Here is a 54,674-nt window from a genome sequence, read left to right as displayed (position 1 = left end):
CTACTTCACCATCACCGGCCGTATCGACGATGTGCTGAACGTGTCCGGCCACCGCATGGGCACCATGGAGATTGAATCGGCGCTGGTGGCGAACCCGCTGGTGGCGGAAGCTGCCGTGGTGGGCAAGCCTGACGATACGACGGGCGAATCGATCTGCGCCTTCGTGGTGCTGAAGCAGGCTCGCCCAAGCGGCGAGGAAGCGAAGAAGCTGGCGCTGGAGCTGCGCAATTGGGTGGCGAAGGAAATCGGCCCGATCGCCAAACCGAAGGAAATCCGCTTCGGCGACAACCTGCCGAAGACGCGCTCGGGCAAGATCATGCGCCGCCTGCTGCGCGTGCTGGCCAAAGGTGAGACAATCACGCAGGACGTCTCCACGCTGGAAAATCCGGCCATCCTGGAGCAATTGAAAGAAACTTCCTGATCCATGCGCAAGATCCGCATTCTCCTGCTGGCTTTCCTGTTTGTGCTGGGCATTTCGCATGCCCTGGCCAAATCGGTTCACACCTGCTGTGCAGGTGGAGATTGCGCGATCGCGCAGTGTATCGATATGGGATGCGCGCCGGCGGCGTGCGCCATTGCAGTAGGCGCCGTCCAATCCATTGCGCCGGTGCCGCAGCGTGCCGCATTCCCCGTGCAGGATACGCCTGCTCCGCCTGAACTGGCCGAGGAAATATGGACGCCCCCTGATTGAGCGGATGATGCCATTTCATCTTCCATCTCAATCACACAAGGAGTTTCCATGAAATCGAAAGCAATCAAAATCAGTGCAGCAGTTGGGCTGCTGCTCGCATCCGCAGCCGCACTCGCGGCAAATAACGCGTGCTGCGACAGCATTGCCTGCTGCCTGAAAATGATCGGCTGCTGCTGAACGCAGTAAGGCTTTAAGGAGGGCCGCGTCCGCGAGGGTTGCGGCCCTTTTCATTCCATGTCCGCCCGCCCGCTCACCTACGGAGAACAATCGCTGGCCAGGCTGCTGTTCGGCGACGCCATCGATTACACGCGGGTGCGTATTCACGACCGCGGCTACTTCTGGAAATTCCAGAGCCGCCACACGGCGGTTGCGCCGAATGGCCAGATCTATTTCAACCGCGAAGACTTCCTGACCGATTTTTCGCAGGCAGGGCCGAAGGGCATCCACTGGTTCATGCATGAGATGGTGCATGTGTGGCAGTGGCAGCTGGGCTATCGCCTGCGCCTGCGCGGTGCTTGCCGCATCGGCCTGACCTACCGCTATGAGCTGGCGCCGGACAAGCGGCTCGGCGATTTCAATAGGGAGGCCCAGGGCGACCTGCTGGCCGACTACTTCATGCTCAAGTTCTTCAATGCGCGCGGCGTGCTGGCGCAGCAGCAGTACGCGGATGCCTTGCCGCTGTTCGAGCAGGTGCTGGCGGACTTCCTGTTGCAGCCGCGGGCGACGCAGCATCTGCCCGGTGGCCATCGCATCTTCCGCTCACGCGCCAAGCATCGCCAGCCCGAGCAGGATAAAGGCCAGGCCTGACACCTTGCGCATGGCCGCCAGCCGGCGCGGTTCGGCAAGCCAGCCGCGCGCGTGGTGTGCAAGCAGCACGAAGGTGGCATGCGCGGTGATGGCGCATGCGATGAAGGTGCCGGTCAGGATCAGGAATTGTGCCCACAGGGGCCGGTCCGCCCGCACGAATTGCGGAAACAGTGCGGCGAAGAACAGCAGGCCCTTGGGATTCGTCAGCGCCACCAGCATGCCCTGTGCGAAGAGCCCCTTGCGCCGGCCCGCCTTCGGCGCAGCGGCAGCGGCGGAAAACCATTGGCGGATGCCGAGATAGACCAGGTATCCGCTGCCCGCCACCTTCAGCGCGAGAAAGGCCGCAGGCCAGGCCTGTAGCAGGCTTGCCACCCCGGCCAGCGCCACGCCGGCCACGATGCAGATGCCGGCCGCATTGCCCATCGAGCCGAGCATCGCCCGTTTGCCGCCGTGCTGCAGCGTGTTGGAGACGGCAAGCAGCACCGCCTGCCCCGGTGAGAAGGCCGTGAGCAGGCTGGCGAGCAGGTAGGGCAGCCATAAATGCAGTTCCATCCAGATTCCTTCCTTGTTGACAGCTCAATGCTAAGGGCAGATGATGGTCTTGAAAATTGAAATGTTCTGAATGAATGATGCTGAAAAACGGGATGATCGATGCGCCGCGTGACTTTTGACCTGGATGCCCTGCGCAGCTTCAGCGAAGGCATGGACAGCGGCAGCTTCGCCCGCGCGGCACAGCGCCTGAACCGCTCCACCTCCGCCGTCAGCGCCCACCTGCGCAAGCTGGAAGAACAGGCCGGCACGCCCATCCTGCGCAAGGAAGGGCGGGGACTGGCGCTCACCGAGGCGGGCGAGGTGCTGCTCAGCTATGCGCGCCGCATGCTGGCGCTGAACGACGAAGCGGCGATGGCGGTGGGCGGCAAGGACCTTGCGGGCGCGGTGCGCCTCGGCTTCCAGGAGGATTTCAGCGCCCACCTGCTGCCCGGCGTGCTGGGCGCCTTTGGCCGCAGCCATCCCGGCGTGCGCATCGAAGCGAGGATAGGGCGCAATGCGGAGCTGCTGGCGCAGATACAGGCGGCGGAGCTGGACCTGGCGCTGATGTGGAGCCACGGCGACCGCGCCACGCATATGGAGCTGCTGGGCGAGCATCCGCTGCACTGGATCGGCCCGGCCGATGACAGTGCCGCCGCCTGGCTGCGCAGCGGCGAGCCGGTGCCGCTGGTGGCGGTGCACGCGCCTTGCCATATGCGGAGCTATGCCACCGATACGCTGGACCGCCACGGTATTCCATGGCGCATTGCCGTCACCAGCCCAAGCCTGGGCGGCGTGTGGGCTGCGGTGTCGGCGGGGCTGGGCCTCGCGGTGCGGCCCGTGTTCGGCATGCCGGCGGGACTGCGTACCTGCGACGAAGGCTACCCGGCGCTGCCCACGGTGAACCTGGCGCTGCGGCGCGCGGAGGCTGAGCCGGGCCCGGTCTGTGAACGCCTGCGCGAGATTATTCGCCGGAGCGTGGCGCGCTGAGGCCTGCAGCCTGCGCCGTCAGTGTGCCAAGCACGCCATACAGCGGAACGATATTGCTCTTGTCATCCGGATAGACGCGGTTGGACAGGAAAACGTAGAAGGTCTTCGAGTCCGGATCCACCCACAGGATGCAGCCCGTAAAGCCGGTGTGGCCGAAACTCCCAACCGGGAAGATGGAACCGCGCGGCCTTGCATACGGCGAGTCGATGTCCATGCCCATTGCGCGCTTCGCCAGGCCTGGTGGCGACTGCACGGTCGTCAGCAGGCGCACGCTTTCCGCGCTGAGGATACGCACGCCATCCAGCTCGCCGCCATTCAGCAGCATGCGCGCATAGCGCGCGAGGTCGCCGGCCGTGGTGAACACGCCCGCGGAACCGGCCACGCCGCCCATGAAACGCGCCGTGGGGTCGTGCACCACGCCTTGCTGCACGGTTTCCGGCGGCAGGTCCCAATGGGCGGTCTTGTCGCCGTCCGTGGCCGGCGCTTTCTGCGTTGGCGCAATGCGGCCCTGCAGGAAGCGGCCCAGCGGCAGGTAGCCCGTGCTGTGCATGCCCAGCGGCGTGAAGATGCGCTGCTGCGCAAAGGCCGACAGCGGCATGCCGGACACGCGCTGAACCAGCTGGCCAAGCAGCACGTAGTTGATATCGGAATAGCGGAAGAAGGTGCCAGGCGGATTCGTCACCGTTTGCGAGCAAGCCAGCGCATGCGCCGCTGCGTCGCCACGCCATGCCGGCTTTGCGGGCAGGCCGGAAGGCAGGCCTGAGCTGTGCGTGAGCAGGTGCCGGATGGTGATGGCCTCCTTGCCGCCATTCGCGCATTCCGGGAAGTAGTCGGTCAGCTTCGCATCCAGCGCGATCTTGCCTTCCTGCGCAAGGATCAGCACCGAAGGCGCGGTGGACACCACCTTGGACAGCGAGGCCGCGTCATACAGCGTATCGAGGCTGACGTCCGCGCTGCCTGCTTCATAGGACAGCTTGCCGTAGGCATGCTGGTAGCGCACGCCCGCGTGCTCCATCCAGTACACGGCGCCGGGCAGCTTGCGTTCGGCGACATAGTCCTGGATGGCGCGGTCGATCTGTGCGGTATTGAGGAGGGGCCGCTGCGGCGCCATTGAGGCGCACGCGGCAAGCAACAGGAGTGGAGTGAGTGAGAGGAGCTTTTTCATGCCGCCAATGTAGCACAGGCATTGGCGGCATAAGGCACGGTCAGGAACTGGCTTGCTGTACCAGTCCGGAGCCATGGGCGCGATTCAGTTTGGGATACACGACCGGCACGGTCAGCATCGTGCTCGCCACCGCCATGAGCAACAGAGCGGTGAACGTCTCGCTGGTGATGATCTGCTTATCCAGCAGGATATTTGCGAAGATAATCATGATCAGCGCCTTGGTCTGCAGCAGCCAGCCAATGATGGAAGCCTCGCCTTCCTTCCACTTCAGGATGCGGCCGGCAATATGAATGCCGGCCAGTTTGCCGCTTACCGAGGCGACCAGCAGCACGCCTGCCGCAAGGAAGACCGCGTATCCGCCCATCGCCCAGTTGGTGCGAAGGCCGGTGCTGAGGAAGAACACCGGCATCACCGCCAGCAGGATATGTTCGCGGAAGAAGTCCATCTTCTTCTGATTGAACCAGTGCGCATCCATCACCACGCCGGCGAGGAAGGCCCCCACCATGAAGTGCAGGCCGGCCCAGTCGGCGCCGAAGCCGCAAATAGCAAGCCAGATCAGGGCGATGTACCAGCGGTCGCGTTCTTCCAGCCATGCCATCATGCGGCGGAAGGGAATGGTCAAGGCGCCGAATGCCAGCAGGAAGCCGGCCTGGCGGCCGACGCGCTCCCAGTCCAGCAGGATCAGCGCGAGCACGCCCCAGATGGCGATGTCGTCCAGGCTGGCGTAACGCAAAATGCGCTGTCCCATCGGCTGGCGCAGGATCTCCAGCTTCTCCATCAGCAGCACCAGGATGGGCAAGGCAGTGACGGCGCAGGACATGCCGATCCCGAGCACGAACTGCCAGCTCATTGCCTTGCCGCCCATCCAGCCCTCATAGCTCAACAGGCCCAGCGCGGCCACGCAGCCAAACAGCAGCGGCGTGCCGAGCGCGAGGCCGGCGGTGATGGTGCTTTCACGCCGGTATTCCCACGCTTTTTTGATATCGAGCTCGATCCCGGCAACCATCACGAAGATCATGACCGCCCACCATGCGATGCCGTTCAGCGATTGCACGACGGCCGGATTGAACACGAATTGGTAATACTCGGGATAGGCCTTTCCCAGAATGCCGGGGCCCAGCAGGATTCCCGTGATGATCTGCACCACAACCAATGGGGCGTAGTAGTCCGTCTTCCCGATGCGCCAGATGAGATAGGGCAGCGTGAAAATGATCAGCATCGCCAGCAGGAATATTTCGGTTGTGGTCATGTGCATCGGGTGTCTCCGTTTTTTGTCGTGTTATCCACCGGCTCCATGGGAGCGGTTCCATTGACCGTTACCTTATCACAAACGTATTACGTAATTACATAATATGTACTGGCTTGTTGTAAATTTGAAAAACTCGCCGCTTACTCGCCCTTGGGGCCGAAGCCCAGCACCTTGCCGGCATCGTCCACATCGAACTGCCAGGTGACTTTTTTCGTGCCATGGCGCGCCGCATATTCGCGGCGCGTTTTGCCGTCCGCGCTGCGTTCCAGCGTGAGCACGAATTCGTCCGTTGGCGAGAGCGAGCGGAAGAAGGGCAGCAGGAAGGTCTTGAGCGCGGGGATGAAGTCCGTCCGCGCCGAGGTGCTGAACTTCGCTTCGTCCACCCGTCCGGCAAAGCTGTCGGCCAGCACGCTGCGCAGCTGCGCGCTGAGCTCCGGCCTGCTGTCCGCTATGCCTTGCGGCAGTTGGACCGGCGGCGCAGGATAGTAGAGCTCGGAGATGCCCTGGGCGAGGTAAGGGTAGAGGGACTGGCCGTTCGTCAGCACCGCAATGCCCAGCCGCTCCTCGGGGAAGTACAGCACATCGGACAGCGCAGGTCCGCCGGAATGGCCAACCGTGTTCCGTCCATTGACCTTGCGCAGCGCCCAGCCAACGCCGAAGGAGGCCGGCTTGCCGTCGCCGAGCTGCTGCGGGTGCCACATCGCGCTTTTGCTGCTGTCGCTGAGGAAGGACCGCCCATCCAGGGCGGCGAGAACTTTGGCCAGGTCGGCCGCGGAGGTGTACAGGCCGCCCGCCGCGTAGCCGCGTTCACCGAAGGCGAAGGTGAAGTTGATGTGCCTCCCATCCTTCCAGTCATACACGCTGGCGCGGCGGGGAATCACTTCGATGCTGCGCCGCTCGCCATATCCGGCCGCCTGTTCAAAGGCCGTGGACTTCAGGCCGAGGGGCGCGCTGACTTCCGCGTTCAGCGCTTGCACGAAAGGCTTTCCCGACACGCTCTCGATGACCTTGCGCAGCACCACATAGGCTGAGATCCCGTATTCGGACGATGCACCCGGCGCGTGCGTCAGCGGCAGCTTCGCGGCCGCCTCGATATACTCGTCCATCGATGCTTCCGGGCCCACATCCACCCGGTCGGGAATGCCGGAAGAATGGTTCGCCAAGTGCCGCACCGTGATGGCCTGCCAGCTTGCGGGCGCCGCAGGCAGGTAGCGCGCGATGCCGGCATCCAGATCCAGCTTGCCCTGTTCCGCCAGCCGCATCATGAGCATGCCGGTGAACGGCTTGGTGGAGGACGCGAGCTGGAAGGCGGTGTCGGTGCCCGCCGGCCGGCTCCATTCGAGATTGGCGCTGCCATAGGCTTTCAGCTTGACCACCTTGCCCTGCTTTACAACGGCGACGGCCGCACCGGGCACGTGGTTGATCCGCATCTGCGCCTGCATATAGTCATCGATCTTGTCTGCCTTCGCGGCGGGCGCCGAGAGCAGCGCTGCTGCGGCAAGCCAGATAGGGAGCTTCGTCATCTTTCCTCCGTGTAGAAAATTTATTCTACATTGGATCATGGACAGATGAATGTCGTGAATTTGTATGTTCAGGAAAGCAGCAGAGCCTCGCGCAATGCGGCAGGCGTCTGGCCGGTCCAGCGTTTGAAGGAGCGGCGGAAGTTGGCTGCATCGTGGAAGCCGAGATAGGCCGCCAGCGTGTCGTTGTCGGCGCGGCGGCTGTGGAAGAGGTGCAGCGCCACGTGCGTGCGCACCTGGTCCAGTTCCGCCTGGAAGTGCGTGCCGTGCTTGTGCAGGTGGCGTTTCAGCGTGGCGGGGCTGATGCCGAAGTCGATGGCGGCCTGCTCCAGCGTGGGCATGCTGCGTACGCGATGCAGCAGGTAGTCATACAGGACGCTCAGCAAGCCCGGCGCGTGTGCGGGCTCCAGTGCGGCCTGTTCCAGCGCGCGCTGCGTGGCGCTGGCGCTGCCGCGCGGCCAGGGCTTGTCCAGCCATGTTGCATCGATCAGCATCGCGTCCAGGTGGCAGCCGAAGCGCAGCTCCGTACCCAGATGGACTTCGTGCTGCTCCAGATGGCGCGGCGCTGCGCGGTTGAAGCAGAAGCGCCACGGCAGGCGCTCGCCGCCCAGCCAGCGGCACAGCGACACCACGGCCGTCATATGCATCTCCACCAGCGCAGGCAGCAGGCCGGGAGCGCCGAAGCTGTCGGTCCAGTACAGCACCGCGAGGCCTTCGGCTTCCTGCAGGCGCGGCGTGAGCAGCGGCGTAAGGCGGCCGTGCCAGCCGCACAGGGTGCGCAGGGCCGAGCGCAGGTTCGGCGCCTGCAGCAGCGCGTGGCTGGGGGCGCCATCATGGCCAGGCAGCAGCTGCTGGCCCAGCATGAAGCTGCTGTCGCGGCTGTCGAGCAGGCGCAGTGCATTGCCGAGCAATTGCAGGTACTGCGATGCAGTGATATTGCCGTGGAGCGCATCGGCACTGCCGATGCCGCAGCCGCGCAGCAGTTCGTGATCCGCTACGTCGCGGCTGCGCGCATAGTCCAGCAGCAGCGCTGGCTGCTGCCGCGCTGGAATGCAGGCGTCACTGCTGGCGCAATAGGCGATCACACGGCAACCGGATCGTCCATGCGCCGGCTCAGGTCCGCCAGCAGTCCGTCGCCTGCACCGCAGGCGTCCGCGCACACATGGCGCAGGCTGACGATGATGCGGGCGCTGCCTGCATGGTGATGCATGCGGCCTACCATCTCGCACAGGTGGGCGGCGCGCACCCGGCCCTGCGCTTCGTTCACGCCGGGCAGCAGCAGGGCGAAGCGGTCGCCCGCATAGCGCACCAGCAGGTCTTCATTGCGCAGGTTGAGCAGGAGCATATGGCTTACCGCCTGCAGCAGCCGGTCGCCTTCGCGCTGGCCGTATTCGCGGTTGATGCTGTGGAAGCGGTCGATATCCAGCAGCACCAGCGCACACTGGCCGCCCGCCTGGCGCGACTGTTCCAGCTTGAGCTGGGCGCGCAGGTAGCTTGCGTCCGCGAGCTGGGTAATGCGGTCGAAAGCGCGGTGATCGCGGAACAGGCGTTCGCGTTTCTGCAGGTGTTCGTTCAGGGTGAACTGCTCGCGGCGCCAGTACACCATGCCGGCCGTCAGAACCGCCATCCCCAGCGGCATCAGGGCTTCCAGCCAGTTGTCCCACAGCGCTGCCTTGTCGATGCGGTAGAACTCATCGAGGCAATCGGCCCAGGAGCCAATCATGATGGCCGCCAGTCCACCCGCCAGCAGGCGCGTCACCAGTCCGCCGGGACGGCTGCTGAGCGTGAGCAGGAACCAGATGCCCGCCATGGCCGCGGTGCCGCCTTCGCCCACGATGTCCATCCAGCGCCAGAGCGTCATCGGCTTCTGTTCGCCGGCGCTGGCGTACAGGAACAGGCAGGCCGCCAGCGCAAGCATGGCGGCGACTACGGCATTGCGGTGCAGTCTGAGCATGGGAGCAGGGAAGAGTGATGAATAACCGTGCAGGGTATGCCTGCCGCGTGACGACTTGATGACATCGTTGCAATCGCGCCGCAGGTGCAAACGGCTCACGATTTTCTTGCGGGCCGCAGGCGCCGCAGGCCTGTACTGGCGCCGCTGCTTCGCGGCACGGGTCATTTCAGCTCAAAGCGCGATGGCCGGTGCGTATTTGGCTGACGGAGGCGGTGGCGCGTAACACAACGGTCATATGCGCTCCCTAGAATCCGCTCCGTTCTCCACTTCTGCTGACCACAACATCATGCGAAAAATGATTATCCCCTCGCTGCGCCTCACCGCACTGAGCGCAGGCATCTTCACCATGTGCGGCGCGCAGGCGCAGGCCGACTCCGGCGCGATGGCCGCCAGCGTTATCGTTGCCAGCCAGCGCGCCAGCATGAGCAAGGCCATTGCCGCGCAGGACAAGGCCGACAACATCATCAGCGTCGTCAGCAGCGACGATATCGGCGGCCTGCCGGACAAGAACGCGGCGGAAGCGCTGGCGCGCCTGCCGGGTGTCTCCGTCGAGCGCGACCAGGGCGAAGGCCGCTATGTCACCGTGCGCGGCCTCGGCCCGGACCTGAATGCCGTCACCATCAACGGCGCTGTGGTGCCATCGCCGGAATCGGGCCGCCGCGCCGTGGCGCTGGACGTGCTGCCATCGGGCCTGGTGCGCTCGCTGGAAGTGATCAAGACCCTGACGCCGGAAATGGACGCGAACTCGCTGGGCGGCACCGTCGAGGTAAAAACGCTGTCGGCCTTCGACCTTCCCGGCGCGCTGCTGTCGGCCAGCGCAGGCGCCAGCTATGACCAGAATACGGACCAGACCAGCCCAGGCGCGGGCCTGCTGTGGGCACAGCGCTTCATGGAGGGCAAGCTGGGCGTGACCGCTGCCTTCAGCGGCGAGAAGCGCAAGTTCGGCTCCGAGAACGTGGAAACGGGCGGCGCATGGGAAGACAATGCACTGACCGGCTTCGAATTCCGCGACTACCTGCCGGTGCGCGAACGCAAGGCTGCGGCACTGAACCTGGACTACCGGCCGGCGGCGGGCAGCAGCTATACACTGCGCAGCCTGCTCAGCCGCTTCAGCGACGACGAAGTGCGCGACCGCCTCACCATCAGCAATATCAAGGGCGGCTCGCTGGAGGAGGGCGAAACCGATACCGCGCGCGCCGAGCGCCGCCTGCGCCAGCGTAAGTACACGCAGGAGATCCGTTCGCTGGTGCTTGGTACCGAACAGAAGTTCGACGGCTGGCAATTCAAATTCGAAGCGGCCGCCAGCAAGGCGGATGAAGATACGCCCGAGTCCATCAACGACGCGCGCTTCCGTGGCGCGTCCAACTTCAGCGGTGTTGGCTTCACCAACAGCCAGGTGCCTCACCTTGTGGCCCCGGCCAGCATCTACGATGCCGCCAGCTACAACCTGAATGCCATCACGCTGCAGCAGCGCTATTCGAACGACAAGGAAAAGCATGTGCGTTTCGATCTCGGACGCGAGATGGAGCTCGGCGACTTCCGCGCAAACGTCAAGTTCGGCGCCAAGGCGAGCCGCCGCGACAAGGAAAACGATACCAACCAGTGGGCCTACAACAGCAGCAAGAGCTCCAGCGGCAACTACTGGGGCGCCGGTCCGACGTCGATGACGTCCTTCGTCAGCGGCCAGCAGCTGGACTACAAGCTGGGTAATATCGGTCCGGCCATCAGCCCCGCCGCAGTGCGCGCCCGTATCGTGGGCCTGGCACGCGCAGGTGCGCAGTTGGACGCCGAATCGGCACTGGACGATTACGCGATGAGCGAAGACATCAACGCGGGCTATCTGCAGGCCACGCTGTCGCGCGGCGACTGGCGGCTGCTGGCGGGTGTGCGCGGTGAGCGTACTGCCTTCAAGGCGGCGGGCTTCCAGGTCTCCGAAGACGATATTACGGCCGTGAAGCATGAACGTTCCTATACCAACTGGCTGCCGTCCGCGCAGCTGCGCTACGACGCGGACCAGCACACCAGCATCCGCGCCGCATGGAGCAATTCGGTGGTGCGCGCCAACTTCAGCCAGCTCGCGCCAGCCGTTGCCCTCGATAGCGACACCGAAGCCACGATCGGCAATCCCGGCCTCGCCCCGCTCAAGTCGCATAACCTGGACTTTGGCGTGGAACATGCAATCGGCAGCGATGGGGTGATCTCCGCCTACGCCTTCTTCAAGGACATCAGCAACTTCACCTACACCACCAATCTGGCGGGCAGCGGCAAATGGACAGATTATGAGAGCGCGATCTCTTATGCCAACGGCGACAAGGCGCGCGTGAAAGGCATCGAACTCTCCTGGCAGCAGCCGCTGCGCATGCTGCCCGCACCATTCAACGGCCTGCTGGTCGGTGTGAACGGCGCCCTGATCGATTCGCGCGCGGCCATCGAGAGCTACGACGCGGGCAGCAAACGCCGTGTGCGCCGCAATATCGCCATGCCGTCGCAATCCGACCGCGTGATGAACCTGATGCTCGGCTACGAAAATGGCCCCATCAGCACGCGCCTGGCGCTTAACTACAAATCCGCCTACCTGCTGGAGCTGGGCGCCGATGTGCTGGACCCAAGCCAGGACCACGTTGTCGACAGCCAGAAGCAGCTGGACTTCGCCTTCGGCTGGCAGCTCAGCAAGCGCGTGCAGCTTACGTTCGAAGCGGCCAACCTGAACAACGAGAAGTACTATGTCTACCAGGGCAGCCGCAATCACAATATGCAGTACGAGCAGTACGGACGTACTTACAAGATTGGCCTCAAGGCCAGCCTGTTCTGAGGATGCACATGAGGATCAAGCAAATGAAGGCCGCAACCGCGGTAGTCCTGGCGGCGCTGGCGGTGGGCGCGCAGGCGGCGCCGCCGGCCGGCGTCTCTGAAGCGGTAGCCATGGCGGACGGCGGCTGGCTGGCGCTGGGCCGCAACGCCCTGCACCTGTACGGCGCCGATGGCGGCGAGCGTGCGAAGCTCGCATTGCGCGGGCGGCAGCTGGACAGCCGGCCATCGCCGGACGGTGCGCTCGCCATCGTGATCGATGCAAACGCGGAGCAGGCCGTGCCCGTGCGCGTGAGCAGCCGGCAGGGCAGCATCGCGGCGGACGCGGCGCTTCCCGCCGTGGGCTTCGGCATCGAAGCCGCCTGCCTGTATCGCGACGCCCAGCAGCTCGACCACGTGTTCCTGATTGCGAAGGACGGCCAGGCGGAGCAATGGCTGCTCAGTGGGCAGAAGCCGCAGCGGGTGCGCCGCCTTGCGCTGCCGCCGCATGTGAAGCATTGCCGCGTGGATGACGCCACGGCGACGCTGTATGTCAGCGAAAACGGCTTCGGCGTATGGGCCTATGGCGCAGACGCGGAAGGCGTCGATCACCGCAGTGCGGTTGCGCTTCGGGCGCCATATGGCAAGCTGGCCGACGGCTCCGGGGCCCTGGCCACGCTGCCGGGTGGGCTGGCGGTGCTGGATGCCAAAGGCAAGGCTCTGCACAGCTTCAGCTACCGTGATGGCGCGTGGACGGAGCAGCCGGTGCGCAAGCTCGCGGCGGCGGCCAGTCCGCGCGCCCTGGCGCTGGATGGGAAAGGCAAGCTGTTCACGCTCTCCGGTGATGAGGAGCGCTGGCAGGAGCTCGCACTGCGCTGGGCGCCGCCGGCGCCTGCGCCACAGCTCCCGGTGGTGCAGCCGCGCGCGCAAACGGAGCCGGTGGCGCGTGCGGGCGACGCGGCGGATGATCCCGCGATCTGGCTGCATGCCACGGATCCGCAGGCATCCCGTGTACTCGGCACGAACAAGAAGCAGGGCCTGCTGGTCTACGACCTGCAGGGCCGCCAGCTGCAGCTGCTTGAATCGGGACGCCTGAACAATGTGGATGTGCGCCAGAACGTGGAACTGGATGGCCGGCGCTTCGACCTGGCGGCAGCCACGCAGCGCGATGAAAACGCGATTGTGCTGTTCACCATCGATGCAGATGGACAGGTGAGCGAAGCCGCGCGTTTTCCCACTGGCCTGCGCGAAATCTACGGCGCCTGCCTCTACCATCCCGCCGGCGGCGCGCTGGAAATCTTCGTAAACGACAAGGACGGCAGCTACCAGCAGTACCGTGTTGGGCGCAGCGGCGGCAAGTTTACGAGTACCTTGCTGCGCCGTTTCTCGGTGTCGAGCCAGCCGGAAGGCTGCGCGGCGGACGACCGCACCGGCCAGCTCTTTGTGGGCGAGGAGAAGAAGGGCGTGTGGGTGACGGCTGCATCGGCGGAGAAAGCAACACCGCTGAAGATGGCGCTGCCCGTCGGCGGCCTGCTGAAGGCGGACGTGGAAGGCATGTCCGTCTATCACGGCAGCCAGGCGAACTACCTCGTGGTTTCCAGCCAGGGCAACAACAGCTATATCGTGATGGAGTCGGCGCCGCCGTTCAAGGTGCGCGGCGCCTTCCGCATCGGCTTCAATGTGGAAGCGGGCATTGACGGGGCCTCGGAAACCGATGGCCTGGATGTTACCTCCGCCAACCTCGGCGGCCCTTACGGGCGCGGCATGCTGGTGGTGCAGGACGGCTTCAAGCGCCTGCCGGATGGTCCGCAGAACTTCAAGTATGTGGCCTGGGACGATATCGCCCGTGCGCTGAAGCTGGATTGATTCAGGGTTTCTTGCGCACTTCCGCCTGATCCGGCGCAACGGCCGGGGACATGAAGGGGACCGGCTTGCCGGTCCCTTTGTCTATCAGCTGCGAATGCCATTCGCCCTTGGCGAACAGATGCCGCTCGCCCCACTGGCGCAGCGCCACTATCACCGGGAACAGGCTTTCGCCTGCAGGGGTGAGCACATACTCCTGGTAGGACGTCCCGTCCGACGCGGGCCGGGTTTCGAGTATGCCTGCTTCGACCAGGCGGCGCAGGCGGTCCGAAAGGATATTGCGCGCCATGCCGAGGTTGCGTTGAAAGTCGCCGAAACGCCGCATGCCGTCGAAGGCATCGCGCACGATCAGCAGCGACCAGCGGTCGCCGATCAGGTCGACCGAGCGTGCCACGGGGCAGGGTTCGGATTTTTTGCTCATATGTCCTCCGGTTGCATTTTAAAACCAGAACGCCTATGATTCAACTGGTTTCATTTTGCAACCGGATGACTTAATGACTTCCCGCTACCTCATCGCGCTGTTTGCCACTGCCAGTGGCCTCAGCGTGGCAAACGTGTATTTCGCCCAGCCCCTGCTCGACGCACTGGCGCTGGATTTCGGCATCAGCCACGCCACTGTCGGCGGCGTGGTGACGGCGACGCAGCTGGGCTGTGCGCTGGCGCTCCTGCTGCTGGTGCCCCTTGGCGACCTTCTGAACCGCCGCACCCTCATGCTCACGCAGCTCGGGGCACTCTTCGCGGCGCTGCTGCTAGTGGCTTCGTCACGCAGCAGCACGCTGCTGCTGTTCGGCATGACGGCCGTTGGCATGCTGGGCACGGCAATGACGCAAGGCCTGATCGCATACGCTGCCAGCGCCGCAGTGCCGGAGGAAAGAGGCCGTGTGGTGGGCGCGGCGGGGGGCGGTGTGTTTATCGGCCTGCTGCTGGCCCGCGTCTTTGCCGGTGCGGTCAGCGATATTGCGGGCTGGCGTGGAGTCTACGTGGGCGCCGCGCTGCTGATGCTGGCGCTCGCGGTACCGCTGTGGCGCGGCTTGCCGCAGCTGGGAGCCCCGCGTGCAGGCATCAGCTATCCGCGCCTGATCGCTTCCATGTTCGTACTGCTCAGGGAAGAGCGCACGCTGCGCGTACGCGGCACATTGGCCTTTCTGATGTTCGCCGTCTTCAATATCTTCTGGAGCGCGCTCGTGTTGCCGCTGAGCGCTCCGCCGTACAGCTATTCCCATACGGCGATCGGCGCCTTTGGCCTTGTGGGCGCCGTCAGCGCCTTCGCTGCCTCGTGGGCCGGAAAGCTGGCGGACCGGGGACTCGGACAGCGCACAACGACGCAGGCGCTGCTGCTCCTGGTCTTCGCCTGGCTGCCGCTCTCGCTGCTGGATTGGTCGATATGGCCTTTGCTGGCGGGCGTTGTGCTGCTCGACCTTGCGGGCCAGGCCTTGCACGTGACGAACCAGAGCATGATCTTCCGCACCCGTCCGGAAGCGCACAGCAGGCTGGTTGGCGCCTACATGCTGTTCTATGCATCGGGCAGCGGGCTTGGCGCCATCGGTGCGACATCGAGTTTCGCCGCATTCGGCTGGGCAGGCGTCTGCGTGCTTGGCGCCGCCGTCAGCCTCGCGGCGCTGCTTTACTGGCTGAGCACCGGCAGGACTTCCTGACCCAGCTCCTGAATGACCTCGCGCGCGGGACGGCCGTGCGATGAAAGATTGAAGATCACGTGGCCGACGCCGAGCGCCTGCATGCGGCGCAGGTAATCGATCAGCGCCAGGCGGCCGGTGCGCAGGCCAAGTTCCAGCGGTTCGGGCGCCGCATGCGGATCGGCCAGCAGGTCCAGCTGCACCGACTGGATGAAAGGTTTGGGTACGCCGGGCGATTTCTGTTCCAGCGCCTGATGCCACAGGTCGATGCGGCCCTGCTGGCGTGCTTCCTCGCGGTGGTAGGTGGCCCAGCCATCCGCATTGGCGGCGATCCACTGCAATGACTGGCGTGCGGTGCCGACCACGATCATGGGAATCTGCGCCGCTGGCGCCGCCATGATGTCGTAGCCGCCGGTTGCCGCCAGCAGCGCTTCGCGCTCCTGCGGCGCCAGTGCGGCGCGCACCAGCGGCCAGCGCTCGCGGTAACTGTCGCCGCGTGCTTCCAGGTCTTCGCCAAAGGCCGAGAACTCGGCCGGACGGTCGCCCGAACCCATGCCGAGGATGAAGCGGCCCTTGCTGAGGCGGTCCAATGACAGCGCCGACTTGGCCACGTGCAGCGGGTGCCGCAGCGGCAGCACAATCGCCGCCGCGCCTACCGCAATCCGCGTGGTGGCCGAAGCGAGGGCGGCCAGCCACAGGAAAGGATCGTCGAGGGCGCTGGCCGTGTTGTCGCTGCCCTGGGGGATCATGACCGGCACATCGCGCGTCCACAAGGCCGCAAACCCCAACTCGTCCGCCAGCGCGGCAAGGCTGAGCGTTTCGTCCACGCCGGCCATGCCGCCGGCCGGCGACGTGAAAGGCGTCATGATGCCGAGGCTGATGCCGCCGGCCGGGAACACGCGCGCATACGCTGCGTTGAAGCCGGCCATGCTCACGCCGGCAAGGTGGACAGGTAGCCGTGGATCTGCGACACCACCTGCGCGCCTTCGCCAACGCCTGCCGCCACCCGCTTGGTGGAGCCTGCGCGCACGTCGCCGATGGCGAACACGCCGGGCACGCTTGTTTCCAGTGAGGCGCGCTGCTTGTCGCCCGCTGCCGCGCTGATCTTGTAGCCGGTGCGGATGAAGCCTTGGGGATCCACCTCCACGCCGCAGTCGCTCAGCCAGTCAGTGTTCGGATCGGCGCCGATGAACAGGAACACGCGGCATACATCGCAGCTGTCTTCCTCGCCGGTGCGGCTGTTGCGGAACTTGACCTGCTTGAGGCCTTCCTCATCGCCTTCCAGCGCCACGATCTCGGTATGCGTATGCAGCTCGATATTCGGCGTGGCCTTGATGCGGTCGATCAGGTAGCTGGACATGGTGGCCTTCAGCCCCTCGCCCCGAATGACCATATGAACCTTCGATGCGTGGCCGGACAGGAACACCGCCGCCTGGCCCGCCGAATTGCCGCCGCCAACCAGCACAATCTCTTCGGAAGCGCACAGGTTCGCCTCGATGGTCGATGCCCAGTAATAGATGCCCCGTCCTTCGAACTGCTTGATGTTCGCGAGGGAAGGGCGGCGGTAGCGTGCGCCGCAGGACAGCACAACGCTGCGGGCTTTCACTCGCTTTCCATCGTCCAGCTCCACTTCGAGTGGGAACGCGTCGCAGATCAGGCGCGCAGCCACCGCGGGAATCGCCACCTCCACGCCGAACTTCATCGCCTGCACATAGGCGCGGCCCGCCAGGGCGCCGCCCGAAATCCCGGTGGGGAAGCCGAGGTAATTTTCGATGCGGGCGCTGGCCGCAGCCTGCCCGCCAAAGGCGCGCTGTTCCAGTGCCAGCACCGACAGGCCTTCCGAGCCTGCATAGACGGCGGTGGCCAGGCCTGCGGGGCCCGAACCTACCACAATCACATCCCACACTTTGTCTTCATCCAGCTCCGGCAGCATGCCGAGGCAGCGGCCCATGTCGGCATTGGAAGGGTTCCTGAGCACCGAGCCATCCGGGCAGACGACGAGCGGCCAGTCCTCCGCCGATGGCTGGTAGTACTCGCACAGCAGGCGCGCCTGCTCATCGTTTTTCGGATCGAGAATGGTATGCGGATGGCCGTTACTGTCCAGGAAGCTCTGCAGGTGAAACAGGCGGGGATGGCCCGGCGGACCAACCAGTACCGGCCCGCCCGCGCCGATTTCCAGCAGGTTCACCCGGCGCAGGATCAGGGAGCGCACAATGCGCTCGCCCAGCTCCGCTTCCGCAATGACCAGCGCGCGCAGGCGGTCGGGCGGAATGAGCAGCGCTTCCACTTCGCCTACCGCAATCACGTTCACCAGCGACGGCCGGCCCGCGAGCTGCGACACTTCGGCGGTGTACTGGCCGGGCCCATGTTCGGTGATGAGGGCCGAGTTGCCCAGGCCGTCGTAGCGGTACGCCGCCATGCGGCCCGACAACACCACCACCATGCCGAAGGTGGTGTGGCCTGCTTCCAGGATACGCACGCCGTTGTGGTAGGTGCGCGTGGTACCGAAGCGCATCAGGCGCTTGATTTCCTGTTCGGTGAGTGTGGGGAAGATCTGGTGGCGCCGCAGCTCGATCGACGCTGCAATCGCAGGCACCTGCTCTTCCTTGTTCGATTCCGGCATGAATTGAGGGGTGTTCGACATTGCAGCTCCGGGTCGGTGGATAGGGGAAGTTTAACTGATGCCCAAAAAACGGTAGAATGATATAATTCGATAACTGTAGAAATATGGAATATGAGCTGTCCTGCCACAGCGCGGGATCGAGACGATTGGAAAAGGAGCATGAAATGAATGAACTGCCGGACCTCCCCAACATCAACGCGGAGCAACTGATTACGCCAACGCTGGAGAAGCTTGCGCCCGTCGGCGATATGGACCATCCGCCGCGCATCCTCATGCTGTATGGCTCCCTGCGCGAGCGCTCGTTCAGCCGGTTTCTCACCTATGAGGCAGCGCGCATCCTGCGCCACTTCGGCGCCGAGGTGAAGATATTCGACCCCATGGAGCTGCCCATGGTGGGCAGCGTGCCGGAGGATCATCCGAAAGTGGTGGAGCTGCGTGAATTGAGCCTGTGGTCGGAAGGGCAGGTGTGGTGCAGCCCTGAGCGGCATGGCGCCATCACGGCCGTGATGAAGAACCAGATCGACTGGATTCCGCTGGAGCAGGGTTCGGTGCGGCCCAGCCAGGGGCGCACGCTGGCCGTCATGCAGGTGTGCGGCGGCTCGCAGTCCTTCAACGTCGTGAATACGCTGCGCCTGTTGGGGCGCTGGATGCGCATGTTTACCATCCCGAACCAGTCCTCGGTGCCCATGGCGTACAAGGAGTTCGACGAAGCGGGACGCATGCGCCAGTCGGCCTACTACGACCGTGTGGTGGACGTGATGGAGGAGCTGTTCAAGATCACGCTGCTGATGCGCGGCCGCACAGACTATCTGACGGAACGCTACAGCGAACGCAACGAACGCCAGATGAAAGCCATTAACGCCCAGATCAGCAAAATCTGAAGGCTGCTATAATTTTTGGATGCGACGCCTTTTTGTCATCCTGATGCTGTGCCTGCTGTCCCTGCAATCCGCATGGGCAGTGACCGACATTTGCGAAGACAGCGGCTTGCAGCAGCAAAGCGCGAGCCAGCAGTTCTCGGGCAGCGATGAGCCGCAATCGAGCGACTGCCTCTGCTGCGCGCAATGCACGAGCTGCCACGTGCTCGCTGCGGCTCCCGGTCTCAGTATTGGCGTTCCGCTGCGGCACGCGCCAGTGCGCAAGCTTGACCACGGCGCCGGCTCGGCGCCGCTATCCTCCACCGATCCCGCGCGTCCCGAACGCCCCAAGTGGCCTGCCTGCTGATCCGGCAGGCTCACTGACTTCCATCGGCACCTTACCTGTCGGATTCCTCGCCGTTTAACCGGAGAATCCACCATGTTCCGCATTTTGCTCTTGACGGGCATATGCTGGTTTGGCGCCGCCCCCTGGGCCGGCGCCGGGCCGGCTGTATTAACGCTTGCGCAAGCCCAGCGCGAAGCGCTCGCCGCCGATCCTTCCGTGGCTGCGGCAAGGGCCCAGCTCAGCGCCGCTCCCGCCCTGCGCGAGCAGGCCGCTGCCTTGCCCAATCCCGAAGTATCCGCGCTGCTTGAAGGGCGCGACGCTGCGACGCGCACTACCAGCTATTTGCTGAGCCAGCGCCTTGAGCTGGGCGGCAAGCGCGCCGCCCGCACCGCGCACGCGGAGCAGGGCGCGCAGCTGGCTGCCGCCGATCTCGCCGTGCTCACCGCCGCACTGCGCGCCAGCGTAATGGAAGCCTATGCCGAGGCCCTGTCTGCAAACGCCGCACTGGCGAATGCGCGGCAGGCGGAAGCGGTGACGGCTTCCGCGCTGGATGCGGCCACCCGCCGAGTGCGCGCGGGGAAGATCTCGCCTGTGGAGGAAAACAAGGCACGCCTCGCGCAGGCTGCGTCCCGCATTGAGACCAGCCGCGCCGCGGCGCAGCAGGCTGCGGCCGGCGCACAGCTGGCACACCTGATGGGAAGGGAACCGGGCACGCCGCTGGCCCTGCCCGAAGGCGAGCTTCCGGCCGCGGATGCGGTTCAGGCGGAAGAACGCTTTGCGCGTTCGGGCCTGCTGCAGCGCGCAGAGGCCGAAGCCGCACTGGCCACGGCACAGGTGCAGCTTGAACGCTCCGGGCGCGTTGGCGATATCACGCTGCAGGTGGGTGTAAAGCGCGATGCGGAAATGGACCGGCGCCAGGGCGTGATCGGCATATCGGTGCCTGTGCCGCTGTTCAACCGCAACCAGGGCAAGCTGCGCGAAGCGCTGGGACGTGCCGATTCCGCGGAGCTGGCACGCCAGGCCGAAGCGCGCCGCCTGCGCATGGAATTCACGCTGGCGCGTGAGCAGGTGCAAGCCCTGCACGGCAATGCGCTGCTGCTGCGCGACACCATATTGCCCGCTGCACGCACGTCTTTCGACGCCGCCGTCAAAGGCTTCGAGTACGGAAAATTCAGCTTTATCGACGTGCTGGATGCGCAGCGCACGCTGCTGGCATCCCAGGCCCAATACACGGAGGCAGTGAGGGAGGCCTGGCGCGCAGCAGCGCGCCTTGAGCGCCTGCTCGGCCCGACCCACACCGGAGAATACCCATGATTCCACGACCGACAAGAAAAGCGCTGGTGTTGTGCGCCGCCGCCGCATGCCTGCTGGCCATCCTCATCTGGCAATGGCCGAAACATTCCGGCCATGCCGAAACGGAAGCGGGGCATGAGAAGGAACACGCGCACGGCGCCGAGAAGGGCGACGCGGGTGAACAGATTGCACGCGGACCGCACGGTGGCCGCCTGCTGGAAGACCGCGGCATGCAGCTCGAACTCTCCATCGCGGAGCAGGCAGGCAGTCCGGAATTTCGCGTCTACCTGAGCCGCGAAGGCAAGCCTGTGCAAAATGCGGTGCTGGGCGCGGAGCTGGTGCGCCTGGGCCGCGCTGTGGAGCGCATCCAATTCCAGCCGGAGAACGGCTACTACAAGAGCACCACCGTGATCGCCGAGCCGCACTCCTTCAAGGTGAGCCTGGTGGCGGTGGACGAGGGCAAGCAGTACCGCTTCGCCTTCGAACAGGTGGAGGCGCGGGTGATGATGACGAGCGCCCAGCTTACGCGCAGCGGCGTTGACGTGCACACGGCGGGCCCTGTCACCATTCGCTCCGGCCTGGCGCTGATCGGCGAAGTGCGCGCGAACGATGAAAGGCAGGTGCATGTGGTGCCGCGCGCAGCGGGCATTGCGGAACAGGTGCCGGTGCGTGCGGGCGACCAAGTGCGCAAGGGCCAGCTATTGGCCGTGCTCTCCAGCGCTGCGCTGGCCGACCTGCGGGCCGAAGTGCTCGCGGCAAAGCGCCGCCTTGACCTGGCGATGGCAAACCATGAGCGTGAGCGCCGCTTGTGGGAAGAAAAGATATCGGCCGAGCAGGACTTCCAGCAGGCCCGCACGGCCATGCAGGAAGCAGAGATCAGCCACCGCGCCGCGCGCGACAAGCTGGCCAGCTTCGGCGCCGGCGCCAATGCGGGCAGCGGCATGACGCGCTACGAACTGCGGGCTCCCATCGCCGGAACGATTGCAATGCGCCATGTTACGCAAGGCGAAGCCGTGCGCGAAGATACGCCGATCTTCACCATTATCGATCTGTCGGACGTGTGGGTGGAGGCCACCATTCCGGTGAAAGACCTGCCGCAGATCAGGCGCGGCCAGAAGGTTGCCGTACGCGGTACTTCGTTCGACGCCAGCGGCACCGGCACGGTGGCCAGCGTGGATGCCGTGGTCGGCGAAGAAACGCGCAGCGCCAGGGCCCGCATTGTGGTCAGCAACAAGGAAGGCTTGTGGCGGCCCGGCGTGCCGGTGCAGGTGGACCTGCTGGCGGCGGAGGAAGCGGTGGCCGTGGCGGTGCTCAACGAAGCCTTGCAGGAGATGGGCGGCAGGACGGTGGTGTTCGGCCGTTATGGCGATGCCTTTGAAGCGCGGCCCGTCCGAACCGGCCGCAGGGACAGCCAGTACACCGAAGTGCTGGAAGGCCTGAATGCAGGCGAGCGCTATGCCGCGAAGAACAGTTTCCTGATCAAGGCAGACCTGGGAAAGGCGTCGGCTGAGCATGAGCACTAGTCCATCGCGCTTCGACGCGCTGATTCAGTTTGCGATCCGCCAGCGCTGGCTGGTGCTGCTCGCCACCTTGCTGGTTGCCGTTCTTGGCGCGTTCAGCTTCACCCGCCTCGCCATCGATGCGGTGCCGGATATCACCAACGTCCAGGTGCAGGTGAATACCTCGGTGCCGGGCTATACGCCGCTTGAGGCGGAGCAGCGCATCACCTATCCCATCGAAACGGCGATGGCCGGCATTCCCCACCTGGAGCAGACGCGGTCGCTGTCGCGCTACGGCCTGTCGCAGATCACGGTGGTGTTCAAGGAAGGAACGGACATCCACTTCGCGCGCCAGCTGGTTAACCAGCGCGTGCAGGAAGTGCGCGGCCAGCTGCCGTCCGGTGTGGAGCCGCAACTGGGGCCGATTGCCACCGGCCTCGGTGAAATCTATATGTGGACCGTGGAAGCGAAGCCGGGTGCCCTGAAGCCGGACGGCACGCCCTACACGCCGATGGACCTGCGCGAGATCCAGGACTGGGTGATCAAGCCGCAGATGCGCACCGTCCCAGGCGTTACCGAGATCAATGCCATCGGCGGCTATGCCAAGCAGTATCTCGTTGCACCGCTGCCGGCGCGGCTGGTCGCATTCGGGCTGGATATCGGCGACCTGGTGGCGGCGCTGGAGCGTAACAATACCGATACCGGCGCAGGGTATATCGAACGGAACGGCGAGCAGTACCTGGTGCGCGCTCCGGGGCGCGCCGCTTCGGCGCGTGAACTGGCAGACACCGTGATTGCCAGCCGGGGCGGCGTCGCCGTGCGCGTGCGCGACGTGGCGGAAGTGAGCCTCGGCAAGGAGCTGCGTACCGGTGCTGCCACGGAAGATGGCCACGAAGTGGTGCTGGCCACCGTGTTCATGCTGGCCGGGGAGAACAGCCGCGCGGTATCGCGTGCAGTGGATGCGCGGCTGGCGGAAATCAACCTCAATCTGCCCAAAGGCGTTTCCGCACGCACCGTCTACGACCGCACTTCGCTGGTGGACAAGGCGATTGCGACCGTGCGCCAGAACCTGCTGGAGGGCGCCGCGCTGGTCGTTGTGGTGCTGTTCCTCTTCCTGCACAACTTCCGTGCGGCTTTGCTGACGGCAGCGGTGATTCCCCTTTCCATGCTGTTCACCTTCACCGCCATGGCGGGCAACCACGTGAGCGCGAACCTGATGAGCCTTGGCGCGCTGGACTTCGGCATCATTGTCGACGGCGCCGTGGTGATTGTGGAGAGTTGCATCACCCGCCTTGCAGCGGCGCAAGCGCTCGCCGGGCGCGCGCTGAGCCGGGAAGAACGTTTTGCGGAAGTCTTTGCCGCCGCACGCGATGCGCGGCGCCCCTTGCTATATGGGCAGGCGATCATCATCGTGGTCTACCTGCCCATATTCACGCTCACGGGTATCGAAGGGAAGATGTTCCAGCCCATGGCTTTCACGGTGGTGGCGGCGCTGTTCGCGGCCATGGTGCTCTCGGTGACTTTCGTTCCCGCTGCCGTGGCCCTGTTCGTCAAGCCGGTGAGCGGTGAAGAAGGCAAAGCATTGGCATGGCTGCGCAGCCAGTATGGCCGCTGGCTGGCGCGGGCGATGGACCGTCCGCTTGCCGTGGCCGGCGGAGCGCTGGCCGTGCTTGCGCTGAGCGCGCTGCTGGCAACGCGGCTGGGCACGGAGTTCATTCCCACCATGGATGAAGGAGACCTGGTGGTCCACGCGCTGCGTATTCCCGGCACCAGCCTCACGCAGTCCGTTGCCATGCAGCTGGAACTGGAGCAGACGCTGACTGCGCTCCCGCAGGTGGCAACCGTGTTTTCCAAAATCGGCACCGCCGAAATTGCGAGCGACCCGATGCCTCCCAACGTGACGGATACCTTCATCATGCTGAAGCCGCGCAGCCAGTGGCCCGATCCGGGGCTGGGCAAGGCTGCGCTGGTGGAAGCCCTGCAGGCGGCGGCCGAAAAGGTGCCCGGCAATAACTACGAGTTCACGCAGCCGATCCAGATGCGCTTCAATGAGCTGATATCAGGTGTGCGCAGCGACGTGGCCGTGCGCATCTTCGGCGATGACATGAACACGCTGCAGGAACTCGGCGAGCGCATTGCGGGCGCGATGCAAAGGGTGCGCGGCGCCGCAGACGTGAAATTCGAGCGCACGGAAGGCCTGCCGATGCTGACTGTGCGTATCGACCGGGAACGTGCAGCGCGGCTCGGCCTGGGCATCGGCGAAGTGCAGGCCAGCGTCGCCACGGCCATCGGGGGGCGCGAAGCGGGCATCCTGTTCGAAGGCGACCGCCGTTTCGATATCGTGGTGCGCCTGCCCGAAGAGATCCGCAACAACGAGGAAGCGCTCAAGCGCCTGCCGATCCGGCTGCCGCAGCGCGAGGGCAGCCGCCCGGCCTATGTTGAACTATCGGAACTGGCGAGCTTTGAGACCGCGCCAGGCCTCAACCAGGTGAGCCGCGAGAACGGCAAGCGCAGCGTGGTGGTGACGGCGAACGTGCGGGGGCGCGATATCGGCAGCTTTGTTGCCGAAGCCTCGCTCGCCATCCGCGAGCAGGTGCCGATGGTTCCCGGCTATTGGACGGCGTGGGGCGGCACCTTCGAACAGCTCGAATCGGCAGCGGCGCGCCTGCGCATCGTGCTGCCGCTCACGCTGATGGTACTGGCGATACTGCTGTTCTCCATGTTCGGCAACCTGCGCGACGGCATGCTCGTATTCACCGGCGTGCCCCTGGCGCTGACCGGTGGCGTGATGGCGCTGTGGCTGCGCGGGCTGCCGATGTCGATGTCGGCAGGCGTGGGCTTCATCGCATTGTCCGGCGTGGCGGTGCTGAACGGGCTTGTGATGCTGTCGCATATCCGCACGCTGCGGGAGCAGGGCATTGCGGCCGAAGAGGCGATAGTGCAAGGCGCGCTCGCGCGCCTGCGGCCCGTGCTGATGACGGCGCTGGTTGCATCCCTCGGTTTCGTGCCGATGGCGATTGCTGTCGGCACCGGTGCGGAAGTCCAGCGGCCACTGGCGACGGTGGTTATCGGCGGCATGCTGTCTTCCACGCTGCTTACCCTGTTTGTACTGCCGGTACTTGCGAAGGCGGCATACAGGCGCTGAGCGGGCGCCTGCAAAAGGCACTGAAGTGGGCTACAATCTGTCCGCTTCGGTGCCCCTTGCGCGGCACGTCGACCAGGAGGACGACCTCCCCCATCGTGGGTATGCATTCGGGACGGCCCGGCTCTTGATAAGGAGCGCCGCCATGGCCTGGATCTATCTGCTCGTCGCCGGAATTCTGGAAGTTGTTTGGGCTTATTCGATGAAGCTTTCAAACGGCTTTACCAACATTACTGCCTCCGTTGTTACCGTCATTGCGATGATCGCGAGCGTTGTGCTGCTTTCGTTCGCCATGCGCACGCTCCCTCTGGGCACCGCCTACACCATCTGGACTGGCATCGGCGCCGTGGGCGCTTTTGTGGTCGGCGTGGCTTTCCTGGGCGAGCACCTCAGCCTCGCGCGAGTCACCGCCGCTGTGCTGATCGTGAGCGGTTTGGTGCTGATGAAGCTTTCTACAACAAACTGACACGCCAAAGATTGCAGTTTTCAAAAAAGTACGGTTATACTCGTCTCATTACGTAATTACAGAATATCGAGACGAACCATGGCGCGTACCGGTTTATCGAAATCACAGGTCAGGGCAAGCCGCGACCAGCTGCTGGCCGAAGGGCGCTATCCCTCGGTCGATGCGGTTCGCCTGGCGCTGGGAAATACCGGCTCCAAATCGACGATCCACAAATACCTGAAAGAGCTGGAGAGCGAAGACTCCAGCGCGGGCGTGAAGCACGAGGACACCGCTCGCGCCCTGCATGCCATGGTCGAACAGCTTGCGGAACAGCTGCATCACGACGCGGAACAGCGTGTGCGTGCCATGCGCGCCGAGCATGAAGTGGCGCTGCAGGAAAAGGACGCCCAGCTGGCGGAACTGCGCAGCACCGTCGCTGCTCTGACCGCACGGCTGGAAGGGCGGGGCGGGCATTACGACGTCAATCGTCCGGCCGATCAGGCACAAGTCCAGACTCCGCGCCGCGGCAGCCTTGCCGATGCAGGCTTCGGTCATTTCAGCGGCCTGCTGTCGAACGCGCGCGGCGGCCGTCCGGAGGCATCGCCGTTCAGCATCATCCTGGCGAGCGAGCGTGAGGCGGTTGATATCAACGCCTTGCGTCCGTCCGGTTTGAAGTTCCAGTAACGATTTCCTATGCGCTGTCCTCTTGTCGGGACAGCCTTTGATGCGGCCGTGAGAACAGACTCTCCCGGCCGTTTTTTTAAGTTGAATAAGGCCTGCCTATGGATCGCCGCCCGCCTCCTCGTCCCTCGCTACGCACAGCGTTCACGGCATGCCTTGGCATCTTCTTCGGCATCTCCGTGCTCGCGTTCTCATCCTTCGACCTGCACGTGCTGCTGGCACTGGGATCGTTCGGCTCGACCTCCATTTTGCTGTTCGCTTTCCCCGAGAACCATTTCTCTCAGCCGCGCAGCATCGTCGGCGGTCACTTCATCAGTACCGCAATGGGACTGATTGCGCTGCTGGTGTTCGGCAAAACGTGGTGGGCCCTGGGTCTCGCGGTCGCTGCGGCCGCTGCGGTGATGATGCTGACCCGCACCGTCCATCCACCGGCAGGGTCCAACCCCATCATCGTGTTCCTCGGCCTGCCGGGCTGGGACTTCCTGCTGTTCCCCACGCTGTTCGGCGCCATTGCGCTGGTGGCATCGGGCTGGGTCTATCATCGCGCGTGCAAACAGGAATATCCGCGGTACTGGCTAGGCGCGAAGGACGCCAGTGCGGGCGACACTGCTGCTTCGGCCATGCAGCTTCCCGCGATCGATTAGCGCCGCTTACCTGGGATCGGCGCGAAATGCGCGCTCGCGATACTCGAAATAGTCGAAATCGGCATGCAGCGCGGTGCCCGCCATATCCTGGCAAGCCGTGCCCACGAAAGCGCCGGTGAAGTTGGGCTGGCCCGGTGCGCTGGCTTCGTCCGACAGGATGCTGGCGTCGAACATCTGCGGCAGCCATTGCCAGTCGCCGCCCGGTAGCCGATAGCCGAAATACAGGCGTTCCTCGTCCACCTCCACGCGCAGCTCCACCGGCTGGTTCGCCGGCAGCGCCAGCGGCGTTGTGAAGGAATCGGTCTGCAGGTGATTGGGCAGGCTGCTCATCACGCGTATGTGCTTGCCCACGGTTTCGTCGTGCGAAATGTACAGGTAGTGGAACTTGGCGCCGCCGTAGTAGCAGATCAGGCCCGCCATCTGCTGGTAGTGCTCGGGCTCGAACTCGACGGCTGTGGAAGCGCTGAAGCAGTGCGCCTGCTGGCGGCGGGCCACCAGCGCCTGGCGGAACTGGCTGCCCAGGCTTTCACGGCCGTACAGGCGCAGATGGCCGGGCCGTGCGGTGAGACTGAACAGCTCTTCCGGCCACGGCGTGCGCAGCCACTGGAAGGCCAGCGGCAATTCCGGCGTATCGAATTCTTCGCGTTCGGCTTCGGCCGCAAGCGGGTGTTCCGGCAGAGGCGGCGCTTCCGCCTGCAGTTCAGGTGTGCCTTGTCCGTCAACGGTACGCAGCCATCCGTCATCGCCCCACACCATGCGCTGGATGGCGGTTTCCCGGCCCAGCGTGCAAGTGCCGCGGTTCCGCAGCGGCCGGCCGCACAGATAGACCATATAGGTCTGGCCGTCCGGCGTCTCCACCAGGTCGGCATGCCCCGCGCGCTGCAGCTCGGCGTCCGGCCGGTTGCGGGAGCTGAGGATGGTCTGGTCGGGATGCAGTTCATACGGGCCATGCAGATTGCGCGAACGCGCCATCGTGACGCCGTGGTTCCAGCCGGTGCCCCCTTCTGCGGTGAGCAGGTAGTAGTAGCCATTGCGCTTGTACAGGTGCGGCGCTTCGGTCAGGCCGTGCGGCGTGCCCTTGAAGATATTCTCGCGCCGTCCGATCAGGCGGCCCTCCTGCACTGAGTACTCCTGCATCACGATGCCCGCAAAGCGGTTGCTGCCTGGCCGATGGTCCCACAACTGGTTCAGCAGGTATTTGCGGGCGTCGTCGTCATGGAACAGCGACGGATCGAAGCCGCTGCTGTTCAGGTACACGGGTTCCGACCAAGGCCCTTCGATGGACGGGCTGGTGACGAGATAGTTATGGAAATCGCGCATCGAAGCGCTGCCGGTGGCGCCGCCGGTGGAGGTGCGGCCGTAGCGCTTTACGTCCGTGTAGATCAGCCAGAACAGGCCGTCCGCATACGTCAGGCAAGGCGCCCAAACGCCGCAGGAATCCGGAGTGCCCAGCATATTGAGCTGGCTGGCGCGCGTGAGCGGGCGGGTAAGCAGCCGCCAGTTCACCAGGTCGCGCGAATGGTGGATCTGCACGCCCGGATACCACTCGAAAGTGGAGGTGGCGATGTAGTAGTCGTCGCCCACGCGCACGATGGATGGATCGGGATTGAAGCCGCGAAGAATGGGGTTCTGGATCATGCTGTTTTCGTGATGAGGGGTTCAGGCTGCACCGGTTCGCGCACCAGCGTCCACAGGAGCACTGCGGCGATCAGGTCGAGCACCGCCAGGCTGACGAAAAATGGCGTGTAGCCGACGGTGGCCATCAGGCCGCCGATCAGCAGCGAGAAAAGCAGCAGGCCGAAGTTGCCGAAGGTGCCGCACATGCCCGCCACCGTGGCCACTTCGTTGCGGCGGAACAGGTCCGAGGACATCGTAATGACGGTGACGGAGAGCGTCTGGTGCGCAAAGCCCGCGAGGCTTAGGAGGGCAATCGCCGCATAAGGGCTGTCCACATAGCCCACGAAGGCAACGCCCATCATCATGATGGCGCCGAGCGTGAAAGCACCGCGACGCGCATTAATCAGGCGCACGCCGCGCTTCTGCAACGCCAGTACCACCACGGGGCCGAACATGCAGCCCAGGTCCGCCGCGAGGAAGGGCAGCCAGGCAAACATGGCGATCTGCGCCAGGTCGAAATTGCGCACCGTGGTCAGGTACAGCGGCACCCAGAACGACAGCGTGCCCCATGCGGGATCGGCGAGGAAACGCGGCAAAGCGATGCCCCAGAAATTGCGCATCCTCAGGATCGTGAGAATGGAAGGGCGCTTGCCGTCGCCCTGCAGGTGCTGCTCCTGTCCGGCGGCGATATGCTGGGCTTCCGCCTCCGACAGGCGGCGGTGGCGTGCCGGCGCATCGTACAGCAGCAGCCAGATGGCCACCCAGATCAGGCCCAGCGCACCGGTGATGACGAATGCCGACTGCCAGTTGTAGTGCAGGATGGCCCACACCACCAGCGGCGGCGCCAGCATCGAGCCGAAGGACGCGCCGATATTGAAGATACCGCCCGCCAGTCCGCGCTCCCTGGCCGGGAACCATTCGGAGACAGCCTTCATGCCGGCCGGGTTGGCGGAGCCTTCGGCCAATCCCAGCAGGCCGCGCAGGACCGCCAGCGTCTGCCAGTTGGTGGCCATGCCGTGCGCCATGCAGATCACCGACCACGCTGCCGCGAACATCGCAAAGCCGAATTTCAGGCCGATAACGTCCAGTATGTAGCCGCACAAAGGCTGCAGCATGATCGCTCCCTGGAAGGCGGCCGTGATGTATGAGTATTCCTGGGTGCTGATGTTCAGCTCAGTGAGCAGGGTAGGGGCCGCGACGGCCAGCGTGCTGCGTGTGAGGTAGTTGATGACGGCGCCCAGCATGATCAATCCAATCATCCACCAGCGGAGTCCCTTGATCTTTGAATGAGTCATGTTTGCGCAATCATATCGATAACGCCGTAAAGATATCACAACGGTGAATAATAATGATTGCGCAACCTAATGAATTTTTAATGTGGTGATGTCGAAATGCGTATGCATCGTTCGTCGTTGCAGCGAGGCGGAGCATCCGCCCGGCAGGACATCAAAGGAGAAACCGCATGGCGCAGTACCTGATAGCCCTTCACCATCCCGACAACCACGACCCTTTTGCCGTGCATGACGAGGCGACGCAAAGCGCCCTGGATGCGCTGAACGGCGAGATGATTGCTGCGGACGTCAGGGTGTTTGTGGGATGCCTGCGCCCGGCATCCTGCTCGAAATTACTGCAGGTGAACCAGGCTGGTGATGTGACGGTGAGCGACGGTCCATACGCAAGGGCGGCCGGGCAAGTCGGCGGATTCTGGGTGCTGGAAGTGGCCAGCGCGGACGAGGCGCTGGCCTGGGGCCGGAAGGCAGCTGCGGTTTGCCGTGTGCCTGTGGAGGTGCGGCCTTTTTTTGTTATGGCCTAGCAATCTCAGAGTATGCCTTCCCTCTGCGCCTGGTAGACCGATGCAACCGTGGGTACGAAGCCAAGGCTGCGCGCCAGCGAGCCGTCGGCATGCAGGTGCCAGGGATCGGGCAGTGCGCTGGACGAGGGCTCCAGCTTCAGGCCGACCAGCTCCATGAGTTCGTAGATCGAGGTCGGCGCATCGTCCACGATGTTGACGATGCGGCGATCCATCGCTCCTGTCAGCGCCATGGCGATAGCGGTGGCGATGTCGCGGTGATGGATCATGCTCATTTTGTGTGCAGGATGCCATTTTGCTTTCTGAACGTGTTCGTGGATCGCTTCGATGTGCCCGTCGTTGTCGCCATAGACGAAGCTGAAGCGTTGAATCACCCAGTTCAGCTGGCTCGCCCGCACGAGGTTCTCGGCCGCGACTTTGCTGGCCGGGTAAGCCTGCGTAGGCGCCACAAGATCATCCTCGCGTCCTGGATGTGACGTGGCTGTATCGTAGACATTGCTGGTGCTGGCCAGAATGAAGCGCGCTTCCGGTGCATAGGTTTCGGCAGCGTTCAGCAGATTGCGTGTGCCTTCCACATTGGTTTTCCAGATCAGTTTCTCGTCAGCGGTGCGGAATACGGCAGCGAGATGGATGATGGTCGATGCCCCCGTTACGGCATCCCGCAGCGAGCCCGGATCGAGTATGTCGCCAGCAACCGCCACCACGCCAGGCGGCAGCGCTGGAGAATTGCGAACGAGGGCCCTGCAGTCCAGCCCCATGTGGACGAGGCGCTTCGAGAGCCGCTGGCCGACAAGGCCAGTAGCGCCGGTAATCAGGATGGTCATGCTTTGAGTCCTTGTGTCAGTTGAGTGGCCAGGCGTTCCGTCGCGCCCTGCAGCACGCGGGTGACGGTGGCAAGGTCCGCTTCGCTCACGCCGTCGAAGGAATGCTTGAGGATCATTTCTATCGGGTCGGGCATTGCTTCCCAAAGGCGCTGCCCAGCGGCGGTGATTTTCAGCACGCGCTGGCGTTGGTCATCGGGCGCCGGGGTTTGCTTGATGAGGCCTTTCCGGACCAGGGCCGCGACTACCTGGCTCAAGGTCGCCTTTTCCACCTGCATCAGGTCCAGAAAGTCGCGCTGCAGGGTCGGGCCGCTATTGACCAGTTTCCAGAGGACATACCATTGGGTCGCGCCGACATCGAACGGGCGCAGGCATGCATCCATCGCTGCACGGCTGGTGAGGTGATAGCGCTTGATCCATTCGGCGATGGCGTTTCCTTGTAAATGGTCCACAGTTCTTCCATGAAGTTGTTTGGTACCGAACCATAATAGTATGGTGCCGAACGAATTGCAAGAGGTTACGACGGACTTGGCGGTAGTTGCGCGCGCCCTCGGCGCGCGGCGCTGCCCGCCTTGCGGGCAGCAAATGGGCGATTCGAAGAGCCCGGCCCCTGCAGGGGCCGGTCTTCGAATCCCCCTCGCTCCGTCCGAACAAATAAAAACGGCCTCCCGCAGGGGAGGCCGTTTTTATTTGTTCTGGCGGAGAGAGGGGGATTCGAACCCCCGATAGGCTATGAACCTATACACGCTTTCCAGGCGTGCGACTTAAACCACTCATCCATCTCTCCTGCATTTCCCGCGCTGTTCGCGAGAGCCGCAGATTATAGCAAACGTTCCGCCGAGTACCAAGTTTTTTTTCCGCCCGTCATTCACAGGCCGCGTCCCGCTTGACGCTCACAAGCCCCCGCCGCACACTGGATCAAAAGAAGGAGACACCCCCGTGAAACGCCATTTGATCAGCTTTGCCATCGCTTTCAGCACCGCCAGCCTGAGCTCCGCCCAGGTCACGCCCGAAGCCGATGTGCACCAGCACGCATTCAGTCCCGCCATCGAAGCTCTGCTTGCCTCGCCGGCCGTGAAGGCGCTCGATGCCGCCGATATCGTCGCACTGCTGGACCAGGCGGGCATCCAGAAGGGCCTCCTGCTGTCCACCGCCTATATGTTCGGCCGGCCGGACCGCAATATCGAGAACGAGTACGAGAAAGTGAAAGCGGAGAACGACTGGACGTCGATGCAGGCCGCGCGCTTCCCCGACCGCCTGCGCGCTTTCTGCGGCGTGAATCCGATGCGCGACTACGCCATCGAGGAGCTGGCCCGCTGCGCGAAGGATCCGCAACTGAAGCGCGGCGTGAAGCTGCACTTCGGGAATTCGGATGTGCAGCTTGAGAATCCCGAGCACATCGCGAAACTGAAAACCTTCTTCCGCGCGGCCAATGCGCACAGGATGGCGCTGGCCATCCATATGCGCGCCAGCATCAGCAAGAAGCGGCCGTATGGCGCTGTGCAGGCCCGTGCCTTCATCGAGCAGCTGCTGCCAATGGCGCCGGATGTGGATGTGCAGATCGCGCACCTGGCAGGTAGCGGGCCGGGTTATGTCGATCCACCGGCGGATGAGGTGATGGGTGTGCTGGCGCAGGCGGTGGCGAACAGGGAGCCGCATACGCAGCGCCTGTACTTCGATGTGGCCTCCGTCGCCAATAAGGACATCACCGATGCCGATGCCCAGCGCCTGGCGAACCGCCTGCGCCAGGTTGGGATTGCACGCGTGCTGTATGGCACCGATTCAGCGGCAGGCGATAATCTGCGCCCGCGCGAGTCGTGGGCTGCGTTCCGCCGCATTCCGCTGACAGAGGCGGAGTTCACTCAGATCGCGAACAACGTTCCGGCTTATCTGCGCTGAATCGTGAGCAGGCCTGCGCCGAGCGCGATGAACATGCTGCCGCAGCTGCGGTTGAAGATCTTCACATTGCGCTGGCTGCGGAACCAGTGCCGCGTGGTGCGTGCGGCCGCGGCGTAGGACATCAGCGAGCAGAATGAGAACACCATGAAGGTACCGGTCAGCAGCGCGAACTGTGGGCCGAGCGCCGCTTTGTGGTCGAGGAATTGCGGGAAGAGGGCGGTGAAGAACAGAATCGCTTTCGGATTCGAGATGGCGAGCGTGAGGCCGTCGAAGAACAGCTGGCGGTCGCTGCGCGCACTCTGCGCGCTATTCGTTTCTGCGCCAGCGAATACGCTGTTCTTCGAACGCAGTTGGCGCACACCGAGGTAGATCAGGTATCCCGCGCCCAGCACCTTCAATGCCGTGAACAGCAGCTCCGATGTTTGCAGCAGCGCGCCCAGGCCGGCGATCGTCACCATCGCCAGCAGCATCACGCCGACCACATTGCCAAGCGAAGACCACGCCGTGCGCCGCCAGCCGTAAGCCACGCTGTTTGATACCGCGAGCAGGATTGCGGGGCCGGGGCTGAGTATGCTGACCAGCGCGACGCCGGCATAGGCCAGCCAGTGCGTGAATTCCATTGTCTCTTCCTCGACAAAACTGCCAGCTTACCCCGCATCGCAGTTCCTTGCTGGCGTTGTCACGAAACCACAGGAATGGCGCCTGGCTTGTCCCGCATCCGAGTCACCGTTGCCGCGCATGCCAACTCGCCATCGCGCGAATTTCCGGGACAGGGTGTTTGCTACCGTTAGTTGCGCAAGTCCTTTTCCGGTGGTCACAAAGCGTTCTCAACGGAAACTATCCTGTCCCGGTAAAGCTCCTTTGAAATCAGGACCTTATCAAGTCCGCAGGCATGTCAAAAAATACATATTCAGAATGTATTCGATTTGTAGGTAAAAGGTAATGCCTGTTGACTGGTGGTACTGCTCACAGATTAGAATTTGCGCATTCAATTCTGCGTGCCTGCTACGTACGGGCGCGCTGACGGAGGCGCACCTGGGTGCGTCCCACCTGGACAGCATAGCCTGACGCCACAAGCCCCGCTGTCATTTTTCCGGATCGAGCAACGTCCTGCAATGGCGACATTGCAGGGCTCGGACCCCTTTTGCCTGGAAACTTGAGATGCCTACACAAGAAATTCGTCTTTGCACCACGTCTGACAATGTTCGAATCGCTTATGCGCTGAGCGGCAATGGCCCGCCACTGGTGAAGGCCGCCAACTGGCTGAGCCATGTGGAGTTCGACTGGGAGAGCCCGGTGTGGAATCACCTGCTGTCCGAACTGTCGCACGATCACACGCTGATCCGCTACGACGAGCGTGGCTGCGGCCTGTCGGACCGCACGCCGCCGAACGTGTCGTTCCGTGGCTGGGAGATGGATTTGCAGGCCGTGGTGGAAGCGGCCACGCCGCTCAGTTTTCCGCTGATCGGCATTTCGCAGGGCGCACCGCTGGCGATCGCCTATGCGGTGGCGCATCCGCACCGTGTGAGCCGCCTGATCCTCACCGGCGGTTTCGCGCGTGGGCGCCTGAAGCGCAATCCGGACGCACGCCAGCGCGAAGAGGCGGAGCTGATGGTGCGCATGGTGGAACTGGGCTGGGGCCGCGACAATCCGGCCTTCCGCCAGTTCTTCACGAGCCAGTTTATCCCGGGCGGCACGGCGGAGCAGCAGCAGTGGTTCAATGAGCTGCAGCGCATTTCGATTGCGCCCGGCATGGCGGCGGAATTCCTCCGCGTGAGCAATGAGATCGATGTGGTGAACCTGCTGCCGCTGGTGCAGTGTCCAACCCTGGTGCTCCACGCAAAGGACGATGCGCGCGTGCCCTTTGACGAAGGCCGGCTGATCGCGAGCCGCATTCCGAACGCGCGCTTTGTGCCGCTGGAGAGCAGCAATCACCTGCTGCTGCAGAACGAGCCTGCGTGGCGGCGCTGGGTGCAGGAAGTGCGCTCCTTCCTGCATTCGGACAAGCTGGGACAGCCGAACCGTTTCATGGCCTTGACGCGCCGCGAGCGCGACATCCTGGCGCTGATGTGCACCGGGCGCGATAACGCGCAGATTGCGGCCTCGCTGAATGTGAGCGAGAAAACCGTGCGCAACCACAACACCAGCATCTACACCAAGCTGCAGGTCGAAAACCGCGCGCAGGCGACGGCGCTGGCAATCCGCTCCGGCGAGCGCGCGCACTAGAAGCCCCGTACTACGGCAGAGCCTGTGTCCACTTTGGGGTCTGACCCCATGGTGGACACGGGCTCTGCTGTTTTCTTATGCTGGTTCGCGGGTGGCGTCGGCGAGGAAGCCGGAGATGACGGCGTTGACGTCGTCGGCGTGGGTGAGGGGGGCCATGTGGCCGCCCGGGGTCTGGCGCAAGCTTGCGTTGGGGAGGGCGGCGGCGAGGCAGTCGGCCACGCGGCGCGTGGAGATCGGGGCCTGTTCGCCGCGCAGCACCAGTGCCGGCATGTTCAGCACGTGCATGTCCGCCAGCGCGGCTGGTTCACCCAGCAGGGCCTGGAAGTCGAGCCGCACCTTGGCTACCTGCGATGCAAAGCGCTGCTGCAGTGCCGGCGGCAGCTTGTCGAAACCGCCCGGACCATTCCAGTAATCGATAAACACGCGCGCCGCAGCCTGCTGGCTCGGCGCCATGTCGATGGCGGCAATCACGCGCTCGATGCCGATGCGGGCCGGATCCTGCGGCGATAGCAGGTGGAAGGCCACCGGCTCGAATACCACCAGCGACATCACCCGCGAACGCATCTGCCGCGCCAGGCGCAAGGCCGTGGCGCCGCCATAGGAATGGCCGACCAGGTGGAATGGCTCGCCGGCGCCAAGGTGCGCAGGCAGGGCAGCGGCCACGGCGTCCACTTCGTGCGCCAGGGAGAACTCATGCGCCACTTCGCCAGGGAAGGCGGATTTGCCATAGCCCAGCAGGTCGAGTGCGATGAAGCGGAAACGCGATTCCTGCGCGGCCATGAGCGGCGCCCACTGGCTGCGGGAACTCATCGAGCTGTGGAGCAGGACTACTGCAGGGCGCGCGTCGCGCGAAGTGTCACCTTGGAACATGGCAGGTCGTAAATTCTGGGGAGCAAACCCGGAATTATAAGACCCGCCCGTCCTTACAGGTGTCCCAAGATTTCCCCACTTTGTCGTTGACTTATGAAAAATGCCACGAGGCAACCCTCGTGCTTCAGCGCAGGCTGGCCGTTTTCGCGCTCAGTTCCAGGTTCAGGCGCGCGGCTTTCAGGGTCGCTACGTCCACCTTCGGCGGTTTGGATACGGGTGGACGGCTGGCCCACTTGGTGCGGCTGTATTCCGCAGCGGGCAGCGTGTAGTGTTCCTTGACGACCAGGCGCTGCACGGGCGCGGTTTCCACGGCCGGCAGTTCTTGCAGCACGGCGGTCTCGGCGGGGGCGGCGAGCGCTTCGCAGGGTTTGTCGCTGAGGACGGTAACGCCGTTGCGGTCGATGCATTTGTAGATCTGGTCATCGGCAGACGCCCCTGCGGCGCCGAACACGGCAGCCACGCAGAGTGTGGCGGAATAGGCTAAGCGTCGCATGATTCACCTCCCAAATCAAAGATGAATCCATTGTCTGCTTGCCAACGTTTGCGGTCTGTACGCCATTGCACGATGGGCCCGGCATACCGTCTGATCTTTTTGTAGGACTACTTCTCCATGCCTTCCAGCAGCCGGGCCCAGGCCGGTACCGCTGCCTGCCAGAAGCCTTCAATGCTGCCGGCGTCCACGCCGAGGCCGAGAAAGCGGGCCGCCGGCAGCAAGGCTTCCCGCAGAAGTACCTCGGCCGGGGCGCCGTTATCGAAGGCCCGCGCGCCGGTCTGCTTGGACAGCTTCTCGCCCTGTTCATTCAGCACCACCGGCACATGCAGGTAGCGCGGCGGGGGCAGCCCGAGCAGCTCCTGCAGGTAGAGCTGGCGCGGCGTGGAGTCGAGCAGGTCGGCGCCGCGCACAATATCGGTAATGCCCTGCGCCGCGTCGTCCACCACCACGGCCAGCTGGTAGGCCCAGAAGCCGTCGGCGCGGCGGATCACGAAGTCGCCCACCTCGGCGGTGATGTCCTGGCTGTATGCGCCGGCCCAGCGGTCGGTGAAGCTGACAATGCGGTGCGGTTGCTGCGGCGTGCGCAGGCGCAGCGCGCGCGCCGTTTTGCCCGGCGCCAGCCCTTCGCGGCAGGTGCCGGGATAGACCAGCAGCGCGTTGCCGTTCTGGCCCAGCCGTAGCTGCGAATCGGCGATCTCGCGGCGCGAACAGCCGCAGGGGTAGATATTCTCCGCCAGCTGCTGCAGCGCCGCTTCGTACAGGGCTTCGCGCTGCGTTTGCCACACCACCTCGCCGTCCCACTGCATGCCGCAGCGCTGCAGCGAGGCGAGGATGTGCAGATCGGCGCCCGGCACATTGCGGTCCTTGTCCACGTCCTCGATGCGCACCAGCCATTGGCCTCCGTGCGCTTTCGCGTCGAGGTAGCTTGCCATTGCCGCCACCAGCGAACCCATATGCAGGGGACCGGTGGGAGAGGGCGCAAAGCGGCCTGTGTAAGAAGCTGGCATCGCAGATAACGTAGTCGGGGTCCGTTAGGATAGCATCCAAGAGTTACTTCTTAAATAAAGGTCATAGGATGAAATGGATGCGACAGGACAGGAAAGCCGCGCTATCAGTCAATATATCGCTTGAGCGAGAGGCAATGTCAGCACCGCCAAGATTCGAATGGTGGAGTTGGATCGCAGGTTCCGTGGCAATACTCACTTTGCTTGGCTTGCTATGTGCAATGGCTGGGTATGGGGTTGCCGTATCCATAGAAGATGTATTCGGTGTGCCCTTTCAGTCAATCGCCACTACACATTTTGATCACCTACAGCTGTCCTATATAGCGATTTTTCACCTTGTCGACGTGATCACGCCGCCTAAGGATCAATGGGCGCATTTTTTCCAGATTCTGAAGACGTTCGCTGCTATTTATGCAGGCGCGGTCCTCCTTAATGCCTTGATTCTTTCGTTCTTTGTTCTTTCTAAGCGTTATCCCAAAGCAGGTGGCGCGTTTGAAAAAGCTAAACGCTTTATTCAACCGTCAATACGTGAGGACGCATTCTGGGTGAGCATTGTAAAATTTTTGCTCTACGGAGGTATAGCCACTGTAGTGACTGCGGCTGGTGTGTGGGGACTCACGGTGTTGGGCGTAGCGGTGCTCGTATTGTTGATTGGGGCACCTCTTTTGGGCTTGGAGGCTGGTAAAGCGTATCTCCGCACCTATGTTGAAAAGCCTGAGCGGTGCAGGCCTCTCCAAGATAGAACTGCTAGGCTAAGAGGCGACAGGCGAGATGCCAAGGAGGTCTTCGTTACATGCGTACGCTACGAGAGTAAGGAAAAGCTGATGATGGAGGGAAGAGTGGTGTTTATGACGGCTGCATCTGTGGTGCTATTCGATCCGGAGAATGGTCGCGTCACTCGGTTGCCGATGCAGGAAGCGAGCATCACATTGATAGACGCTTTGAAATGCTGCGATGCACCTAATTCGCCGAAATAAATCGCATACAATGCTCGCGCGGCCGCAGAGCCGCAGCACTCAGCCACCTAACCCTGAACGGACCCCTGACAGCATGCAGAACAAGTTCTCTCTCACCGCCACTGCCATCGCCACGAGCGTTGCGCTGGCGCTGCCGGCCTACGCGGCTGGCGCCAAGGCCCTGCCACAAGTGCAGGAAGCGCCGCTGCGCGCGCACATCGCTTTCCTGTCCAGCGACCTGCTGGAAGGCCGCGGCACCGGCCAGCGTGGCGGCGACCTCACCGTTTCCTACCTGGAGAACCAGGCCATGGCCGTGGGCCTCAAGCCTGGCAACGGCAAGAGCTACCGCCAGCTGGTGAAGATCGCCGGCGTGAAGTCGCAGCCTGAAACCAGCTCGCTGCACCTGGAAGCGAATGGCGCCAGGCTGCCTTTTGAATTCGGCAAGGACTGGGTGTGGGGCACCGGCGATTCGCAGGCAGCGCATACGCTGAACAGCGAGCTGGTATTCGTGGGCTACGGCATCTCCGCATCGGAAGAGGGCTGGGACGATTTCAAGGGCCAGGACTTCACCGGCAAAACGCTGGTGATGATGGTGAACGACCCCATGCCGACCGCGGAAGAAGCGAACCGTTTCGGCGGCAAGGCGCTCACCTACTACGGCCGCTGGACCTATAAATTCGAGGAAGCCAAGCGCCGCAACGCGGCAGGCGTGCTGCTGATTCATACCGACGCATCGGCTTCCTATGGCTGGAGCGTGATCCAGAACAGCTGGAGCGGCGTTGAGCGCTTCCAGCTGGCGCAGGGCGAGCCGGGTACGCCGATGCAGGGCTGGATGACCAACGACACCGCCGCGGCGCTGTTCAAGGCTGGCGGGCAGGATCTGGACGCGCTGCGCGCAGCAGCGGAACGCAAGGACTTCAAGCCTGTGCCGCTGAACGTGAAGCTGGCCGGCGAAATGAGATCGGTGGTGCGCCAGGTGGAGCAGTACAACGTGGCGGGCATCGTGCCCGGCACCGATCCCAGGCTGAAAGATGAACTGGTGATCTACAGCGCGCACTGGGACCACCTCGGCAAACAGGGCGAAGGCAAGGACACCATCTACAACGGCGCGGTGGACAATGCCTCCGGCACCGCGGCCCTGCTGGCCATGGCGCAGGAAGCCGTGAAGTCGCCCGCGAAGCGCAGCCAGATGTTCCTGTGGGTGGCGGCTGAAGAACAGGGCCTGCTGGGCAGCGCTGCTTACGCAAGTGCACCGCTCTGGCCACTGGACAAAACCGCTGCGGCACTGAACCTGGATAGCCTGAACTGGATCGGCGCCACCAACGATATGAGCACGCCGGGCAGCGAGCGCACTGGCCTGGGCAAGATGGCGGAAGCGACCGCCAGGTCCATGAAGATGCGCATCGCCGATGCCAAGCCGGACCTGGCGGGCGGCTACTTCCGCAGCGACCATTTCAGCTTTGCGAAAGCAGGCGTGCCGGCCTTCTCGATCGGCGGCGGCAGCGACTACCTGGGCGACAAGGCGAAGGCGGAAGAGAAGCGCAAGTCCTACGCGCCGCGCTATCACCAGGTATCGGACGAATATGATCCGGGCTGGGACCTGGCAGGCGCCGTGCAGCAGGCCCAGTTCACGCTGAACCTGGGCCGCATGGTGGCGGATGCGCCGAAGATGCCTGAGTGGAAAGCGGGCGACGCTTTCGGCAAGGCCCGCCAGAAGTAAAGGTTCGAAGTAGGCTTACACCGCGCCCAGCCTGCGGCTGGCGCGGCTCCTCCGCTCTTCGTCGCGCTGCGTTTCCAGCGTGGTGCGGCGAACGAACTCGATGTGATGGCGCGAAGCCAGCGAAGCCGTTTCCGTGCGGCGCTCGCGAATCGCATCCCAGATGGCGCGGTGCTGTACCTTGAGCTGGTTCCACAGCTCGGGGCGCGCGTTCAGGTATTCCAGGTTCCCTTGCACGTGCCCCTGCAGCACCTTGTGCAGGCTTGAGCTCAGGTGCCCGATCAGCACATTGTGCGAAGCCTCCGCAATGGCCTGGTGGAAGGCCACGTCCATGGCGATGCAGGTTTCCAGGTCATTGCTGTCGAAAGCCTGCTCCACCGCCGCATGGCAGGCGCCAATGCGTTCCAGGTCCGCTTCGGTGGCGCGCTCCGCCGCCAGCTGCGCCGCCTGGCTTTCCAGCATATGGCGGAACTCCAGCATGTCGCCGTGGATGTCCGGATGATCCTTCAGCATCTGCTGCCATGGATCGACAAAGGGCGCCTCCATGAAATCGGTGACGAAGGTGCCGCCGCCATGGCGCGTAATCAGCAGGCCCTTGGCCGCCAGCGCCTGCAGCGCCGCGCGCAGGGAAGGGCGCGATACGCCCAGTTCAACGGCGAGCTCGCGTTCGGCGGGAAGGCGGTCGCCGGGTTTCAGCGATCCTTCGAGGATGCGGGTTTCCAGTTCGCTGGCCACGATATCGGACAGACGGCTTGCGGCAGGCTTGCGTGCGCTCATTTTGCGGTATGATTGGTATGACCAATAAATCGTAGCCGCAAACATGGAAGGGGTCAAGCCTTCTGGCTACTGCCAACAACTGGTACTACCAGTGCATAAGGAGATCCATGACTAGTCCTCAGAACGGACGCCTCGTTTCGCTTGACGCATTCCGGGGCTTCACCATCGCCAGCATGCTGTTGGTGAATAATCCCGGCGACTGGGGCCACCTTTACTCCCAGCTCGCGCACGCACACTGGAATGGCTGGACCTTCACCGACTGGATCTTCCCCTTCTTCCTCTTCATCGGCGGTGTGTCGATGAGCTTTTCGCTGGGCCGGCAGGCGGAAGCCGGCGCGGACAAGGGCGAGCTGCTGCGCAAGCTGTTCAAACGCGCGGCGCTGATTTTCCTGATCGGCTTCCTGCTTAACTTCGTTCCCAAATTCGACCTCGCCACCGTGCGCATTCCGGGCGTGCTGCAGAGGATAGCGCTGTGCACAGCGCTGGCCGCACCGCTGGTGGTCTATTTCAACTGGCGCCAGCAGCTGTGGTGGATTGCAGGCCTGCTTGGTTTCTACAGCGCCGTGATGCTGCTGGTGCCGGTGCCGGGACCGGATGGCGTGGTGGCCGCGGGCCTGCTGGAGCCGGGCCGCGACGTGGGGGCCTATATCGACCGCCTCTTCCTCAGCGGGCATATGTGGGTGCAGTCGAAGACATGGGATCCGGAAGGGCTGTTCACCACCATTCCCGCCGTATGCAGCCAGCTGTTCGGCGTGCTGGCGGGCCGCTGGCTGCTGACGCGCAACGACCGATCCGAGAAGACCGCGTGGCTGTTCCTTGCAGGCCTTGGCCTGCTGCTGGCCGGCGCCATGCTCGATGTTCTGCTCATGCCGATCAACAAGAGCCTGTGGAGCACGTCCTACTGCCTGTTCACCACCGGCTGGGCGCTGGTGATGTTCGGCGTGTTCTACTGGCTGCTCGATGGCGCGCCGTCGATCTGGCTGCGTGCGCGCATGCAGGGGTATGCGCAGTTCTTCATCATCTACGGCATGAATGCGCTGTTCATCTTTGCCTTTTCCGGCCTGGTGGCCAAGATGATCGGCTTCTTCAAGCTGCACGAGGCGCTGTATGCGCCGATCAAGGCGCTGCCGCTGGCGCCGGAAGCGCAGTCGCTGCTCTATGCACTGCTGTTCAATGCCGCGATGTTTGCGGTGGCGTGGTTCATGTACCGCCGCCGCTGGTTCATCAAGGTTTAGGCGGTGTAAGGCGTGCCTGCCAGGGCCGCCTCGATGCCGGCATGGCCCTTGTCCACGATGGCGAGGAACAGGGCCTTGGCCGCCTTCTCATCGCGCTTCCTGCGAAAACTCTGGTGCGCCTGGAGAAAGGCCACTGTCCAGGTGGCGAGCAGCAGGTTGGCCGCAAGCTGCGCGCCTGCGTCGCCCGCCTCACGCCCGGCAGTCTCGCACAGCGCCGCGGCCAGCATCTCCGCGAGCTCGCCGCGTATGGCCCTGGCGCGTGCCTTGAGGGTTTCGCTGGCCTCGATGGTTTCCACGAAGCCCAGGCCCTCAGGAGAGAAATTGACGTAGGGTGCATGCTCCCGTATCAGCCGGTGCGCCAGCAGGCGCAAGGCCTCTACCGGCGCCACGCCGGGAGCGCGCTGCCGCAGCGCCTCCAGCAATACTTCACGGCCTTCCGCTTCGCGGTCGAAGAACATGTCCTCCTTGCGCGGGAAGTGATTGAACACCGTCATGCGGCCCACGTCAGCGGCCGCCGCAATCTCATCGACCGTTACATGATCGAAGCCGCGCTCCAGGAAGAGCAGCGTGGCTGCATCGGAAATGCTCTGCCGCGTGGCGAGGCGTTTGCGGGAGCGAAGGTCGGTTGGCGTTGACATGCGGCGCATCATAGCATAGTTTACATGTACTCAGTACATATTTGGATCAAGTACATGAATCCGCTCTACATTATTTTTGCCGCCATTGTTCTCGACGCCGTCGGGATTGGCCTGATCTTTCCCATCCTGCCGCGCCTCCTCGAAGAGGTGAGCCAGACAGCCAATGTCGCGCCGTGGATAGGGAGCATGACGGCGCTGTACGCCGTCATGCAGTTCATCTTCGCTCCGGTACTTGGGGCCTTGAGCGACCGCCTGGGTCGCCGTCCCGTGCTCCTGGTTTCGCTCGCAGGCGCTGCGCTCAACTACGCCATCATGGCGTTCGCGCCCCAGCTTTGGATGCTGTTTCTTGGCCGCGCCATAGCCGGGCTGACGGGCGCCAATATGTCGGTTGCCATGGCTTACATCACCGATATTTCGCCGGAAGCACAGCGTGCAAAGCGCTTTGGCCTGTTCAACGCCATGTTCGGCATCGGCTTCATCATCGGTCCCGTGCTTGGCGGCATATTGGGCGACTACTCCTTGCGGTTGCCCTTTATCGCTGCGGCGGTATTGAACGCCGCGAACCTGCTGCTCGCGCTGTTCCTGCTGCCGGAGTCGCGCACACCCGGAAGAGGGCGGGTGGACCTGGCGGCGCTGAACCCCTTGCATCCCTTGCGCTGGGCGTTCTCGATGAAGGCACTGCTGCCCGTCACTATCGTGTTTTTCATCCTGAGCGGCACAGGTGAGGCTTACGGCACCTGCTGGGCGCTTTGGGGACAGGACGTGTTCCGGTGGAGCGGCATGTGGATCGGGCTTTCACTGGGAGCTTTCGGTGTCTGCCAGTCGCTGGCGCAGGCGTTTCTTCCGGGGCCGGCCGTCAGGCTGTTCGGGGAGCGCCGCGCAATACTGGGCGGCTTCGCCGCAAGCTGCAGCGGCTTGTGCGTGATGGCATTCGCCCGGCAGGGCTGGATGGTGTTCGCCGCGATGCCGCTTTTTGCGCTCGGTGGCGTCGGCATCCCGGCATTGCAGTCGCTGGCCAGCCGGCTGGTGGACGAAAACCGGCAGGGACAATTGCAGGGCGTGCTGGCCTCGTCGGTGAGCCTTGCTTCGATTGCGGCGCCGCTGGGTTTCTCCACCGTCTACCTGTTTGTCCGCGAGCAGTGGCCTGGCGCGGTGTGGTTTTCGGTGGTCGCAGCCTACCTGGCCGCGACACCGTTCGTGCTCAGGCTGCGTTTCGCGAAGAAGTGAATTCGGTAGCGTAGACAGCCAGTGCCGCCGCAGGGAAGGCAAGGCCCGCCAGCAGCACGCCATGCCAGCCGTGGTGCGCGAACATCCAGCCGCCCAGCAGCGAACCCAGTGCGCCGCCCATGAAGAAGATCGACATATAGAGGCCGTTCAGGCGGCTGCGCACTTCGGCGCCCAGCGCATAGATTGCACGCTGTCCCGTGACGAGGTTGGCCGATACGCCCATGTCGAGCACGATGGAAGCGCAGACCAGCAGCGCCAGCTGCGCGGTGTAGCCGCCGCTGGTGAACAGCAGCGGCGCGGCAAATGCGAGTGCGCCCGCGCCGAGCGCCATGGCGGTGGTGGAGCGGGACTTGCCCTGGTCCGCGCGGCGCCCGGCAATCGGCGACGCGATGGCGCCGGCCACGCCGGCCAGCGCGAACAGGGCAATGCCGGTCTGCGACAGGCCGAATGCAGGGCCGGCCAGCTCCAGCGGCACGGTAGTCCAGAACAGGCTGAAGGCGCCGAACATGCAGAACTGGTAGGCCGCGCGCCGGCGCAGGACAGGCGTGGTCTTCAACAGATGCCACATGGAGCCGAGCAGTGCGCCGTAACTCATGGCGTGCGCGGGCACGCGCTGCGGCAGCTTGCTGCGCAGGACCAGCGCAAGCACACCGGTGCCGATGGCGGAGATCACGAAGATGGCATGCCAGCCCAGGGCATCCGTCACGAGCGACGAGACGGGACGCGCCAGCATAATCCCCAGCAGCAGTCCGCTCATCACGGTGCCTACCGTCTGGCCGCGCGTTTCCGGCTTTGACAGGTGGGCGGCAAAAGGCACCACTACCTGCGCGGCGACCGAGCCGAGCCCGATGCAGAAGGCCGCCGCGAGAAAGAGCGCTGCGCTGTTGCTGAAGGCCGCAGCGAGCAGGGACAAGGCGGTGAGCGCAAGCGCGCAGAGAATCAGTTTGCGGTTCTCGACCAGGTCCCCTAGCGGTACTATGAAGATCAGGCCGAGGCAGTAGCCGATCTGCGTGAGCGTGACGATCAGGCCTGCCGCGCCGGGATTGAGGCCGGTGGCCTGGCTGATCGGGCCGACGAGCGGCTGGGCGAAATAAAGGTTCGCCACAATCAGGCCGGTGGCGATTGCCATCAGCCAGACCATGCCGGATGAAATATCGTGTTCTTGCTGGTTCAAGCGAATCCCCTGCGGATCGAAACCGGCAATTGTAGGGAATATTGCCGGCTCGCGCAGAGAACTCCCCAAATCCTTACAGCTGCTTGTGCACGTCCGCCAGGATTTCGTAGGAACGCAGGCGGGCCGAGTGCTCGAAGATCTGCGAAGTGATCATCAGTTCATCCGGCTTGGTGCTGGCGATGAAGGCCTTCATCTGCGCCTTCACCGACTCCGGCGAACCGATGGCGGAGCAGGACAGCACCGAATCCAGCATCGCATTCTCCTGCGGGCCAAGCTGGGCCCGGAAGTTCGCCACCGGCGGCGGCAGGCGGGAAGGGCGGCCGGTGCGCAGGTTGACGAAAGCCTGCTGCATGGAGGTGGCGCGGAACTGCGCCTCTTCGTCGGTATCGGCGGCGAATACGTTATAGCCCAGCATGACGTAGGGCTTGTCCAGCTGGGCCGAAGGCTTGAAGTTGTCGCGGTAGATGGCGATGGCCTGCATCATCATCTGCGGCGCAAAGTGCGAGGCGAAAGCGAAGGGCAGGCCCATATGCGCGGCAAGCTGCGCGCCGAACAGGCTGGAACCGAGTATCCACAACGGCACCTTGGCGCCCATGCCGGGAACCGCCATCACGCGCTGGCGCGGCGAGTCGGACATATAGTCCTGCAGCTCGGCCACGTCCTGCGGGAACTCGTCGGCGTCGGAACCAAGATTGCGGCGCAGGGCGCGCGCCGTGGTCTGGTCCGAACCTGGCGCGCGGCCCAGGCCAAGGTCGATACGGCCGGGGAACAGCGCCTCCAGCGTGCCGAATTGTTCCGCAATCACCAGCGGGGAGTGATTGGGCAGCATGATGCCGCCGGCGCCGACACGGATGGTGGATGTGCCGCCCGCCACATGTGCGATCACAACCGAAGTTGCGGCGCTGGCGATGCCCGGCATACCGTGGTGTTCGGCCAGCCAGTAGCGGTTGAAGCCCCAGCGTTCGCCATGCTGCGCAAGATCCAGCGTATTGCGCAGCGAGGCCGAGACGTCGCTGCCTTCGGCGATCGGGGAAAGGTCGAGTATGGAGAATGGAATCATGCCGGCCATGTTAGGCCCTTGCCGCCAGTATTCAAGCAAAGCCCTGTTGGGCAAGTGGGTTTGAAGCGGCCCCGTACGCAGTTTTTGAGAACGCGGTAGACTGGTCGATGTTGCATGAAGAAAAAATAAATCAACCCTTCGGAGACAGAGTTCCATGTTACGAAAGATCGCCCTTGCCACGCTGCTGCTGACCGGCGTGGCCCATGCCGCCCCGCCCAGCGAAGTGGCCCGTTCCACCGCCAAATATGCCCGCGCCAAATATGGCGAACAGGTGATTGGCAGCCTGGCGTCCATGGTCACTTACAACACGGTGGCCGACCCCAAAGTGCCGTCCGATCGCAATCCGCAGCATATCGGCTTCAAAAAATTCCTGAAGTCGGAGGCCGACCGCCTGGGCTTCGATTTCGAAGATTCCGGCTGGGTGGTAGTCATCGGCTACGGCAAGGGCGCGGAGCGCGTGGGCGTGGTGACGCATGGCGACGTGCAGCCGGTGGACCCGAGCAAGTGGAAGCAGTCGCCGTTCAAACTGGATCGCACGAGCGAGCCTGGCAAGCTGCTGGCCCGCGGTTCCGAGGACGACAAAGGTCCGATTGCGACCGCGCTGTATGCGATGAAGGCGATCAAGGACAAGAAGATCAAGCTCAACAAGCGCATCGAGCTCTACGTCTATATGGGCGAAGAATCGGACTGGACCGCGCTGGAAGAATACATCAAGACGCACAAGCTGCCTGAGGTGAACATTACCCTGGACGCCGAGTACCCGGTAGTGACCGCCGAGAAAGGCTGGGGCGCGCTGATGATGACGCTGCCGCCGGTGCAGGGCGCGGCGCCGCAAGGCCCCGTGCTGAGCGAATTCACGGGTGGCTTCTTCGGCAGCCAGATTCCGGAAGACGCCGTGGCCGTGATCGACAATGCCACGCCTGAGCTGGCCGAGCAGATCCGCAAACGGGGCGCGGCGCAGAAGGGCATGCAGTACACGCTGGGCTTTGAAGGCCAGCGCCTGCGCATCAAGGCCAAGGGATTGTCGGCGCACTCGTCCAAGCCGGAAGATGGCGTGAATGCGATCGGCATGCTGGCTGATGCGCTGGCGGTGCGCAGCTGGGAAGGCACGCAGGCCGGCAATATGGCCAGCCTGATCAACGAGCTGATCGGCACTGGCCTGTACGGCGAAAAGTTCGGCACTGCCGCATACAGCGACGGCTTCATGGGACCGATGACGGTATCGCCGACTGTGCTGAAGCAGACCGACAAGGGCCTGGAGCTGAACGTCAATCTGCGCCGTCCGCGCGGCAAGCCCGGTCCTGAACTGCAGGCGCAGTTCGAAGCCGCCTTCAACGCCTGGAAAGCTCAGCGCGCGCCGGAGGCAACGCTGCGCGCCATTATCGGCGAGCCATGGCTGCGCCCGGATGCGCCGCAGATCCCGACGCTGCTGAATGTGTTCTCGCACTACACCGGCATCAAGGATGCGAAACCGGTCTCGATCGGCGGCGGCACCAATTCGCGCCTGTTCCCGAACGCCGTCAGCTTCGGCCCGGCGATGCCGGGTTCGGTCTACACCGGCCACTCCGAGCACGAGTTCATCACCGTCAAACAGCTGATGCTCAACCTCGAAATGTACACCGCCGTCCTCGTCGAGCTCGCCCGCTAACGGCTGAGTCCGTGACATGACAAGGTGCCTGACCCCATGGTGTCATATGACACCATGGGGTCAGGCCCCTGTGTCAGTATCTCCGTATTAATGCGTTAAGATTGAAATTATTATTAGCTGGCTTTTATCGCAATATATTGTTGCGTGAATTCGAATATTTAATCCCCGCCTGAAAAATCCTTTCCAAGCAGTCCCGGTTTGCTTTACCATGGGAAACAAGGTCCAGCAAACATGCGGCCTTCAGCCAGTGCCAGGCTGATCCATCACGGCACTTATTCTTTTATTGGAAATACTCTGGCTTATTTAATAAGCCATTGGGGAATTTGTATGCCGCGATATTTGTTGTTGCTTCTCGCTATATTCTTCTCATGGTCGGCCAATAGCATGGAAATGAATGTCCCGCATGCGGTCGCATCGTCCGCAGCTTCTCAGCCGATACAGCTCAAGCAGGTTCCCAGGCGCGGCGCGCTCTACCGTGTGCGCCATGAGGGCAAGACCAGCTACCTGTTCGGCACCATCCACGTCGGCAAACAGAATTTCTTCCCCCTCGAACCGGAAGTGACCCGCGCGCTGGCGGATTCCAGCTCGCTGGTGCTGGAGCTGGATACGCGCGCTTACGAGCCCTTCCAGGTGGCGCTGGCCAAGTACGGCAGCTATCCGGCCGGGGAAACCATTTCGCAGCATCTGTCGCCGCCGGCGCTGGATAAGCTCAACAAGGCGCTGCTGAAGGCTGGCATGTCGCTGCGCAGCGTGGAGCAGTACCGGCCCTGGCTGGTAGCCAATATCCTCGTGGGCACCGAGATCGAGAAGCAGGGCTATCACCGCGCCAACGGCGTGGAAGGCTTCCTGCTGTCGGCGGCCGTAAAGCAGAAGAAAAAAGTGCGTGAGCTGGAATCTGCGGATTATCAGCTCAGCCTGTTCGCTTCGCTGGACGATGCCCAGCAGGAGCGCTACCTGCTCGAAAATATTGCCGAGCTGGATAACGGCATGGCGGTGAAGAAGTCGGCCGGCCTGATCGATGCCTGGAGCACCGCCGATGCGCCGCGCATTGCCGCACTGACGCGCGAGCTCACCACGGGCGACACGGTTTCCGCCACCTTCATGGACCGCACCCTGCTGCGCAAGCGCAATCCGGAAATGGCGGCGAATATCGAGACCATCATGCGCAGCGAGCAGGTCGCCTTTGTCGGCATCGGCCTGCTGCACCTGGTGGGAGAGAACGGCGTACCCGAGCTGCTGCGCCAGCGCGGGTACGAAGTGGAGAAAGTCTACTGATTACTGCCGGGTCAGCGCGCCATTGCTGTACATGACGCGGTCGCCTACCTTATATTCCGGCATCGACTCCACGTTGATGCTGCGGCTGCCGCCGTCATCGGTGCGCAGCGTTACGCGGTAAACCTGTCCGGTTCCGGTGCTGCCGCCGGCAGCGGCCGCTGCCACCGAACCACTTACGCCCACGCCCGCATCCTGCCGCGAGATCGGCTCGATCGATTGCACCGTGCCCGCCCAGGTCTGCGCGGTATTGGTCTGCATGCTGCTGTCGCCGGCGCTGCTCATTTCACTGCTGCGCGTGCTGGCACTGCTGCCACTGTCCCCGGTGTCCGAGCTGCCGCTTGAATCGGTGCCGGTATTGGCGCAAGCTGCCAGTGCGGCGCATGCTGCCACCAGAATTGCGTGCTTCACGTTCATGATAAGCCTCCATTGATGAGTTCAAAAAGACATCTTCACGGGCGATAAGGGATTGATTGTAGGTTCCTGTACGGAGGCCGCGCGCGCGATTGACTCAAATCAAAAATCCGTTCATCCACGACAGTAATAATTGCCCGATCAAGGACGCCGGAGGTGCCATGGCAATTCAGGAAACGGACAATGTCGTCAGCGGCCTGGTCGAGGCGGTATGCGGTGACGGACCGGGACATGAACGCAAGCGTTACCTGCTGCGCGAGGCTTTGTTCGGCCTGGTGCGGCTGGCGCAGGCGGAACAACTGGCCGCACTCCGGCAGGACAGCGAACGCGCCGCCGGCGCCGCGGCCACCTTGCGGCAGCGCCGCATGGCGCGCGCACTGCTGCGCAGGATAGGAGCGGACGTGAATTCGGGCCAGCGCTGCTTCGAGTTCTAGGCGCGCACCTTGCGCGTGGCCCACAGCACCCACATCAGGCTCGCCGTCACCAGCGCGGCGCTGCAATCCACCATCCAGTCGCTGGCCGCGCCGTGGCGGTAGGGCAGGAAGCTCTGCACCAGTTCATCGGCGGCGCCCATGGCGGCGATGGTCAGCACCGCCTTGCAGGCACGCTGCGCAAGGCTGCCCGTGCTGCCGGTGAAGATCAGGAAGGTAAGCACCGCGTAAGCGCAGGAATGCAGCACGATGCCCGAGGCCAGCTGTCCAACGTCCGCGCGCGCGCCGGGAATGGAACCTGCAACCACGATCATTGCGAACATGGCCATCGCGCTCCAGTAGCGCAGGCGGGCGAAGGAGGACGTGAGCAGCAGCTGTTGCAGGAAATTCAGCACGGAGGGAGATGAAAATGGCGTACGAGCGGCAACGATAGCATGCCCGCCGTGCGCACACAAAAAAAAGCCCGCTGATGACAGCGGGCGCAAACCCTGTTTGGGCCAAGAGATCAATTCGAGCGGTGCGCCGGATGCCGGCACACCATGTCTGCCATCACGCATATCGGTTGCATGTATCGCAGATGTGTCCAGTATATGCGCTCTATGTGACAGGGGCATGACGGTGCACAAATCGTGCGGGCAAAAAAAAAGCCCGCTTATTCGGAGCGGGCTTGAAACTATTATCTTGGAGGAGAATAGTGGAGACAGGTGAGATTATGCTGCGTCGCCACATATTCGTCCAATTTTCGTTTTCGATATGCGACATGCGATTTGTGAATATCTCTCAGTCGCGCACCGGCACGGTGTAGTTCAGCGCCATGCGGCCACCGTCCACGAACAGCGTCTGGCCGGTCATATAGCTCGCATCGTCGCTGGCGAGGAAGGCGGCGATGGAGGCCACTTCCTCCGGTTCGCCGCAGCGGCCCAGCGGCGTGCGGGACAAAATCGTATGGCGCGCTTCCGGGCTGCCCAGCACCGCCTGTTTCGCCAGCTCCGTGAGAATGGTGCCGGGACCGATGCCGTTCACGCGGATGCCATGCGGCGCCAGGTTCAGCGACATCACCTTGGTCAGCTGGTTCACCCCGCCTTTCGACACCACATAAGGCACCTGGTTCGGAATCGCCAGCTCGGAGTTCACGCTCGACATATTGATGATCGAGCCGCCCTGCTGCTTCACCATCACGCGCGCCACAGCCTGGCCGCAGAGGAACATCGATTTCAGGTTAATCCGCAGCACGCGGTCGAAATCTTCTTCCTCCAGTTCGAGGAAGCCCGCGGCATGGGTCACGCCTGCGTTGTTGACCAGGATGTCGATGGCGCCGAATTCCGCCAGCGTGGCTGCCACCAGCGCATCCACCTCGGCCTTCATGCTGACGTCGGCGCGGAAGAAGCGGGCGTTGGCGCCCAGCGCTTCCGCCGCGGCCTGGCCTTCCGGCTTGATATCGGCCAGCATCACGCGCGCGCCTTCGGCAACGAGGCGCCGGGCGCAGGCCAGGCCGATGCCCTGGGTGCCGCCGGTGACGATGGCGACTTTGTTCTGTAGTTTCATAATCCGCTTCCCTGCGATTCAAAGAAGCGGATTGTAGCCTAGAGGATCAGCGCCTCATTGGGCAGCTGGTTCGGCCGCGCGCCATCGGCCGGGAAGTGCTGCGTGAGCAGGGCGTTCAGCTGCGCCAGCGCGGCCAGCGTGCTGTTGTGGAACTCGCCCTGCGCGAAGCCTTGCGTCATCGTGCGGCAGATGGCCTGCCACTCGCTGTCCGCGATCAGGCGGCCCACATTGCGGTCGCCGATGATGTCCACTTCGCGCGCTGCCAGGTTCACGTAGATCAGCACACCGCTGTTGTCCTCGGTGTCCCACACGCCATACTGCGCGAACAGGGCGCGGGCACGGGCGCGGTTGCTCACGTCGGCGAACACTGCGCCCAGCGGCAGCGAAGGCTCCACGATCAGCCGCACTTCGGCGCGGTGCTGGCGCTCGCCTTCGGTGATGGCCTGCTCGATCGCCTTCAGTGTGGCAGGCGGGAAGCAGCGCCGGCCGGTGCCGGTGCCCACCATCAGGTGACGCCAGGCGCGCTTGCAGCGGCCCATGAAAGTCCTTGGAAGGGTGCTCATTACCAGTCTCCCGAGGCGCCGCCGCCGTCAAAGCTGCCGCCGCCGCCACTGAAGCCGCCGCCACCGCCGAAGCCACCGCCGCCGCCGCCGAAACCTCCGCGTCCCGCGTTATTCAGCGCGCTGCCGATAACGCTGCCAATCAGCACGCCGGTGGCGTCCGAGCCCCAGCTGGTGGTGCGCAGGCCGCGCCGGCCGCGTCCACGGAACATGGGCGCCAGCACAAAGACGCCGAACAGGATGGCGGGCCACACCCACCATCCCAGCTCCTCCTGCTGCTGTTGCGGGGCCTTCTTCGCTGCGGGCGGCGCCAGTTTTTCCTTGTCGATCAGGGTGGCGATGGCGCTCACTCCTGCCGTCAGGCCGCCGTAGTAATCGTTATTGCGGAAATGAGGTGCGATTACATCCTGCAGCACGCGCTTGGACTGGGCATCGGTCAGCGAGCCTTGCGTGCCGCGGCCCGATTCAATGCGCAGGCGGCGCAGGGCCGGGGGATTGTCCTTCGCCACCAGCAGCAGCACGCCGTCGTCGACGCCCTTGCGGCCAAGCTTCCACGCGTCCGCCACGCGGATGCTGAACTGCTCGATGGATTCCGGTTCCGTCTTCGACATCAGCAGCACGGCAATCTGGCTGCCGGTGCGGTTTTCGTACTCCGCCAGCACCGATTCGAGCGAAGCGCGCTGTTCGGGCGTGAGCATGTTCACCTGGTCGGTCACGCGTGTTTTCAGTTCGGGCACCTTGACCAGTTCCTGCGCGTTTGCGCTCAGCGCAATCAGCAGCGTGAGGCAGATCACGATCAGGGCGAACGCCACGCGCGGCAGCAGGCTGCCCGAATGCTGGCGCTCGGCGCGCGCCGCCATATGGGCGGCTACGGCGCCGCGCACGCGGTCTCGCAGGCGGCGCGAGCGGCGGACACCCTCCCGTTCATCGGTAATCTCCGCCGTGCCATTCCACTTGCCAAGCGAAGGATGCACTTCCTCGTCGCGCCTGCGGGCCATGGCCTTGCCTTACTTCTTGCCGAAATCGACGGTGGGGGCGGTCGAAATGGCTTTCTCGTTCTCTACCTGGAAAGTCGGCTTCACTTCATAGCCGAACATCATCGCGGTGAGGTTGGTGGGGAAACGGCGTGCCAGCACGTTGTAGTCCTGCACGGTGGTGATATAGCGCTGGCGCGCCACCGTGATGCGGTTCTCGGTGCCTTCCAGCTGCGACTGCAGGTCGCGGAAGCTGGTGTCGGCTTTCAGGTCCGGATAGCGCTCGGACACGGCCATCAGGCGCGACAGCGCGGAAGACAGCTCGCCCTGGGCCTGCTGGAACTTCTGGAAAGCGGCCGGATTATTCAGCACCTCGGGCGTCACCTGGATGCTGGTGGCCTGGGCACGCGCCTTGGTCACGGCTTCCAGCGTTTCGCGCTCATGCGAAGCGTAGCCCTTCACCGTGTTCACCAGGTTCGGGATCAGGTCCGCGCGGCGCTGGTACTGGTTCACCACCTCGCCCCAGGAGGCCTTGATGGCTTCGTCCTTGCTCTGGAACTCGTTGTAGCCGCAGCCGGTCAGCGATACAGCGACGAGGCCGATGGCCACCCACTTGGAAAACATAGGCATGATCTCTCCCTTTTATTGGTGTTTCGACTATACACCTGACGCCAAAAGCAATTTGTACGGTGAGGCACACAGTGGGGCCGCCGCGCGCTTTATAATGGTGGGTTTGCAACGAAAATAAAAGGGGTAGTCGTGAATTTTATTAACAAACTGGAAGCAGCCTGGGCTGCAAACGACTCCCTGCTGTGCGTTGGCCTCGACCCGGACCTGGAGCGCCTGCCGGCGCAGTTCCGCAACGGCCCGGACGGCATCACCCGCTTCTGCACCGAAATCATCGACGCCACGGCGGACCTGGCCTGCGCCTTCAAGCCGCAGATCGCCTATTTCGCCGCCCTGGGCGCGGAACGCCAGCTGGAAGACATCTGCGCCTATGTGCGCAGCAACTACCCCCAAATCCCGCTGATCCTCGACTCCAAGCGCGGCGACATCGGCGCCACGGCAAAGCAGTACGCGCGCGAAGCCTACGACCGCTACGGCGCGGACGCGGTCACGGTGAGCCCCTATATGGGTTCGGACTCGGTTGAACCGTATATGGAATGGAAGGACCGCGGCGTGATTGTGCTGTGCCGCACCTCGAATGCGGGCGGTTCCGACCTGCAGTTCCTGCAGGTGGATGGCAAGCCGCTGTACCAGCACGTGGCGAAGCTGGTGGCGGAAAAATGGAACGCCAACGGCCAGTGCGCGCTGGTGGTGGGGGCCACCTATCCCGAAGAACTGGCGCAGGTGCGTGCGATCGTGGGCGACATGCCGCTGCTGGTGCCGGGCATCGGCGCGCAGGGCGGGGACATTGCCGCCACGGTCAAATCCGGCCGCACGGCCGCCGGCGCCGGCATGATGATCAATTCCTCGCGCGCCATTCTCTATGCCGCGCCCGCGGCCGGCGAAGACTTCGCCATGGCCGCCCGCCGCGTCGCCGAAGAAACCCGCAACGCCATCAACGCCTACCGCTAAGCTACGGCTG

Annotated in this window: 54 protein-coding genes and 1 tRNA gene (1 of these 55 running past the window's edge); 27 read left to right on the top strand and 28 right to left on the bottom strand. The window is 63.8% G+C overall.

What is annotated here, in order from left to right; translation table 11 throughout:
* The 4 genes in view from acs to ACJRPG_RS21710 are tightly spaced (at most 57 nt apart) and all read left to right on the top strand, a layout consistent with a single transcriptional unit that may run on beyond the window.
* Nucleotides 1–421 carry the 3' end of an acetate--CoA ligase gene (gene acs, locus ACJRPG_RS21725; protein ID WP_408002190.1) on the top strand. 1,577 nt of this gene lie to the left of the window's left edge, so the window shows 421 of its 1,998 coding nt (coding positions 1,578–1,998); its start codon lies beyond the left edge, outside the window; it ends in the stop codon at nt 419–421.
* Between the two features lie 3 nt (nt 422–424).
* Nucleotides 425–691, top strand: coding sequence for a hypothetical protein (locus ACJRPG_RS21720; RefSeq protein ID WP_408002189.1), 267 nt, complete (start codon nt 425–427; stop codon nt 689–691).
* A 48-nt stretch (nt 692–739) separates the two neighbouring features.
* Nucleotides 740–868 carry a hypothetical protein gene (locus tag ACJRPG_RS21715; protein ID WP_408002188.1) on the top strand — a complete coding sequence of 43 codons (129 nt, stop codon included), beginning with the start codon at nt 740–742 and terminating at the stop codon, nt 866–868.
* A 57-nt stretch (nt 869–925) separates the two neighbouring features.
* Entirely contained in the window at nt 926–1,498 is a 573-nt protein-coding gene (locus tag ACJRPG_RS21710) for a Rhs element Vgr protein (RefSeq protein ID WP_408002187.1), read from the top strand.
* On the opposite strand, the gene ACJRPG_RS21705 is transcribed toward ACJRPG_RS21710, so the two are convergent.
* The gene (locus ACJRPG_RS21705; RefSeq protein ID WP_408002186.1) at nt 1,451–2,050 is read right to left on the bottom strand and encodes a LysE family translocator; all 600 of its coding nucleotides are present in this window, start codon (nt 2,048–2,050) and stop codon (nt 1,451–1,453) included. The genes ACJRPG_RS21710 and ACJRPG_RS21705 overlap by 48 nt on opposite strands.
* Before the next feature lie 99 nt (nt 2,051–2,149).
* On the opposite strand from ACJRPG_RS21705, the gene ACJRPG_RS21700 reads away from it, so the two are divergent.
* Nucleotides 2,150–3,016, top strand: coding sequence for a LysR substrate-binding domain-containing protein (locus ACJRPG_RS21700; RefSeq protein ID WP_408002185.1), 867 nt, complete (start codon nt 2,150–2,152; stop codon nt 3,014–3,016).
* Here ACJRPG_RS21700 and ACJRPG_RS21695 read toward each other — a convergent pair.
* The 5 genes from ACJRPG_RS21695 to ACJRPG_RS21675 form a co-directional block, all read right to left on the bottom strand.
* Nucleotides 2,991–4,127 carry a serine hydrolase domain-containing protein gene (locus tag ACJRPG_RS21695; RefSeq protein ID WP_408002184.1) on the bottom strand — a complete coding sequence of 379 codons (1,137 nt, stop codon included), beginning with the start codon at nt 4,125–4,127 and terminating at the stop codon, nt 2,991–2,993. The two genes, ACJRPG_RS21700 and ACJRPG_RS21695, sit on opposite strands and share 26 nt — an antisense overlap.
* 94 nt (nt 4,128–4,221) lie before the next feature.
* Nucleotides 4,222–5,436: a cation:proton antiporter gene (locus ACJRPG_RS21690; protein WP_408002183.1), complete on the bottom strand. Its 1,215-nt coding sequence runs from the start codon at nt 5,434–5,436 to the stop codon at nt 4,222–4,224.
* A 134-nt stretch (nt 5,437–5,570) separates the two neighbouring features.
* Nucleotides 5,571–6,953 carry a serine hydrolase domain-containing protein gene (locus ACJRPG_RS21685; RefSeq protein WP_408002182.1) on the bottom strand — a complete coding sequence of 461 codons (1,383 nt, stop codon included), beginning with the start codon at nt 6,951–6,953 and terminating at the stop codon, nt 5,571–5,573.
* A gap of 68 nt (nt 6,954–7,021) precedes the next feature.
* Nucleotides 7,022–8,035: an AraC family transcriptional regulator gene (locus ACJRPG_RS21680; RefSeq protein ID WP_408002181.1), complete on the bottom strand. Its 1,014-nt coding sequence runs from the start codon at nt 8,033–8,035 to the stop codon at nt 7,022–7,024.
* Nucleotides 8,032–9,069: a GGDEF domain-containing protein gene (locus tag ACJRPG_RS21675; RefSeq protein ID WP_408002180.1), complete on the bottom strand. Its 1,038-nt coding sequence runs from the start codon at nt 9,067–9,069 to the stop codon at nt 8,032–8,034. The genes ACJRPG_RS21680 and ACJRPG_RS21675 overlap by 4 nt, the downstream gene beginning before the upstream one ends.
* Before the next feature lie 121 nt (nt 9,070–9,190).
* Between ACJRPG_RS21675 and ACJRPG_RS21670 the strand changes: the two genes are divergently transcribed.
* Both ACJRPG_RS21670 and ACJRPG_RS21665 read left to right on the top strand, forming a co-directional pair.
* Entirely contained in the window at nt 9,191–11,716 is a 2,526-nt protein-coding gene (locus tag ACJRPG_RS21670; RefSeq protein WP_408002179.1) for a TonB-dependent receptor, read from the top strand.
* Nucleotides 11,717–11,739: 23 nt separating this feature from the next.
* A complete protein-coding gene (locus ACJRPG_RS21665; protein WP_408002178.1) occupies nt 11,740–13,557 on the top strand; it encodes a phytase in 1,818 nt (605 codons plus the stop codon).
* A gap of 1 nt (nt 13,558) precedes the next feature.
* Here the strand turns inward: ACJRPG_RS21665 and ACJRPG_RS21660 are convergent, their stop codons facing one another.
* Nucleotides 13,559–13,975, bottom strand: a complete 417-nt coding sequence (locus tag ACJRPG_RS21660; protein ID WP_408002177.1) for a winged helix-turn-helix transcriptional regulator — start codon at nt 13,973–13,975, stop codon at nt 13,559–13,561.
* A 73-nt stretch (nt 13,976–14,048) separates the two neighbouring features.
* On the opposite strand from ACJRPG_RS21660, the gene ACJRPG_RS21655 reads away from it, so the two are divergent.
* Nucleotides 14,049–15,209, top strand: coding sequence for an MFS transporter (locus ACJRPG_RS21655; RefSeq protein ID WP_408002176.1), 1,161 nt, complete (start codon nt 14,049–14,051; stop codon nt 15,207–15,209).
* On the opposite strand, the gene ACJRPG_RS21650 is transcribed toward ACJRPG_RS21655, so the two are convergent.
* Nucleotides 15,179–16,117, bottom strand: a complete 939-nt coding sequence (locus tag ACJRPG_RS21650; protein ID WP_408002175.1) for a TIGR03571 family LLM class oxidoreductase — start codon at nt 16,115–16,117, stop codon at nt 15,179–15,181. The genes ACJRPG_RS21655 and ACJRPG_RS21650 overlap by 31 nt on opposite strands.
* Before the next feature lie 2 nt (nt 16,118–16,119).
* Nucleotides 16,120–17,832 carry an FAD-dependent oxidoreductase gene (locus ACJRPG_RS21645; RefSeq protein ID WP_408002174.1) on the bottom strand — a complete coding sequence of 571 codons (1,713 nt, stop codon included), beginning with the start codon at nt 17,830–17,832 and terminating at the stop codon, nt 16,120–16,122.
* Nucleotides 17,833–17,975: 143 nt separating this feature from the next.
* On the opposite strand from ACJRPG_RS21645, the gene arsH reads away from it, so the two are divergent.
* The 8 genes from arsH to ACJRPG_RS21605 all read left to right on the top strand — a co-directional run bounded on the left by arsH (nt 17,976) and on the right by ACJRPG_RS21605 (nt 26,718).
* Complete coding sequence (arsH, locus tag ACJRPG_RS21640; protein ID WP_408002173.1) at nt 17,976–18,692, top strand: arsenical resistance protein ArsH; 717 nt, start codon at nt 17,976–17,978, stop codon at nt 18,690–18,692.
* 19 nt (nt 18,693–18,711) lie between these two features.
* Nucleotides 18,712–19,035 (top strand): hypothetical protein, encoded by a 324-nt coding sequence (locus ACJRPG_RS21635; RefSeq protein ID WP_408002172.1) that lies wholly within the window; start codon nt 18,712–18,714, stop codon nt 19,033–19,035.
* Nucleotides 19,036–19,107: 72 nt separating this feature from the next.
* A complete protein-coding gene (locus ACJRPG_RS21630) occupies nt 19,108–20,328 on the top strand; it encodes a TolC family protein (RefSeq protein WP_408002171.1) in 1,221 nt (406 codons plus the stop codon).
* The gene (locus tag ACJRPG_RS21625; protein WP_408002170.1) at nt 20,325–21,830 is read left to right on the top strand and encodes an efflux RND transporter periplasmic adaptor subunit; all 1,506 of its coding nucleotides are present in this window, start codon (nt 20,325–20,327) and stop codon (nt 21,828–21,830) included. Before ACJRPG_RS21630 ends, ACJRPG_RS21625 begins: the two co-directional genes overlap by 4 nt.
* Nucleotides 21,820–24,951 carry an efflux RND transporter permease subunit gene (locus ACJRPG_RS21620; protein WP_408002169.1) on the top strand — a complete coding sequence of 1,044 codons (3,132 nt, stop codon included), beginning with the start codon at nt 21,820–21,822 and terminating at the stop codon, nt 24,949–24,951. The genes ACJRPG_RS21625 and ACJRPG_RS21620 overlap by 11 nt, the downstream gene beginning before the upstream one ends.
* Before the next feature lie 142 nt (nt 24,952–25,093).
* Entirely contained in the window at nt 25,094–25,414 is a 321-nt protein-coding gene (locus ACJRPG_RS21615; RefSeq protein ID WP_408002168.1) for a DMT family transporter, read from the top strand.
* A 78-nt stretch (nt 25,415–25,492) separates the two neighbouring features.
* On the top strand, nt 25,493–26,077 hold the full coding sequence (locus ACJRPG_RS21610) for a DNA-binding protein (protein ID WP_408002167.1): 585 nt from the start codon (nt 25,493–25,495) through the stop codon (nt 26,075–26,077).
* A gap of 98 nt (nt 26,078–26,175) precedes the next feature.
* Entirely contained in the window at nt 26,176–26,718 is a 543-nt protein-coding gene (locus tag ACJRPG_RS21605) for an HPP family protein (protein WP_424712500.1), read from the top strand.
* Nucleotides 26,719–26,724: 6 nt separating this feature from the next.
* Here the strand turns inward: ACJRPG_RS21605 and ACJRPG_RS21600 are convergent, their stop codons facing one another.
* On the bottom strand, nt 26,725–28,356 hold the full coding sequence (locus tag ACJRPG_RS21600; protein WP_408002165.1) for a glycoside hydrolase family 43 protein: 1,632 nt from the start codon (nt 28,354–28,356) through the stop codon (nt 26,725–26,727).
* Nucleotides 28,353–29,630, bottom strand: a complete 1,278-nt coding sequence (locus tag ACJRPG_RS21595; RefSeq protein ID WP_408002164.1) for an MFS transporter — start codon at nt 29,628–29,630, stop codon at nt 28,353–28,355. The genes ACJRPG_RS21600 and ACJRPG_RS21595 overlap by 4 nt, the downstream gene beginning before the upstream one ends.
* Nucleotides 29,631–29,797: 167 nt before the next feature.
* Here ACJRPG_RS21595 and ACJRPG_RS21590 point away from each other — a divergent pair, with 167 nt between their 5' ends.
* A complete protein-coding gene (locus ACJRPG_RS21590; RefSeq protein WP_408002163.1) occupies nt 29,798–30,148 on the top strand; it encodes a YciI family protein in 351 nt (116 codons plus the stop codon).
* Between the two features lie 5 nt (nt 30,149–30,153).
* On the opposite strand, the gene ACJRPG_RS21585 is transcribed toward ACJRPG_RS21590, so the two are convergent.
* From ACJRPG_RS21585 to ACJRPG_RS21575, 3 genes are all read right to left on the bottom strand, one after another.
* Nucleotides 30,154–30,969, bottom strand: a complete 816-nt coding sequence (locus ACJRPG_RS21585) for an NAD-dependent epimerase/dehydratase family protein (protein WP_408002162.1) — start codon at nt 30,967–30,969, stop codon at nt 30,154–30,156.
* Nucleotides 30,966–31,418 carry a MarR family winged helix-turn-helix transcriptional regulator gene (locus tag ACJRPG_RS21580; protein ID WP_408002161.1) on the bottom strand — a complete coding sequence of 151 codons (453 nt, stop codon included), beginning with the start codon at nt 31,416–31,418 and terminating at the stop codon, nt 30,966–30,968. The genes ACJRPG_RS21585 and ACJRPG_RS21580 overlap by 4 nt, the downstream gene beginning before the upstream one ends.
* Before the next feature lie 244 nt (nt 31,419–31,662).
* A tRNA-Ser gene (locus tag ACJRPG_RS21575) sits at nt 31,663–31,753 on the bottom strand.
* A gap of 152 nt (nt 31,754–31,905) precedes the next feature.
* On the opposite strand from ACJRPG_RS21575, the gene ACJRPG_RS21570 reads away from it, so the two are divergent.
* Nucleotides 31,906–32,865, top strand: coding sequence for an amidohydrolase family protein (locus ACJRPG_RS21570; protein WP_408002160.1), 960 nt, complete (start codon nt 31,906–31,908; stop codon nt 32,863–32,865).
* Here ACJRPG_RS21570 and ACJRPG_RS21565 read toward each other — a convergent pair.
* On the bottom strand, nt 32,853–33,485 hold the full coding sequence (locus ACJRPG_RS21565) for a LysE family translocator (RefSeq protein ID WP_408002159.1): 633 nt from the start codon (nt 33,483–33,485) through the stop codon (nt 32,853–32,855). The two genes, ACJRPG_RS21570 and ACJRPG_RS21565, sit on opposite strands and share 13 nt — an antisense overlap.
* Nucleotides 33,486–34,026: 541 nt before the next feature.
* Here ACJRPG_RS21565 and ACJRPG_RS21560 point away from each other — a divergent pair.
* Entirely contained in the window at nt 34,027–35,091 is a 1,065-nt protein-coding gene (locus tag ACJRPG_RS21560; protein ID WP_408002158.1) for an alpha/beta fold hydrolase, read from the top strand.
* 75 nt (nt 35,092–35,166) lie between these two features.
* Here the strand turns inward: ACJRPG_RS21560 and ACJRPG_RS21555 are convergent, their stop codons facing one another.
* From ACJRPG_RS21555 to gluQRS, 3 genes are all read right to left on the bottom strand, one after another.
* Complete coding sequence (locus ACJRPG_RS21555) at nt 35,167–35,961, bottom strand: alpha/beta fold hydrolase (protein ID WP_408002157.1); 795 nt, start codon at nt 35,959–35,961, stop codon at nt 35,167–35,169.
* Between the two features lie 124 nt (nt 35,962–36,085).
* The gene (locus tag ACJRPG_RS21550) at nt 36,086–36,454 is read right to left on the bottom strand and encodes a DUF4124 domain-containing protein (protein WP_408002156.1); all 369 of its coding nucleotides are present in this window, start codon (nt 36,452–36,454) and stop codon (nt 36,086–36,088) included.
* 107 nt (nt 36,455–36,561) lie between these two features.
* Nucleotides 36,562–37,461, bottom strand: coding sequence for a tRNA glutamyl-Q(34) synthetase GluQRS (gene gluQRS, locus ACJRPG_RS21545; protein ID WP_408002155.1), 900 nt, complete (start codon nt 37,459–37,461; stop codon nt 36,562–36,564).
* A 68-nt stretch (nt 37,462–37,529) separates the two neighbouring features.
* Between gluQRS and ACJRPG_RS21540 the strand changes: the two genes are divergently transcribed.
* Nucleotides 37,530–38,435 (top strand): hypothetical protein, encoded by a 906-nt coding sequence (locus ACJRPG_RS21540; protein ID WP_408002154.1) that lies wholly within the window; start codon nt 37,530–37,532, stop codon nt 38,433–38,435.
* 73 nt (nt 38,436–38,508) lie between these two features.
* Complete coding sequence (locus ACJRPG_RS21535; protein ID WP_408002153.1) at nt 38,509–40,134, top strand: M28 family peptidase; 1,626 nt, start codon at nt 38,509–38,511, stop codon at nt 40,132–40,134.
* A 15-nt stretch (nt 40,135–40,149) separates the two neighbouring features.
* Here the strand turns inward: ACJRPG_RS21535 and ACJRPG_RS21530 are convergent, their stop codons facing one another.
* Nucleotides 40,150–40,908: an FCD domain-containing protein gene (locus ACJRPG_RS21530; RefSeq protein WP_408002152.1), complete on the bottom strand. Its 759-nt coding sequence runs from the start codon at nt 40,906–40,908 to the stop codon at nt 40,150–40,152.
* Nucleotides 40,909–41,015: 107 nt separating this feature from the next.
* Here ACJRPG_RS21530 and ACJRPG_RS21525 point away from each other — a divergent pair, with 107 nt between their 5' ends.
* On the top strand, nt 41,016–42,143 hold the full coding sequence (locus ACJRPG_RS21525; RefSeq protein WP_408002151.1) for an acyltransferase family protein: 1,128 nt from the start codon (nt 41,016–41,018) through the stop codon (nt 42,141–42,143).
* Here the strand turns inward: ACJRPG_RS21525 and ACJRPG_RS21520 are convergent.
* Nucleotides 42,140–42,781: a TetR/AcrR family transcriptional regulator gene (locus ACJRPG_RS21520; RefSeq protein WP_408002150.1), complete on the bottom strand. Its 642-nt coding sequence runs from the start codon at nt 42,779–42,781 to the stop codon at nt 42,140–42,142. The genes ACJRPG_RS21525 and ACJRPG_RS21520 overlap by 4 nt on opposite strands.
* A 45-nt stretch (nt 42,782–42,826) precedes the next feature.
* On the opposite strand from ACJRPG_RS21520, the gene ACJRPG_RS21515 reads away from it, so the two are divergent.
* Complete coding sequence (locus ACJRPG_RS21515; protein ID WP_408002249.1) at nt 42,827–44,008, top strand: TCR/Tet family MFS transporter; 1,182 nt, start codon at nt 42,827–42,829, stop codon at nt 44,006–44,008.
* On the opposite strand, the gene ACJRPG_RS21510 is transcribed toward ACJRPG_RS21515, so the two are convergent.
* Nucleotides 43,983–45,149, bottom strand: coding sequence for an MFS transporter (locus ACJRPG_RS21510; RefSeq protein WP_408002248.1), 1,167 nt, complete (start codon nt 45,147–45,149; stop codon nt 43,983–43,985). The genes ACJRPG_RS21515 and ACJRPG_RS21510 overlap by 26 nt on opposite strands.
* 106 nt (nt 45,150–45,255) lie before the next feature.
* The gene (locus ACJRPG_RS21505; RefSeq protein WP_408002247.1) at nt 45,256–46,242 is read right to left on the bottom strand and encodes an LLM class flavin-dependent oxidoreductase; all 987 of its coding nucleotides are present in this window, start codon (nt 46,240–46,242) and stop codon (nt 45,256–45,258) included.
* 154 nt (nt 46,243–46,396) lie between these two features.
* Here ACJRPG_RS21505 and ACJRPG_RS21500 point away from each other — a divergent pair, with 154 nt between their 5' ends.
* Both ACJRPG_RS21500 and ACJRPG_RS21495 read left to right on the top strand, forming a co-directional pair.
* Entirely contained in the window at nt 46,397–47,890 is a 1,494-nt protein-coding gene (locus ACJRPG_RS21500) for a dipeptidase (protein ID WP_408002149.1), read from the top strand.
* Nucleotides 47,891–48,274: 384 nt separating this feature from the next.
* On the top strand, nt 48,275–49,165 hold the full coding sequence (locus ACJRPG_RS21495) for a TraB/GumN family protein (protein WP_408002148.1): 891 nt from the start codon (nt 48,275–48,277) through the stop codon (nt 49,163–49,165).
* Here the strand turns inward: ACJRPG_RS21495 and ACJRPG_RS21490 are convergent, their stop codons facing one another.
* The gene (locus ACJRPG_RS21490) at nt 49,166–49,579 is read right to left on the bottom strand and encodes a hypothetical protein (RefSeq protein WP_408002147.1); all 414 of its coding nucleotides are present in this window, start codon (nt 49,577–49,579) and stop codon (nt 49,166–49,168) included.
* Nucleotides 49,580–49,737: 158 nt separating this feature from the next.
* Here ACJRPG_RS21490 and ACJRPG_RS21485 point away from each other — a divergent pair, with 158 nt between their 5' ends.
* Nucleotides 49,738–50,010, top strand: a complete 273-nt coding sequence (locus tag ACJRPG_RS21485; RefSeq protein ID WP_408002146.1) for a hypothetical protein — start codon at nt 49,738–49,740, stop codon at nt 50,008–50,010.
* Here ACJRPG_RS21485 and ACJRPG_RS21480 read toward each other — a convergent pair.
* From ACJRPG_RS21480 to ACJRPG_RS21460, 5 genes are all read right to left on the bottom strand, one after another.
* Nucleotides 50,007–50,402: a VanZ family protein gene (locus ACJRPG_RS21480; RefSeq protein WP_408002145.1), complete on the bottom strand. Its 396-nt coding sequence runs from the start codon at nt 50,400–50,402 to the stop codon at nt 50,007–50,009. The two genes, ACJRPG_RS21485 and ACJRPG_RS21480, sit on opposite strands and share 4 nt — an antisense overlap.
* Before the next feature lie 385 nt (nt 50,403–50,787).
* Nucleotides 50,788–51,552: an SDR family NAD(P)-dependent oxidoreductase gene (locus tag ACJRPG_RS21475; RefSeq protein ID WP_408002144.1), complete on the bottom strand. Its 765-nt coding sequence runs from the start codon at nt 51,550–51,552 to the stop codon at nt 50,788–50,790.
* 38 nt (nt 51,553–51,590) lie between these two features.
* Nucleotides 51,591–52,115 carry a TPM domain-containing protein gene (locus tag ACJRPG_RS21470; protein WP_408002143.1) on the bottom strand — a complete coding sequence of 175 codons (525 nt, stop codon included), beginning with the start codon at nt 52,113–52,115 and terminating at the stop codon, nt 51,591–51,593.
* Nucleotides 52,115–53,110, bottom strand: a complete 996-nt coding sequence (locus ACJRPG_RS21465) for a TPM domain-containing protein (RefSeq protein WP_408002142.1) — start codon at nt 53,108–53,110, stop codon at nt 52,115–52,117. The genes ACJRPG_RS21470 and ACJRPG_RS21465 overlap by 1 nt, the downstream gene beginning before the upstream one ends.
* A gap of 9 nt (nt 53,111–53,119) precedes the next feature.
* Nucleotides 53,120–53,716, bottom strand: coding sequence for a LemA family protein (locus tag ACJRPG_RS21460; RefSeq protein ID WP_408002141.1), 597 nt, complete (start codon nt 53,714–53,716; stop codon nt 53,120–53,122).
* Nucleotides 53,717–53,845: 129 nt separating this feature from the next.
* On the opposite strand from ACJRPG_RS21460, the gene pyrF reads away from it, so the two are divergent.
* Entirely contained in the window at nt 53,846–54,664 is an 819-nt protein-coding gene (gene pyrF / locus ACJRPG_RS21455) for an orotidine-5'-phosphate decarboxylase (RefSeq protein WP_408002140.1), read from the top strand.
* Nucleotides 54,665–54,674: the final 10 nt, after the last annotated feature.

Origin of the sequence: Pseudoduganella rhizocola, from assembly GCF_045984285.3 — a bacterium.
Taxonomy (GTDB): Bacteria; Pseudomonadota; Gammaproteobacteria; order Burkholderiales; family Burkholderiaceae_D; genus Rugamonas.
This window is presented reverse-complemented; position numbering and strand designations above follow the sequence as displayed.

What these genes read in the sequence shown, in the direction of transcription:
- ACJRPG_RS21485 (WP_408002146.1), top strand. Translation starts at nt 49,738, where the DNA reads ATGGCAATTCAGGAAACGGACAATGTCGTCAGCGGCCTGGTCGAGGCG.
- ACJRPG_RS21660 (WP_408002177.1), bottom strand. Translation starts at nt 13,975, where the DNA reads ATGAGCAAAAAATCCGAACCCTGCCCCGTGGCACGCTCGGTCGACCTG.
- ACJRPG_RS21565 (WP_408002159.1), bottom strand. Translation starts at nt 33,485, where the DNA reads ATGGAATTCACGCACTGGCTGGCCTATGCCGGCGTCGCGCTGGTCAGC.
- ACJRPG_RS21495 (WP_408002148.1), top strand. Translation starts at nt 48,275, where the DNA reads ATGGAAATGAATGTCCCGCATGCGGTCGCATCGTCCGCAGCTTCTCAG.
- ACJRPG_RS21615 (WP_408002168.1), top strand. Translation starts at nt 25,094, where the DNA reads ATGGCCTGGATCTATCTGCTCGTCGCCGGAATTCTGGAAGTTGTTTGG.
- ACJRPG_RS21555 (WP_408002157.1), bottom strand. Translation starts at nt 35,961, where the DNA reads ATGTTCCAAGGTGACACTTCGCGCGACGCGCGCCCTGCAGTAGTCCTG.
- ACJRPG_RS21700 (WP_408002185.1), top strand. Translation starts at nt 2,150, where the DNA reads ATGCGCCGCGTGACTTTTGACCTGGATGCCCTGCGCAGCTTCAGCGAA.
- ACJRPG_RS21560 (WP_408002158.1), top strand. Translation starts at nt 34,027, where the DNA reads ATGCCTACACAAGAAATTCGTCTTTGCACCACGTCTGACAATGTTCGA.
- ACJRPG_RS21550 (WP_408002156.1), bottom strand. Translation starts at nt 36,454, where the DNA reads ATGCGACGCTTAGCCTATTCCGCCACACTCTGCGTGGCTGCCGTGTTC.
- ACJRPG_RS21530 (WP_408002152.1), bottom strand. Translation starts at nt 40,908, where the DNA reads ATGAGCGCACGCAAGCCTGCCGCAAGCCGTCTGTCCGATATCGTGGCC.
- ACJRPG_RS21715 (WP_408002188.1), top strand. Translation starts at nt 740, where the DNA reads ATGAAATCGAAAGCAATCAAAATCAGTGCAGCAGTTGGGCTGCTGCTC.
- gluQRS (WP_408002155.1), bottom strand. Translation starts at nt 37,461, where the DNA reads ATGCCAGCTTCTTACACAGGCCGCTTTGCGCCCTCTCCCACCGGTCCC.
- ACJRPG_RS21475 (WP_408002144.1), bottom strand. Translation starts at nt 51,552, where the DNA reads ATGAAACTACAGAACAAAGTCGCCATCGTCACCGGCGGCACCCAGGGC.
- arsH (WP_408002173.1), top strand. Translation starts at nt 17,976, where the DNA reads ATGAATGAACTGCCGGACCTCCCCAACATCAACGCGGAGCAACTGATT.
- ACJRPG_RS21655 (WP_408002176.1), top strand. Translation starts at nt 14,049, where the DNA reads ATGACTTCCCGCTACCTCATCGCGCTGTTTGCCACTGCCAGTGGCCTC.
- ACJRPG_RS21585 (WP_408002162.1), bottom strand. Translation starts at nt 30,969, where the DNA reads ATGACCATCCTGATTACCGGCGCTACTGGCCTTGTCGGCCAGCGGCTC.
- ACJRPG_RS21470 (WP_408002143.1), bottom strand. Translation starts at nt 52,115, where the DNA reads ATGAGCACCCTTCCAAGGACTTTCATGGGCCGCTGCAAGCGCGCCTGG.
- ACJRPG_RS21650 (WP_408002175.1), bottom strand. Translation starts at nt 16,117, where the DNA reads ATGGCCGGCTTCAACGCAGCGTATGCGCGCGTGTTCCCGGCCGGCGGC.
- ACJRPG_RS21520 (WP_408002150.1), bottom strand. Translation starts at nt 42,781, where the DNA reads ATGTCAACGCCAACCGACCTTCGCTCCCGCAAACGCCTCGCCACGCGG.
- ACJRPG_RS21465 (WP_408002142.1), bottom strand. Translation starts at nt 53,110, where the DNA reads ATGGCCCGCAGGCGCGACGAGGAAGTGCATCCTTCGCTTGGCAAGTGG.
- ACJRPG_RS21505 (WP_408002247.1), bottom strand. Translation starts at nt 46,242, where the DNA reads ATGATTCCATTCTCCATACTCGACCTTTCCCCGATCGCCGAAGGCAGC.
- ACJRPG_RS21625 (WP_408002170.1), top strand. Translation starts at nt 20,325, where the DNA reads ATGATTCCACGACCGACAAGAAAAGCGCTGGTGTTGTGCGCCGCCGCC.
- ACJRPG_RS21620 (WP_408002169.1), top strand. Translation starts at nt 21,820, where the DNA reads ATGAGCACTAGTCCATCGCGCTTCGACGCGCTGATTCAGTTTGCGATC.
- ACJRPG_RS21710 (WP_408002187.1), top strand. Translation starts at nt 926, where the DNA reads ATGTCCGCCCGCCCGCTCACCTACGGAGAACAATCGCTGGCCAGGCTG.
- ACJRPG_RS21610 (WP_408002167.1), top strand. Translation starts at nt 25,493, where the DNA reads ATGGCGCGTACCGGTTTATCGAAATCACAGGTCAGGGCAAGCCGCGAC.
- ACJRPG_RS21510 (WP_408002248.1), bottom strand. Translation starts at nt 45,149, where the DNA reads ATGGTCTGGCTGATGGCAATCGCCACCGGCCTGATTGTGGCGAACCTT.
- ACJRPG_RS21690 (WP_408002183.1), bottom strand. Translation starts at nt 5,436, where the DNA reads ATGCACATGACCACAACCGAAATATTCCTGCTGGCGATGCTGATCATT.
- ACJRPG_RS21675 (WP_408002180.1), bottom strand. Translation starts at nt 9,069, where the DNA reads ATGACCCGTGCCGCGAAGCAGCGGCGCCAGTACAGGCCTGCGGCGCCT.
- ACJRPG_RS21600 (WP_408002165.1), bottom strand. Translation starts at nt 28,356, where the DNA reads ATGATCCAGAACCCCATTCTTCGCGGCTTCAATCCCGATCCATCCATC.
- ACJRPG_RS21645 (WP_408002174.1), bottom strand. Translation starts at nt 17,832, where the DNA reads ATGTCGAACACCCCTCAATTCATGCCGGAATCGAACAAGGAAGAGCAG.
- ACJRPG_RS21705 (WP_408002186.1), bottom strand. Translation starts at nt 2,050, where the DNA reads ATGGAACTGCATTTATGGCTGCCCTACCTGCTCGCCAGCCTGCTCACG.
- ACJRPG_RS21535 (WP_408002153.1), top strand. Translation starts at nt 38,509, where the DNA reads ATGCAGAACAAGTTCTCTCTCACCGCCACTGCCATCGCCACGAGCGTT.
- ACJRPG_RS21695 (WP_408002184.1), bottom strand. Translation starts at nt 4,127, where the DNA reads ATGGCGCCGCAGCGGCCCCTCCTCAATACCGCACAGATCGACCGCGCC.
- ACJRPG_RS21490 (WP_408002147.1), bottom strand. Translation starts at nt 49,579, where the DNA reads ATGAACGTGAAGCACGCAATTCTGGTGGCAGCATGCGCCGCACTGGCA.
- ACJRPG_RS21525 (WP_408002151.1), top strand. Translation starts at nt 41,016, where the DNA reads ATGACTAGTCCTCAGAACGGACGCCTCGTTTCGCTTGACGCATTCCGG.
- ACJRPG_RS21605 (WP_424712500.1), top strand. Translation starts at nt 26,176, where the DNA reads ATGGATCGCCGCCCGCCTCCTCGTCCCTCGCTACGCACAGCGTTCACG.
- ACJRPG_RS21670 (WP_408002179.1), top strand. Translation starts at nt 9,191, where the DNA reads ATGCGAAAAATGATTATCCCCTCGCTGCGCCTCACCGCACTGAGCGCA.
- ACJRPG_RS21590 (WP_408002163.1), top strand. Translation starts at nt 29,798, where the DNA reads ATGGCGCAGTACCTGATAGCCCTTCACCATCCCGACAACCACGACCCT.
- ACJRPG_RS21460 (WP_408002141.1), bottom strand. Translation starts at nt 53,716, where the DNA reads ATGCCTATGTTTTCCAAGTGGGTGGCCATCGGCCTCGTCGCTGTATCG.
- ACJRPG_RS21665 (WP_408002178.1), top strand. Translation starts at nt 11,740, where the DNA reads ATGAAGGCCGCAACCGCGGTAGTCCTGGCGGCGCTGGCGGTGGGCGCG.
- ACJRPG_RS21685 (WP_408002182.1), bottom strand. Translation starts at nt 6,953, where the DNA reads ATGACGAAGCTCCCTATCTGGCTTGCCGCAGCAGCGCTGCTCTCGGCG.
- ACJRPG_RS21630 (WP_408002171.1), top strand. Translation starts at nt 19,108, where the DNA reads ATGTTCCGCATTTTGCTCTTGACGGGCATATGCTGGTTTGGCGCCGCC.
- ACJRPG_RS21540 (WP_408002154.1), top strand. Translation starts at nt 37,530, where the DNA reads ATGAAATGGATGCGACAGGACAGGAAAGCCGCGCTATCAGTCAATATA.
- ACJRPG_RS21635 (WP_408002172.1), top strand. Translation starts at nt 18,712, where the DNA reads ATGCGACGCCTTTTTGTCATCCTGATGCTGTGCCTGCTGTCCCTGCAA.
- ACJRPG_RS21500 (WP_408002149.1), top strand. Translation starts at nt 46,397, where the DNA reads ATGTTACGAAAGATCGCCCTTGCCACGCTGCTGCTGACCGGCGTGGCC.
- ACJRPG_RS21595 (WP_408002164.1), bottom strand. Translation starts at nt 29,630, where the DNA reads ATGACTCATTCAAAGATCAAGGGACTCCGCTGGTGGATGATTGGATTG.
- ACJRPG_RS21720 (WP_408002189.1), top strand. Translation starts at nt 425, where the DNA reads ATGCGCAAGATCCGCATTCTCCTGCTGGCTTTCCTGTTTGTGCTGGGC.